This window comes from Clostridium zhoujianii (assembly GCF_051590805.1).
In the GTDB taxonomy this organism is placed as follows: Bacteria; Bacillota; Clostridia; order Clostridiales; family Clostridiaceae; genus Clostridium.
Genome location: NZ_JBPUTF010000004.1, coordinates 1 through 57,671, shown reverse-complemented (window position 1 = coordinate 57,671; position 57,671 = coordinate 1). Strand labels below are relative to the sequence as shown.

47 protein-coding genes, 6 tRNA genes, 2 rRNA genes and 1 other annotated feature (1 of these 56 running past the window's edge) are annotated in these 57,671 nt (G+C 30.4%); of the genes, 8 read left to right on the top strand and 47 right to left on the bottom strand.

The window, feature by feature from the left end; translation table 11 throughout:
• The 9 genes from feoB to ACSYT2_RS16170 all read right to left on the bottom strand — a co-directional run.
• Positions 1–360, bottom strand: the 5' end (the start) of a protein-coding gene (gene feoB, locus ACSYT2_RS16210; RefSeq protein WP_438385188.1) for a ferrous iron transport protein B. The gene continues 1,773 nt to the left of window position 1, outside the view; 360 of the gene's 2,133 nt are visible here — the first part of the coding sequence; it begins with the start codon at positions 358–360; the stop codon falls past the left edge of the window.
• Positions 361–369: 9 nt separating this feature from the next.
• A complete protein-coding gene (locus ACSYT2_RS16205) occupies positions 370–597 on the bottom strand; it encodes a FeoA family protein (protein ID WP_430857932.1) in 228 nt (75 codons plus the stop codon).
• A 201-nt stretch (positions 598–798) separates the two neighbouring features.
• Positions 799–1,242, bottom strand: a complete 444-nt coding sequence (locus ACSYT2_RS16200) for a GNAT family N-acetyltransferase (protein ID WP_430857933.1) — start codon at positions 1,240–1,242, stop codon at positions 799–801.
• Between the two features lie 17 nt (positions 1,243–1,259).
• Complete coding sequence (locus ACSYT2_RS16195) at positions 1,260–2,234, bottom strand: alpha/beta hydrolase (RefSeq protein ID WP_438385187.1); 975 nt, start codon at positions 2,232–2,234, stop codon at positions 1,260–1,262.
• Positions 2,235–2,329: 95 nt separating this feature from the next.
• On the bottom strand, positions 2,330–3,574 hold the full coding sequence (locus tag ACSYT2_RS16190; RefSeq protein WP_438385186.1) for a glutamate-5-semialdehyde dehydrogenase: 1,245 nt from the start codon (positions 3,572–3,574) through the stop codon (positions 2,330–2,332).
• Between the two features lie 15 nt (positions 3,575–3,589).
• Positions 3,590–4,399, bottom strand: a complete 810-nt coding sequence (proB, locus tag ACSYT2_RS16185; RefSeq protein WP_430857936.1) for a glutamate 5-kinase — start codon at positions 4,397–4,399, stop codon at positions 3,590–3,592.
• Between the two features lie 171 nt (positions 4,400–4,570).
• Positions 4,571–5,611 carry an AI-2E family transporter gene (locus ACSYT2_RS16180; protein ID WP_438385185.1) on the bottom strand — a complete coding sequence of 347 codons (1,041 nt, stop codon included), beginning with the start codon at positions 5,609–5,611 and terminating at the stop codon, positions 4,571–4,573.
• A gap of 420 nt (positions 5,612–6,031) precedes the next feature.
• A complete protein-coding gene (locus tag ACSYT2_RS16175; RefSeq protein WP_438385184.1) occupies positions 6,032–6,877 on the bottom strand; it encodes a YitT family protein in 846 nt (281 codons plus the stop codon).
• 188 nt (positions 6,878–7,065) lie between these two features.
• Entirely contained in the window at positions 7,066–7,926 is an 861-nt protein-coding gene (locus ACSYT2_RS16170; RefSeq protein ID WP_430857939.1) for a Cof-type HAD-IIB family hydrolase, read from the bottom strand.
• A 322-nt stretch (positions 7,927–8,248) separates the two neighbouring features.
• On the opposite strand from ACSYT2_RS16170, the gene ACSYT2_RS16165 reads away from it, so the two are divergent.
• Complete coding sequence (locus tag ACSYT2_RS16165; protein ID WP_430857940.1) at positions 8,249–9,592, top strand: YjiH family protein; 1,344 nt, start codon at positions 8,249–8,251, stop codon at positions 9,590–9,592.
• A 55-nt stretch (positions 9,593–9,647) separates the two neighbouring features.
• On the opposite strand, the gene ACSYT2_RS16160 is transcribed toward ACSYT2_RS16165, so the two are convergent.
• The 7 genes from ACSYT2_RS16160 to ACSYT2_RS16130 all read right to left on the bottom strand — a co-directional run bounded on the left by ACSYT2_RS16160 (position 9,648) and on the right by ACSYT2_RS16130 (position 18,470).
• Positions 9,648–10,793, bottom strand: coding sequence for a PQQ-binding-like beta-propeller repeat protein (locus tag ACSYT2_RS16160; protein WP_438385183.1), 1,146 nt, complete (start codon positions 10,791–10,793; stop codon positions 9,648–9,650).
• Positions 10,794–10,977: 184 nt separating this feature from the next.
• Positions 10,978–12,141, bottom strand: coding sequence for a PQQ-binding-like beta-propeller repeat protein (locus ACSYT2_RS16155; RefSeq protein ID WP_430857942.1), 1,164 nt, complete (start codon positions 12,139–12,141; stop codon positions 10,978–10,980).
• A 166-nt stretch (positions 12,142–12,307) separates the two neighbouring features.
• Positions 12,308–13,981 carry an FAD-dependent oxidoreductase gene (locus ACSYT2_RS16150; protein WP_430857943.1) on the bottom strand — a complete coding sequence of 558 codons (1,674 nt, stop codon included), beginning with the start codon at positions 13,979–13,981 and terminating at the stop codon, positions 12,308–12,310.
• A gap of 126 nt (positions 13,982–14,107) precedes the next feature.
• Positions 14,108–14,671, bottom strand: a complete 564-nt coding sequence (ahpC, locus tag ACSYT2_RS16145; protein WP_430857944.1) for an alkyl hydroperoxide reductase subunit C — start codon at positions 14,669–14,671, stop codon at positions 14,108–14,110.
• Positions 14,672–14,846: 175 nt separating this feature from the next.
• A complete protein-coding gene (locus tag ACSYT2_RS16140) occupies positions 14,847–15,989 on the bottom strand; it encodes an MFS transporter (RefSeq protein WP_438385182.1) in 1,143 nt (380 codons plus the stop codon).
• Between the two features lie 206 nt (positions 15,990–16,195).
• Positions 16,196–17,899 (bottom strand): ABC-ATPase domain-containing protein, encoded by a 1,704-nt coding sequence (locus tag ACSYT2_RS16135; protein WP_438385181.1) that lies wholly within the window; start codon positions 17,897–17,899, stop codon positions 16,196–16,198.
• Position 17,900: 1 nt separating this feature from the next.
• Positions 17,901–18,470 (bottom strand): DUF1836 domain-containing protein, encoded by a 570-nt coding sequence (locus ACSYT2_RS16130; protein WP_430857947.1) that lies wholly within the window; start codon positions 18,468–18,470, stop codon positions 17,901–17,903.
• 218 nt (positions 18,471–18,688) lie between these two features.
• Here ACSYT2_RS16130 and trhA point away from each other — a divergent pair, with 218 nt between their 5' ends.
• Positions 18,689–19,336 (top strand): PAQR family membrane homeostasis protein TrhA, encoded by a 648-nt coding sequence (gene trhA, locus ACSYT2_RS16125; RefSeq protein ID WP_430857948.1) that lies wholly within the window; start codon positions 18,689–18,691, stop codon positions 19,334–19,336.
• A 101-nt stretch (positions 19,337–19,437) separates the two neighbouring features.
• On the opposite strand, the gene ybaK is transcribed toward trhA, so the two are convergent.
• Entirely contained in the window at positions 19,438–19,908 is a 471-nt protein-coding gene (gene ybaK, locus ACSYT2_RS16120) for a Cys-tRNA(Pro) deacylase (RefSeq protein ID WP_430857949.1), read from the bottom strand.
• Between the two features lie 63 nt (positions 19,909–19,971).
• Positions 19,972–21,285, bottom strand: coding sequence for a sodium-dependent transporter (locus tag ACSYT2_RS16115; RefSeq protein WP_438385180.1), 1,314 nt, complete (start codon positions 21,283–21,285; stop codon positions 19,972–19,974).
• 425 nt (positions 21,286–21,710) lie between these two features.
• Here ACSYT2_RS16115 and ACSYT2_RS16110 point away from each other — a divergent pair, with 425 nt between their 5' ends.
• Positions 21,711–23,306 (top strand): ABC-F family ATP-binding cassette domain-containing protein, encoded by a 1,596-nt coding sequence (locus ACSYT2_RS16110; protein WP_430857951.1) that lies wholly within the window; start codon positions 21,711–21,713, stop codon positions 23,304–23,306.
• Positions 23,307–23,348: 42 nt separating this feature from the next.
• Here ACSYT2_RS16110 and ACSYT2_RS16105 read toward each other — a convergent pair whose 3' ends face one another.
• The 3 genes from ACSYT2_RS16105 to ACSYT2_RS16095 all read right to left on the bottom strand — a co-directional run bounded on the left by ACSYT2_RS16105 (position 23,349) and on the right by ACSYT2_RS16095 (position 26,791).
• A complete protein-coding gene (locus ACSYT2_RS16105; RefSeq protein WP_438385179.1) occupies positions 23,349–24,134 on the bottom strand; it encodes a Cof-type HAD-IIB family hydrolase in 786 nt (261 codons plus the stop codon).
• Between the two features lie 124 nt (positions 24,135–24,258).
• On the bottom strand, positions 24,259–26,007 hold the full coding sequence (locus tag ACSYT2_RS16100) for a ferredoxin hydrogenase (RefSeq protein WP_430857953.1): 1,749 nt from the start codon (positions 26,005–26,007) through the stop codon (positions 24,259–24,261).
• A gap of 208 nt (positions 26,008–26,215) precedes the next feature.
• Positions 26,216–26,791: a TetR/AcrR family transcriptional regulator gene (locus ACSYT2_RS16095; protein WP_438385178.1), complete on the bottom strand. Its 576-nt coding sequence runs from the start codon at positions 26,789–26,791 to the stop codon at positions 26,216–26,218.
• 207 nt (positions 26,792–26,998) lie between these two features.
• On the opposite strand from ACSYT2_RS16095, the gene ACSYT2_RS16090 reads away from it, so the two are divergent.
• A complete protein-coding gene (locus ACSYT2_RS16090) occupies positions 26,999–27,886 on the top strand; it encodes a phosphatidylserine decarboxylase (RefSeq protein ID WP_438385177.1) in 888 nt (295 codons plus the stop codon).
• Positions 27,887–27,902: 16 nt separating this feature from the next.
• Here ACSYT2_RS16090 and ACSYT2_RS16085 read toward each other — a convergent pair whose 3' ends face one another.
• The 7 genes from ACSYT2_RS16085 to ACSYT2_RS16055 all read right to left on the bottom strand — a co-directional run bounded on the left by ACSYT2_RS16085 (position 27,903) and on the right by ACSYT2_RS16055 (position 36,066).
• Complete coding sequence (locus ACSYT2_RS16085; protein ID WP_438385176.1) at positions 27,903–29,027, bottom strand: Card1-like endonuclease domain-containing protein; 1,125 nt, start codon at positions 29,025–29,027, stop codon at positions 27,903–27,905.
• 136 nt (positions 29,028–29,163) lie between these two features.
• Positions 29,164–29,316: a zinc-ribbon domain-containing protein gene (locus ACSYT2_RS16080; RefSeq protein ID WP_430857957.1), complete on the bottom strand. Its 153-nt coding sequence runs from the start codon at positions 29,314–29,316 to the stop codon at positions 29,164–29,166.
• Between the two features lie 336 nt (positions 29,317–29,652).
• Positions 29,653–29,727, bottom strand: a tRNA-Arg gene (locus ACSYT2_RS16075).
• A gap of 71 nt (positions 29,728–29,798) precedes the next feature.
• Positions 29,799–30,671, bottom strand: a complete 873-nt coding sequence (locus ACSYT2_RS16070) for a sensor histidine kinase (RefSeq protein WP_430857958.1) — start codon at positions 30,669–30,671, stop codon at positions 29,799–29,801.
• A gap of 194 nt (positions 30,672–30,865) precedes the next feature.
• Positions 30,866–33,988 (bottom strand): AAA family ATPase, encoded by a 3,123-nt coding sequence (locus ACSYT2_RS16065; RefSeq protein WP_438385175.1) that lies wholly within the window; start codon positions 33,986–33,988, stop codon positions 30,866–30,868.
• Positions 33,989–35,194: an exonuclease SbcCD subunit D gene (locus ACSYT2_RS16060; RefSeq protein ID WP_438385174.1), complete on the bottom strand. Its 1,206-nt coding sequence runs from the start codon at positions 35,192–35,194 to the stop codon at positions 33,989–33,991.
• 68 nt (positions 35,195–35,262) lie between these two features.
• The gene (locus tag ACSYT2_RS16055; protein WP_430857961.1) at positions 35,263–36,066 is read right to left on the bottom strand and encodes a DUF1189 domain-containing protein; all 804 of its coding nucleotides are present in this window, start codon (positions 36,064–36,066) and stop codon (positions 35,263–35,265) included.
• Positions 36,067–36,279: 213 nt separating this feature from the next.
• On the opposite strand from ACSYT2_RS16055, the gene ACSYT2_RS16050 reads away from it, so the two are divergent.
• The 3 genes from ACSYT2_RS16050 to ACSYT2_RS16040 all read left to right on the top strand — a co-directional run bounded on the left by ACSYT2_RS16050 (position 36,280) and on the right by ACSYT2_RS16040 (position 40,108).
• Positions 36,280–37,458 (top strand): L,D-transpeptidase, encoded by a 1,179-nt coding sequence (locus ACSYT2_RS16050; RefSeq protein WP_430857962.1) that lies wholly within the window; start codon positions 36,280–36,282, stop codon positions 37,456–37,458.
• Between the two features lie 44 nt (positions 37,459–37,502).
• A complete protein-coding gene (locus ACSYT2_RS16045) occupies positions 37,503–38,708 on the top strand; it encodes an NAD(P)/FAD-dependent oxidoreductase (RefSeq protein ID WP_430857963.1) in 1,206 nt (401 codons plus the stop codon).
• A gap of 191 nt (positions 38,709–38,899) precedes the next feature.
• The gene (locus ACSYT2_RS16040; RefSeq protein ID WP_438385173.1) at positions 38,900–40,108 is read left to right on the top strand and encodes a CCA tRNA nucleotidyltransferase; all 1,209 of its coding nucleotides are present in this window, start codon (positions 38,900–38,902) and stop codon (positions 40,106–40,108) included.
• Between the two features lie 61 nt (positions 40,109–40,169).
• Here the strand turns inward: ACSYT2_RS16040 and addA are convergent, their stop codons facing one another.
• The 5 genes from addA to ACSYT2_RS16015 all read right to left on the bottom strand — a co-directional run bounded on the left by addA (position 40,170) and on the right by ACSYT2_RS16015 (position 48,326).
• On the bottom strand, positions 40,170–43,877 hold the full coding sequence (gene addA, locus ACSYT2_RS16035) for a helicase-exonuclease AddAB subunit AddA (protein ID WP_438385172.1): 3,708 nt from the start codon (positions 43,875–43,877) through the stop codon (positions 40,170–40,172).
• Complete coding sequence (gene addB / locus ACSYT2_RS16030) at positions 43,864–47,328, bottom strand: helicase-exonuclease AddAB subunit AddB (protein ID WP_438385171.1); 3,465 nt, start codon at positions 47,326–47,328, stop codon at positions 43,864–43,866. Before addB ends, addA begins: the two co-directional genes overlap by 14 nt.
• Before the next feature lie 101 nt (positions 47,329–47,429).
• Complete coding sequence (locus ACSYT2_RS16025) at positions 47,430–47,957, bottom strand: GNAT family N-acetyltransferase (RefSeq protein ID WP_430857967.1); 528 nt, start codon at positions 47,955–47,957, stop codon at positions 47,430–47,432.
• A gap of 160 nt (positions 47,958–48,117) precedes the next feature.
• Positions 48,118–48,208 (bottom strand) — tRNA-Ser (locus ACSYT2_RS16020).
• Between the two features lie 27 nt (positions 48,209–48,235).
• Positions 48,236–48,326 (bottom strand) — tRNA-Ser (locus ACSYT2_RS16015).
• A 137-nt stretch (positions 48,327–48,463) separates the two neighbouring features.
• Between ACSYT2_RS16015 and ACSYT2_RS16010 the strand changes: the two genes are divergently transcribed.
• Positions 48,464–49,267 (top strand): HAD family hydrolase, encoded by an 804-nt coding sequence (locus tag ACSYT2_RS16010; RefSeq protein ID WP_438385170.1) that lies wholly within the window; start codon positions 48,464–48,466, stop codon positions 49,265–49,267.
• 94 nt (positions 49,268–49,361) lie between these two features.
• On the opposite strand, the gene ACSYT2_RS16005 is transcribed toward ACSYT2_RS16010, so the two are convergent.
• The 14 genes from ACSYT2_RS16005 to ACSYT2_RS15940 all read right to left on the bottom strand — a co-directional run.
• Positions 49,362–49,452 (bottom strand) — tRNA-Ser (locus ACSYT2_RS16005).
• 141 nt (positions 49,453–49,593) lie between these two features.
• Positions 49,594–49,977, bottom strand: a complete 384-nt coding sequence (gene panD, locus ACSYT2_RS16000; RefSeq protein ID WP_430857969.1) for an aspartate 1-decarboxylase — start codon at positions 49,975–49,977, stop codon at positions 49,594–49,596.
• A 15-nt stretch (positions 49,978–49,992) separates the two neighbouring features.
• A complete protein-coding gene (panC, locus tag ACSYT2_RS15995) occupies positions 49,993–50,838 on the bottom strand; it encodes a pantoate--beta-alanine ligase (RefSeq protein ID WP_438385169.1) in 846 nt (281 codons plus the stop codon).
• 11 nt (positions 50,839–50,849) lie between these two features.
• On the bottom strand, positions 50,850–51,677 hold the full coding sequence (gene panB, locus ACSYT2_RS15990) for a 3-methyl-2-oxobutanoate hydroxymethyltransferase (RefSeq protein WP_430857971.1): 828 nt from the start codon (positions 51,675–51,677) through the stop codon (positions 50,850–50,852).
• A gap of 3 nt (positions 51,678–51,680) precedes the next feature.
• Entirely contained in the window at positions 51,681–52,517 is an 837-nt protein-coding gene (locus ACSYT2_RS15985; RefSeq protein ID WP_438385237.1) for a Rossmann-like and DUF2520 domain-containing protein, read from the bottom strand.
• A gap of 204 nt (positions 52,518–52,721) precedes the next feature.
• A complete protein-coding gene (gene serS / locus ACSYT2_RS15980) occupies positions 52,722–54,002 on the bottom strand; it encodes a serine--tRNA ligase (protein WP_430857972.1) in 1,281 nt (426 codons plus the stop codon).
• A gap of 52 nt (positions 54,003–54,054) precedes the next feature.
• Positions 54,055–54,249, bottom strand: a binding site (T-box leader).
• A gap of 68 nt (positions 54,250–54,317) precedes the next feature.
• A complete protein-coding gene (locus ACSYT2_RS15975; RefSeq protein ID WP_430857973.1) occupies positions 54,318–54,545 on the bottom strand; it encodes a DUF1667 domain-containing protein in 228 nt (75 codons plus the stop codon).
• 16 nt (positions 54,546–54,561) lie between these two features.
• Entirely contained in the window at positions 54,562–55,977 is a 1,416-nt protein-coding gene (locus ACSYT2_RS15970) for an NAD(P)/FAD-dependent oxidoreductase (RefSeq protein ID WP_430857974.1), read from the bottom strand.
• Positions 55,978–56,003: 26 nt separating this feature from the next.
• The gene (locus ACSYT2_RS15965) at positions 56,004–56,519 is read right to left on the bottom strand and encodes a transcription repressor NadR (protein WP_438385168.1); all 516 of its coding nucleotides are present in this window, start codon (positions 56,517–56,519) and stop codon (positions 56,004–56,006) included.
• Positions 56,520–56,541: 22 nt separating this feature from the next.
• On the bottom strand, positions 56,542–57,045 hold the full coding sequence (locus ACSYT2_RS15960) for an HD domain-containing protein (RefSeq protein ID WP_430857976.1): 504 nt from the start codon (positions 57,043–57,045) through the stop codon (positions 56,542–56,544).
• 110 nt (positions 57,046–57,155) lie between these two features.
• A tRNA-Ala gene (locus ACSYT2_RS15955) sits at positions 57,156–57,231 on the bottom strand.
• Between the two features lie 5 nt (positions 57,232–57,236).
• Positions 57,237–57,313, bottom strand: a tRNA-Ile gene (locus ACSYT2_RS15950).
• Between the two features lie 7 nt (positions 57,314–57,320).
• Positions 57,321–57,437: ribosomal RNA gene (gene rrf, locus ACSYT2_RS15945) — 5S ribosomal RNA — on the bottom strand.
• A 123-nt stretch (positions 57,438–57,560) separates the two neighbouring features.
• A 23S ribosomal RNA gene (locus ACSYT2_RS15940) occupies positions 57,561–57,671 on the bottom strand; the annotation flags it as partial.

Sequence of the window (57,671 nt, the reverse complement as noted above, 5' to 3'; positions counted from 1 at the left end):
CAAATTTCTCTCCAAAGAAGTAGCATCTGCTACTACTACAACCAAGTCAGGATTACCAAAACATACATAATCCCTGGCAATTTCCTCTTCCTCTGAATTTGATAGTAATGAATAAGTTCCTGGTAAGTCTACTATATTAACTCTCTTTCCTTCAAATTCATAAGTTCCTTCTGCATTTGCAACAGTTTTACCTGGCCAATTTCCTGTGTGCTGATTTAATCCAGTAAAAGCATTAAAGACTGTACTCTTGCCTACATTGGGATTACCTGCCAAGCCAATCTCATAATTAGTATTCTTACTTTCCTTCACTTTATCCCTAGATAATACCTTCATACCAGTTGAACTTTTAGTTAAGCCCATCTCTTCCTCCTAATTAAAGCTTGCTACTTGAATCTTTTCACCATCTTCTCCCCTAATAGCTATAACAGCACCTCTAATTAAATATGCTGTAGGATCTCCAAAAGGACTCTTATACAAAACCTCTATATTGGTTCCTTCTATTATTCCTAGGTCTAAAAATCTCCTTCTTAGCTCTCCCTGTGCATTTATATTAACAACCTTAACAGTTGATAATAAGTTAGCCTCTCTTAAATTCATATTATTTTCTCCCCTTCTTTGTTTATTTAATTAATCTCTTATGTGTACAATTTAATTACTCTCTTATGTATATTCTTTTTTCACTTCTTATACTTATTAATAAACTATGACTAATTTCTACATTTTGTGTGTATTTGATATAAAAAAAGTACTAATCTAATTAAAGATTAGTACTCACACCTTTCACTTATATAACTAGCTTTATTCTAATTTCATTTTAACGTGGGGTATATCTACTTCTTCGTAAACATCTGATATTACTTTGAACCCTACACCTTCATAAAGTCCCCTTGCATAAAGTTGAGCCGAAATAACTATTGTTTTTTCTTTAAGCTCCTTTTGAAGAAACTCTACTCCTCTTTTCATAAGTTCAGTAGCTAATCCCTTTCTTCTATACTCATCTAAAACTAATACTCTACCAATAGATGCCTTATCATAAGTAATACCACTTGGAATTACTCTTGCATATGCTATCACCTTATTTTTATCTTCTAAGAATAAATGAAATACCTTTTTATCTATATCATCAAAATCATTCTCTTGAAAAATCTTTTGGCCACATGCAAATACCTCATATCTGGCTTTACATATTCCATATAATTCATCTAAGGTTAAATCATAAAACCCTTTTACCTTCCACTCCATAAAACTGCCTCCAATATCTAATCTACGTACTTATTGATAAAATTATATATACTTGTCCAATATAATTCTGGGTTTACTTTGTTTGAATTAGCATGTTCTGCTCCTTCTATTACAACCTTTTCCTTCTCACAATTAGCAGCATTATATACTTCACCTAACATAGAATAAGGAACAAAATCGTCTTTATCACCATGAATAAATAACATTGGAGTTTTAGACTTAGCAACTTGCTCAATTGCTGATGCTTCACCTAACCAATAACCTGCTCTTATTTTACTTACTATACTTGCTGCATTTATAACTGGGAACTTTGGAAGACCAAATAACTCCTTAAGTTGATATGCAAATTCATCCTTAGCAGATGTATATCCACAATCTTCTATAATAGCTTTAACATTGTTCGGTAAATTCTCACCTGATGTCATCATAACAGTTCCACCACCCATTGAAACACCATGTAGGACTATTTGAGCATTACTATTCTTCTCAATTATCTTATTAATCCATCCTATAATATCTTTACGATCATCCCATCCCATTCCAATATAATCACCTTCGCTTGTACCATGACTTCTTAAATCAGGTATTAAGACATTGTATCCCATATCATAAAAATTCTTTCCGTAGGCACTCATATCCTTACCTTGTCCCATATAACCATGAACAGAAATAACCCATTTATCTGAAGGCTCTTTATTCTCTACCTCATATCCATGAAGCTTTAATCCATCTTCTGAGTTTAAATAAACATCCTTATAACCAGACTCACCTAAAAGCCACTCTTTGTTCTTCTTCCATTGAATTTCCGCACTTTCTTCTACTCCACTAACTTCTACCACCTCTTCATTAGGTGTTCCAAAAACTTTATCTTTAGAAGTGTTAGGATTTAAGGCTAAATTATAGAAGTAATTTCCCGCAAAGGCTAGCCCGGCAAAAAGTAATATTACAACGGCTACAGATATAATAATTATTATTTTTTTTAATTTAATCATAATCATCTCCCTCTAAATTTCTTATTTTCTTATGTATCTATTAAAAAAAAGTGGCAAAGCCACTTTTAACTTATCCTTTGTTTTTAATCTACTAATTATCTTATTTGTCCATTTCCATAAATAATATATTTATTAGTAGTCAATTCAGTAAGCCCCATTGGACCTCTTGCATGAAGCTTTTGAGTGCTTATCCCGATTTCAGCTCCAAATCCAAATTCACATCCATCAGTAAATCTTGTTGATGCATTAACATAAACTGCTGCTGCATCTATTCTTTGAAGGAATCTTTGAGAATTATCATAACTCTTTGTAACTATTGATTCAGAGTGACCACTACCATATTTATTTATATGGTTAATTGCTTCATCAACATCTTTAACTATCTTAACTCCAATTATAAAATCAAGATATTCCCTGCCCCAATCTTCCTCAGTTGCTTCTTCTGCATCCTTAATTATTTCTCTTACCTTTGGATCACCTATGATTTTAACTCCATTTTCTCTTAAAGCTGAAATTACTATTGGTAGGAACTCTGCCGCTACCTTTTCATTAACTAATAATTTTTCCTCTGAATTACATACAGATGGTCTAGTAGTCTTAGCATTTACAACAATATCCTTTGCCATTTCTAAATCAGCTTCGCTATCAACATAAACATGACAATTACCAGTCCCTGTTTCAATAACAGGGACAGTAGCATTATTGACTACTGCTTGAATAAGCCCAGCCCCACCTCTTGGAATAAGAACATCTATAAATTCCTTTAATTTCATCATTTCAGTAGCAACTTCTCTACTTGTATCTTCAACTAATTGAATAGCGTATTCTGGAAGGCCAGCCTCTTTAATTCCTTTAACTAAAGCTTTAACTATAGCCCTATTAGAATTAATAGCTTCACTACCACCTCTTAAAATCACTGTGTTTCCAGCCTTCAAACAAAGCCCTGCTGCATCACAAGTTACATTTGGTCTAGCCTCATATATAATTCCTATAACTCCCAAAGGTACCCTTTGCTTACCTATTTGAAGACCGTTAGGCCTCTTCCACATAGAGGTTACTTCTCCAACTGGATCAGCTAGTGCAACCACTTGCTTTAATCCATCGGCCATATCTTCAATTCTCTTTACATCTAAAGCAAGTCTATCTAACATAGCCTTTGGTGTGCCTTTTTCTATAGCCTTGTCCAAATCTTTTTTATTTTCACCTATTATATCATCCTTATACTCTATTAATTTTTCAGCCATCTTTAATAAAGCACTATTTTTTTCTGTTGTGGATGCATTCATAAGTTCATATGACGCTTCTTTTGCTCTTTTACCCTTTAAATTTAACTCACTCATTTTAATACCCCCAATTTATTTTTTTCCTATAAATAATGTACCTATTTCTTGCCCCTCTAAAATATCTAATAATACAGATGGTTCACTGCCATTAGCTAAAACCATATCCACACCCGATTCAGCTGCAGTTTTAGCTGCTGCAAGCTTTGTAATCATTCCTCCAGTACCTAGATTAGAACCTGCACCACCTGCACATTCTTCTAATTCTGGAGTTACAGCTTCAACAATTTTCAATAATCTAGCATTTTCATTGCTTCTTGGATCTGAATCGTAAAAACCATCTATATCAGATAAAATTATCAATAAATCTGCATTACATAACCCTGCTACTATAGCAGATAAGTTATCATTATCTCCAAATCTTACTATATTTTCAATTTCATCTATTGATACAGTATCATTTTCATTTACTATCGGAACTATGCGTTTTTCTAGTAAAGTCTCAAAGGTATTACATACATTTTCTCTTATATGCTCGTCCTCTACTACATCTCTAGTAAGTAATACTTGTCCCACAACATGGCTATATCCGCTAAAAAACTTACTATATATATGCATTAATTCACACTGTCCTACTGCTGCTACCGCTTGTTTCTCACGTATACTTTGGGGCTTCTCTTTTAACTTTAACTTACTGACTCCTACACCTATTGCACCTGAACTTACAAGTACTACTTCTTTACCTGAATTAAGTATGTCAGATAACACTCTTGTTAACTTTTCTATTCTTGTTAGATTGATATTTCCGTTGTCATAAGTTAACGTTGATGTACCTACCTTAACTACTATCCTATTTACATCCTTTAATCTGTGACGAAAGCCCATTTCTACATCCCCTTAAGTTATATTTATTTATAATATTTATATTACTATACCTAATTTATCTTATCAACTATTTAAGCCATAGCAAGGTAAAAGGCTACTTTCTGATATAGGTATCTGAAGTTAGCCCTTCGAGTTAAATATTTATAAATGATAACTTCATTTTTAGCATATTTAAATCTTCCCCTTTTTTAAATTTCCATACCCTACCTTAACCAAGGAATAAATAGGTACTACACAAAAAGCTGCTATAGGTCCACCAATTGCAGCTGCACCTACAACTAAAAATATATCTGTTATTGGATGTATCTTCATTGCCTTTCCCATTATAAAAGGTACAACTACTCTCCCCTTTAATGTCTGAGCTATTACAAATAATATTGATAGTTTTACTATCATATCAAAACCTAATGCAATAGCTATTACATATGGAATTATCATAGATATAAAAAATCCTACAAAAGGAATGAATGCTAGTATAAATGTTACAAAGGCTAATAATAATCCACTAGGCATTCCTATAACTGTATATCCTATAAAAACCATAGTCGCCAATGAAAAGGCTACAACTGCCTGCCCTATAATATATGTTGATAATACATTATCTCCTTCTCCAAGAGTTTCATCGACAACATCCCTATATTTTCCCGGGCAATACTTTAATATATATGGTTTAACCTCATTTCCATCTTTTAACAAAAAGAAAGTTATTAATATTACTAATAATATATTTGAAAATAACATCATCCCCTTATCAAATATCTCTTTTGCATTTGATATTAGTATATTTATATACCCCATTAATTGGGTAGATAAGTTCCCTGTAACAGACTTTAACCCCTCATTTTCAATATATTCTTGAGCTATTCCAATTATATTTTCACCCTGTATTGTTTCTGATATTATTGTCTTTAATTGTATAACCTGTTGTATAAAATACCCTCCAAGGTACCGTACTATAGCTGCAAGTATGAAAGCTGATATTATTAATGTAAGACTTGCTGCCTTTCCTCTTTTTAACCCTTTTCTTATAAATACTTCATTTAAAGGCTTTAATATATAAAATAAAAACACACCAAAAATAATAGGTGTAAACATCACCCAAATAATCACATTAATAAAGTCATGTACTATTTGAAATCTCCCTATCATAATTAATAGAATTAAAGCTAAGTTAGCTATAATTAAATTAGAAATAACTTTTCTTTTATTCATAATAAACTCTCCTTTTCCTTAGGTTAGTTTATCCAACTTATAAACATTAATTCTATTAACCTTTGAATTGTAAAATTTATTATAAAAAATGGATAGAAGATTTATCTTCTATCCATTTTAAATAGTTTATTTACTTCGGAAACAATTAAAATATAGTATTGTGGGGGTACTACATATCTTATATTTCCTTATTTTTTAATCCTATACTAAAATGTATATCTAACTAATAATATCAATTCCGGCAAGTTTCTCATTATTTTTTGATATCATACTTAGTATAAAATTTAAGCCCTTTTCTATAAAATATCTTAATCTATTTAAATAATAATTTAAACCCAAAAAATATTACTTTGTACCTGTACAGATTAAAATTCTTATTCATTTATCTCAATTCCATTCTTGTACCATTAGATACATCCTCTACTCTTCAACTAAACTACCAAAGCCCTTTCCAAGAACTTCTGTAGTAGCACTTACTGTTATAAACGCCTCTGGATCATTTATTATCATAAACTGCTTTAATTGAATGAATTGTCTTCTACTTAATATTGTTAATATAACACTATTTTCTTTACCAGTATAGCCACCCTTACCCTTAAATATAGTACATCCCCTATCTACGTCTTTCATTATGTAATTCACTACAAGTTCTTCTTTCTCCGTAAATATAGTAACTTGCTTACATGAATTAAATCCATCTATAAACTTATCTATTAATGTTCCAGTTAAGTATACGCTTAGTAAACCAACTAGCCCTAATTCCATTCCAAATGTATACATTGCCATTAAGATAACTATTGAGTCTGCTATTAAAAGCCCCTTGCCAAAATCAATATGACAATACTTATTTAACATCTTAGCAATTATGCTCGTCCCACCTGTTGAAGCATCTTGTGTTAACATAATTGCAGTTCCTAGAGCTAATATTGCGCTCCCAAATACTGTAGCTAAAATCAAGTTATCTGTAACTGCTACTGGTGTCCAATTCTTTTCTATAAAAGCTAAAACACCTGATAAACCAAATGATGCATATATACTCTTAATACCAAAGCTTCCACCAATGAATATGAAGGCTATTATAAATAATATAGCATTACATATAAACATTATTATTCCCGATTCAATTCCTAACATATCGTGGATTACAAGTGCTAATCCTGATACTCCTCCAGAAGCTATATTGTTAGGAAAGAAAAAAAGTTCAAAGGATATTACTACTAGTAATACTCCAAATGTAATTATTCCATATTCTTTTAACTTCTTCATGTTACCCCCCTTTTATTTAATTATCTACAATATATATTACCACATCAAAAATATTTTTAGGATAACTTTCTTATAAGTTTAATCTTCATTTATAAAAATTAAATTATTCTATTTTTGTAATAAAACAAAACCCCAGCAAGTAGAATATTATTTCTACTTACTGGGATTCATATTTTATCAGCTATATATTAATCTTCTAAAACCCTATATATTGCCTTCGCAACTCCTGCGTTATCATTTGTATCTGTTATATTTGTAGCAATTTCCTTAATTTCTGGTACAGCATTCTCCATGGCATAAGAGTTTTTAAACTCTTTAAACATAGAATAATCATTAAAGCTATCCCCTAACACAATAACATCATCTCTGCTTATTCCATATTTATCTACTACTCGCCCTAAAATAATTCCCTTTTGAGCTGATATATCCGTAACTTCTATATTATCCCTAAATGATGATGAAACTGCTAACCCATCTATTGTTTCAAGCTTTACCTTCATTTTAGCAATAGCATCTATATCATTGTAAAATGCAATTATTTTTCTAATTTCAATAGAACTCTTTAAAAATTCGTCCATATCTTTTATGTATTTTAAACCTGAAAAATGCCTATGAGTTTTTACTGCTTCTAATGCTTCTTCAAATGTCATCCCTTTTTCAAAAGATTGCATTCTGTAAGCAAATCCCTTCATTGCATCATCTTCATTTTGTGTGCTATATATTCCATCATTTGTGAATATCTCTGCTGACATTCCACCATCTTGTATCATATCCACAATTGCAGTAGCCTTCGTTTTATCTATATTAATTTTTTCTATTATTTTACCCTCTTTATCACGATACTCTGCACCATTCATTAGCACACATTCGCATTCTATGCCGCTTTCTTTAAGTAGAAATTCAACTCCATCATAATCTCTACCTGTTGCTATTACAAAATGTACTCCTTTCTCCTGAGCCTTTTTTATAGCTTCTATATTTTCCTTAGATATTCTATGTTCACTATTAAGTAATGTACCATCCATATCTGATGCTATAACTTTTATCATTCTATCACCTCATCATATATTATTTTAATTTATTACTTTTATATGGTACACCGCTTTTTTTCAACTTTGTACCTATACACTTTATATCATTATAACCTATAACTTGAATATTAGCATATCTATAACTAATACGAACATCATATTCATTCCATTATTTTACCATATAATCTCTTTATATTTTAATTTATCTAAGTCTTAATATTATATTATTTAATATTTATGAATAAATATTAAATTTTTTTGTAAAATAACACTATCATTTTCATTTTTAATATATTAAAATAGTTACTGTTGTATATTTATAATAAAAAGGGGATAGAAAATGAATAAAAATTCAAAATTTCAAATTTCTTCATTATTGAAATTTATTATACCTTCATTGTTAGGTATATTATTATTTATGATACCAATGAAAATTCAAGGAGATTTTACAATTCCAGTAGCTTTTCTATCTAATTACATAGTAGAAACATTTGGTGATTTCTTACCACTTGCCGCTATGATATTAGTTTCTTTATCAGCTATAGGAAGTATATTAATTAAAATAATTAAGCCAAAAAATAGAACTTTAAACTCATTATTTAATGTTACTCCTATTTGGCTTTTAGCTAGAATAATTGGAATGATACTTACAATAATGGTTTACTTCAAAATAGGACCTGAGTTTATATGGTCTGATTCTACTGGCGGCATGGTTTTATATAGCCTATTACCTTTATTAGTTTCAGTTTTCCTATTTGCAGGATTGTTTTTGCCACTATTACTTAATCACGGATTACTAGAATTTGTAGGTGCTTTACTAACTAAAGTTATGAGACCAATATTTGGATTACCTGGTAGATCCTCAATTGACTGTATTACTTCTTGGCTAGGGGATGGAACAATTGGTATATTACTAACTAGTAAGCAATACGAAGAAGGTTTTTATACAAAGAGGGAAGCCGCAATTATAGGTACTTCATTCTCTGCTGTATCAATTACATTCAGTTTAATGGTTATAACCCAAGTAGGTCTTGCTCATATGTTTGTACCTTTCTATTTGACTGTTAGTTTTGCTGGTGTAGTTGCAGCAATTATACTTTCAAGGGTTCCACCACTATCAAGTAAACCAAATACTTATGTTGATGGAAGTCCAGTAAAGGAAAATATAGATTTAATCCCTGATGGATATACTTCATTTACTTGGGGACTATCAAATGCATTAAAGAAAGCTGATAGTAGTTCTAGTATTAAAGGCTTTTTATTAGATGGATTAAATAATGTTATAGACATGTGGTTAGGAGTTTTACCTGTTGTTATGGCTATGGGTGGAATTGCTCTTATGATAGCAGAGTACACAAGTTTCTTCCAAATACTTGGTACACCATTTATTCCATTATTAGAACTTTTAAGGGTTCCTGAGGCAGCTCAAGCATCTCAATCATTAGTTGTAGGATTTGCGGATATGTTTATTCCATCAGTATTAGCTACATCTATTGAAAGTGAAATGACAAGATTCGTAATAGCTTGTACATCAGTAACTCAATTAATATATATGTCAGAAGTAGGTGGACTACTTCTAGGTTCAAAGATTCCTGTAAATTTAAAGGATCTTATAATTATTTTCATTCAAAGAACTTTAGTGACTTTACCAATAATAGTATTAATCGCTAACTTTATATTCTAAGTAAAAAAGTAGCAATCTATTTAATTAGATTGCTACTTTTTTATTTATTTAATATCTATTCAACCTTTCCATCTAATGCATAAAGATTTCCATCTGAGCTTCCAACATAAATAACATCCTCATCCACCATAGGAGAAGAATAAATTGTTGATTCAAACATCTTTAATAAAACTTTTTTCTTTGTACTTAAATCATATCCAGATACAGCACCTGTTTTATTCTTGTAAACATCTCCCGAAGTGAAATACAATATATCCTCCTTTATCGTAGGTTTTGAAAATATATTCGCTTCTCCAAGTAGATTGCCAACTACCTTACCATCATTGTAATTAAAAGCTATTATTTTATGATTATCAGACCCTGGAACATACACTATATCATCTTTAGCTATCATATCTCCTGTTAACCAGGACCCTATCGGCTCTGCATAAGACCATTTTTCACCACCATCATTTAAGCTATATGCTGCCACTATATTATCTCTACCAGAAAAATAAACATAGTCTTTATAGATAAATGCAGCCTGAACAATCTTCGTACCAATACTTTTCTTCCATATAGTTTTTTGTGTATCTAAGTCAATCCCAAAAATATTTCCACTAACATCTCCAATACATAAAATATTATCTTGAATTGCTGGAGTTGTTATGACATCATCACATCCCTCTGCTTTATATTGCCATTGTAGCTTTCCATCAACCTTATTAATACCATATATATCTCCACTTCTATTTTGAAATATAACTAAACTTTTATAAAGAGTAGGAGATGGTGAGTGATAATCGTATCCCCCAGAAAGATCCTTACCAACCTTATCACTTTTATATTTCCATACTTCTTTTCCAGTCTTTGCATCTAATGCATAACAAGTTGAATTACTAGAAAATATCACAGTATTTTCTTCAATAATAGGTGTATTGCTAATCCTTCCGTCACTTTCAAAACTCCAAACTTTTTCATGTGTATTTAAGTCAATAGAGTATAGTTTCTTATCGTTACTACCAAAAATAATATTATTCTCAAACTTTACTGGTGATGATACAATAGGTCCCTCCGCCTTAAAGCTCCATAATACATCAGCTGTCTTTACTTTATCTGTTGTTGTTTGATCTGTTTTTACTTTTTTAGAACATCCTTGTAATAAGGAAAATGCTATAACAGGTACAATTAAAAAACTTACTTTAAAAAATATTTTTTTCACACTACACGCCCCTATATATTCTATACAATTAATTATAATCATGCTTTTTATCTTTGTTCTTCATTGTTACAATTCTGTTATATTATTATTTGATATTACCAATGGCTAAAACATAATTAGTTCTAAATCTATTGAATCCTTCCATAATGTACATAAATACTTACATCTTAGGTCCAAATATAATTTATTCTGTTTTAACATCTATTGCATAAAGTTTTCCGTTTGAACTACCAACATAAAGAACATTATCAATAACTATAGGTGACGAATACATTGGCGACTCAATCATAATTTTAACTACTTTTTTATTAGTACTTAAGTCATATCCTGAAATACCCCCTGATTTGCTATAATAAACATCTCCAGCAGAAAAATACATTATATTATTATCTATATAAGGTTTTGAAAAAATATTTCCTTCCCCCAATAAGCTCTTAACTTTCTCACCAGTATCATATTTAAAACCTATAACATTACGATTATCAGACCCTGGAACATATACTATATCATCCTTAGCTACCATATCACCAGTTAGCCAAGATCTTGATGGATCTGTATATAACCATGCCTTACTTCCATCCTTTATATTAAATACGTCTAAAGTAGTTCCTCTTCCAGCAAAATAAGCATAATCCTTATATACAAAAGCAGCATGAATAATATTCGAACCAGTATTATTACTCCATATAGTCTTTTGTGTATTTAAATCCACTGCAATAGCATTTCCTTTAACATCTCCAATACACATTATATCCCCTTGAATTGATGGAGTTGTCAGAATATCTGAACTTCCTTCAGCTTTGTATTCCCACTCTAACTTTCCAGTAGACTTATTAAGTCCATAAATATCTCCGCTTCTATTTGGAAATATAACTAAATCTTTATAGAGAACTGGAGATGGTAAATGATAATCATATCCATTCAAAGTTTCTTTACCAACTTTGCTACTTGTATATCTCCATATTTCTTTTCCGGTTTTTGCATCTAATTCATAACATGTTGAATTAGTAGAAAATATCACATTATCGCCATCAATAATTGGTGTATTGTTAATTCCTACTCCAGCGTCGAAACTCCAGTTTTTTTCATGTGTCTGTAAATCAACAGAATATAAATTCTTGTCACCGCTACCAAATATAATATCATCATCATATTTTACAGGAGATGATGCAATGGCTGCGCCAGTCTTAAATTCCCATAATATATCTGCTACCTTCCCCTCACTTGAATTTGCTTCACTTTGGGTGGCATCATTTGTTGGCTCCTTCTTCTCTGAACAACCTTGCAAAAATGAAATAGCTATAATGGGTAAAATCAGGAAAATTACTTTTGAAAATCTTTTTCTCATTTTAAGCACTCCTTTATATATTATACTCAACTAATTATAAACGATTTCACCTACCCCTTTCATGATTATTACAATTCTGTTATATTCTGTCTCATTATCATTTGTAAATAAAAAATAGTAGTGCCTAATATAATTAGATACTACTATCTCCTACTACGAAATCATTTTATTTTATAAGTTCCACAATTTCCTCTATTTTCTTCGCACCAAAATAAATTTTTTCATCATTTACAATTACGGCTGGCACACTCATAACTTTAAATTTATCTTTTATTTCTTTAAAGTTAGAAATATCAATCATTTCAACTTCTACATTCTTATTCTCTATAGCTATTCTTTGTGACCCTACTACAACATCTGGACATAGGTGACATGATAATGATACACAAACCTTAATATTTGTATTTTTATCTATTTTTTTAATATCTTCTAATATTTCATTAGAAATTTGCTGTCCTGGACCGCCAAGATTATATATGGCAAGAATAAATGAGTTTAACTCATGGCCCCCTGGTACACCATGGAACTTAACGCCACTATATTCTTTGTTTTCATCCAGAAGAGAAACTATTGGGTATTTATCTGCATTTATTTTATTTTCCATTTCTAAATTACTACCCTTAACATAAATTTCTGCAGTTATCTTTTCTCCTAAATCCGAAATATCTAATACCAAATCTCGTAGTTCTATAGACTTTGCATTACTTTCATCTACTATAGATACAAGAGTGACTTCCCTTTCTAACTTACCTAATACACCCTTAAGCTGAGCTCTCAAAGCATCATTTAACAGCTTACTTTTTCTTGAAACTTCTCCTAAACTATTATCTTTATTACTAACTATATCTTCTTTTTTATCTTGCTTTTTAACAATATACTCTTCTTCTTTTATACCAAGTCTATCTTTTAATTCAATAATATATTTTTCAGCTACAGTTGCTGCTATAGCTCCATCTGAAACAGCAGTAACTATTTGTCTTAATTCTTTTGGTCTTAAGTCCCCTGCAACATAAACCCCAGGCAAATTAGTCTCCATATTTTCATTAGTAATAATATATCCTGATCTATCCAGTTCTAGTATTCCTCTAAATAAATCACTTTGAGGTGCATATCCTACGAATACAAAAACTCCAAAAGCACCATCTTCTTTTTTAGCATGATATTCAAAAGTTTTGCCAGTTTCATTATTAATGAATATGGCATGATTTATCATATCTCCTCCGTTAACTTCAACTACTTCTGTATTAAACTTAACTTCTATCTTTGGATGATTTAATACCTTATCCGCAATTGACTTTGCACAAGTAAACTCCGGCTCTCTTGCTATGACAGTTACCTTCGTTGCATACTTAGTAAGGAATATTGCCTCCTCTGCTGCTGCGAAACCTGCACCAATTACAAATACTTCTAGCCCTTCGAAGAACTGTCCATCACAAGTTGAGCAATAAGCTACACCTCTTCCTGTAAATTCTCCTTCACCCTTAAAACCTAAAGTTCTTGGTGAAGCTCCAGTTGCTATTACTACAGCCCTACCTTTTATTTCTCCTTTATTTGTTTTAAGAATTTTAGTTTCCCCCTTTAAATCTGCATCTGTAACATCTGCAACCATAAAGTTTACCCCAAAGTCTTCAGCTTGATCTCTCATTTCCTTCATAAGCTTTGGACCATTACTATCCCTTGCCCCTGGATAATTTGAAATTTCAAAGGTCTTATTTACCTGACCTCCTAATTCTCCTTTTTCTATAATTAGCGTATTTAATTTTGATCTACCTGCATATATTCCTGTTGAAAGGCCTGCTGGTCCACCGCCTATTATTAATAAATCATATATCTTCTCCATTATTACTCCTCCTGCGCTTTAAAATTTTTATATTTAAATCAAAACATTCTTAAATTATCAGCTTAAGATAGCTTAAGAATGTTTTGATTTAATAAAAGAGTGGATACTCCACTCTTTTATTTTTTATTAAAGTTTACCTATTAAATCTAAGCTTGGTGTTAGTGTTTCCTCACCAGGTTGCCACTTCGCTGGGCACACTTGATCTCCATGTTCTGCAACAAATTGTGCTGCTTGAACCTTTCTAAGTAACTCTTCTGCATTTCTTCCTATTCCATTATCATGAATTTCGTATGCTTTAATTTCTCCCTCTGGATTTATTACGAATGATCCTCTTAAAGCTAAACCTTCTTCTTCAATTAGAACTTCGAAGTCCCTAGCTAACTTTCCTGTTGGATCTGCTAACATTGGATATTGAATTTTTCCTATTGTTTCAGTAGCATCAGCCCATGCCTTATGAACAAAGTGAGTATCTTCTGATATTGAATAAACCTCGCATCCAATTTCTTTGAACTTATCATAATTATCAGCTAACTCCCCTAATTCTGTTGGACATACAAATGTAAAGTCTGCTGGATAGAATACGAATACTGACCAATGTCCTTTTACTGCTTCTAAATCTACCTCTACGAATTCTCCCTTGTGATATGCTTGAACTTTAAAGTCTGAAACCTTTTTATTTATTAATGACATATTAATCCCTCCTGATATTTATTTTCAAATGATATTTTTTATCACTCATCTTATAACTAATAATAATTATTAATTAGTAATTTGTCAACATATTTTTCTAATTTTATTTTTTATAGAAAAAAAAGAGCTGTCCCCCTTACGGTACAGCTCTAAATATCAATAACTATATTATATTTTAATTTCTATTGCTTTTTAATATTTTCCACATTGATAGACTTCCAATAAGCCCAATAATAAAGCAACTTACTATCCCCATCTCTAAAGATACTTCTGACGTAGCACCTATTACAGGATTAATAAAAACCGAGATAAGGCTACCTATCATAGAATAAATAGACAATATAGTTGCTCTATCCTCTTGATCAATAGATTTATTTTTTATATCACTTATCATAGGCATCATTAATGCACTGGCCCCTGAAATAATTGCTATAAATAATATACTTAATCCTGGAGAAGATATAAATGCTAAGGCTCCTGAAGTAATTGATATTATTAAACTAAGCAATAATATTGCCTTTTTTTGTCCAAACTTTTCACTTATCTTATATGACTTAGCTGAAATTAACTTTACTATAGCCAAAAAAGCTAATATTACCCCAAAATATTTTATATCTATTCCACTTTTTATATATTGCTCTTGATTTAAAAATACAGTTATACCCTGGACAATCTCCTCCATTAATGCAAACGTAATTATCAAGATAATGAATTTTTTATTTTTTAAAACCTCTTTAAAACTTTCCTTTATACTTCCCCTATTTTCCTTTTCGCTCTTTACATCTACTAAAAATAAGCTTACCAATAAAGCCGCTAAATAAGGTATTATTGTGAAAAAAGCTGCTAAATCCATAGAAATATTTATAATAAAGCCTGATGCTAGTGATGATAGTAAAAAGCCACTGTTACTATAAAAATTATATTTTCCAAAAACTTCCTCACTATTATCTTCTTTATCTATAGAGAGGTAAAGTAAAGCTGAATCGCAGCCTGACAATCCAGACAAAGCTATTGCTAGTAAAAATCTTTCTAGTAAAAATAGTTGGAAACCTGCTGCCCTCCAAAAAATTATCTTTGATATAAAAAATATAAAGTTTGATATAACTAAGGTATTTTTATAACCAAATCTATCTGCGAACCATCCCCAAGGGACTTCTAACATAATCATTAATACAAAAAATATAGATTCAATTATGAAAACCTCTGATATGGATATTCCTCTTGTCTCTCTATAAATAGTTGCAATAGACCCATAAAAAACAAAACCTTGTAGAAAGACTATAAGGTACATTAAATGTACATTTTTATTCTTTTCCAATTTAATCAACTCCTAAATTATATGACAAATAAACCTACTTAAAGGCCTATTAAAATTATAAAATTTATTAGTTGTTAAATTGGTCTAAACATGTACATCCCTCACTTTCAATTTCCTACCAATATCTTACTATATATTATAACTTTTTTAAATAAATCTAATTAATAATACGAGTTTTATTTAATCCTAATATCCCTCTATACATTCTATCCCAACTTAAGTTTTCTATATCTATTAAAAGTAGCCATTATCTCTTGTCTTCTTGGCATAGCCATATTACCTGTACCATTTCTAGTACCACATACTGATATAAGCCCCTTGCTATTTATCTCTTTCATTATCCTGTCTGTAACCTCTATTAAATTAGATTTACCATCTACAGCATTCTCTTCTGCCCATCTCATAATATCACCTATTGCAGTTACTTGTCCGCTATCTACAATTTGTTCTACTGATCTTAAATCTATATCTTCTCTATTGATACTTAATCCATCTATCCCTAAGGTTTTGATTTTAATTCCCTTAGGTCCCTTTTCAATACTTCCTTTCCTTACTTTCCTATTGAAGCCTATATTAATATCAATATTTCTATCTTCAATTCTTTTAAGTATAAACCCTTTACTTAACTTCTTAGCTTCTTCTGTTACATCTTTTGGCTCATATGAATCCATTTGAATAACTGTATTCGCAATATCAAAATAATCACCAGAACTACCTACAACTATAATTGTTGAGATTCCCCTCTGTTCATATAATCCCTTAACTATTTCAATAAATGGAGTTATTGGTTCTTTTTCTCTAGAAACTAAACTTTGCATTACATCATCTCGTATCATGAAATTTGTGGCTGATGTATCTTCATCAATTAAAAATATTTTAGTTCCAGATTCTATTCCTTCAACTATATTTGATGCTTGTGATGTGCTTCCACTTGCATTTTCGCTTGAAAAACTCTTTGTTTCTTTTCCATTTGGAAGATTGTTTATAAATAAAGATATATCATTTTTATGAATGACTCTACCATCCTCAGCCCTAACCTTTAATGCAGTTTCATCCGTTATAACAAATTCCCTTCCATCACCTTCTATATGGTTGTATACTCCAAGCTCTAATGCCTTAAGTAATGTAGATTTACCATGGTATCCTCCACCTACAATAAGAGAGACTCCCTTTGGAACTCCCATTCCTATAATTTCTCCACCATTTGGTCTATTAAATGTTACCTCTAAACTCTTAGGAGAATAAAATTTCTTTCCATCTCTAAGTGGCCTAGTTGAAACACCACTTTCTCTAGGTAATATAGATTCATTCGCTACAAAGGCAACTAGTCCTCTTTTATTAAGTTCCCCTCTAATAAACTCCTGATCTTCTACTAGCCTAACTCTATTTATTAGCTTATTTTTATTTATATTGTTATACATTACTGAATTCTCAATAATCTTAGGTAAGAATTCATATAATATTTTTTCTAACTCCTTTGCAAGAACACTTCTACCTCTAGCTGGGAATCCAACTTCAATTCTTACACTAACTGATTTATCATCTACTATTATTGATGTTCTATCTAAGATTTCTTGAGGGCATCTACTTATAGATATTAAACCACTCTTTCCAGAACCAAATACCTTTTCACTGAAAGTATTAATATTCTTGTAAAATAATCTAGTTAAAAAATCTTGAACTGCTATTCTCTTATAATCTTTATCAAATAACTCTCTAGGTATTTTAGCTACCTTTTGATCTATTATTATTCTAACTCTTGAAGGTGCTGCAAATGGGTCACCTTGTACATGATCTATTGATAATACATAGTTATTAAAATCATATTGTCCCTCAAGATTCTTATAGGATTTATACCCTCTTCCATCTATACTATATAAATCTTTTCTTAAATCATTTAAATTTTTCATTCTATTCATCACCCTCTGCAAATAATTCATCAATTAATTTTTCGCCCATTCTTCTATACATGTTACTCATGGATATCATGGATCCTATAAGTAAAAATTTTTCTTCGAATTCTTTATTATTAAGATTATTTATCTTATCAATCTTACTATCAACAGATTTCTTAAATACATCCACATCTTCTTCATTAATCTTTTGATATGTATTGTATAAAGACCTTAAATCGTATTCCTCTTCCTTCTCATATTTTTTTACTATATTATCTAGTAAAAGTTTAATATCACTTATTGATAAAGCGCCCTTTAAATCACAAATTAAACTAATCAGTATTAAATGCTCTTTTGAATATTTCTTATTTTTTATACTCATTAATAATTTTGCTTTTGCATAATTATTTACCATGGTTTTCGTCAATACCTTATCTTCATCTTTACGCTTTCGTCCCGATAACTTACTCTCAAATAGCTGCACTACTTGATCCATATATAAATCAATTTCTGGTATATCATCTAATATAATTTTTTCCTCTATATTTAATTTTTCCATTAATGTTAATATATCTTCTTTATTCATAGGTCAACTCCCAATCTAGTTTTAAAAACTATATATTGTATTGTATACATTTAATATTAATAGTATTCGTGAGATATTTCAAGAAAAAGGAATAAAATAATCTATAAAAGCCTAAAATAGTTTTTTATAAGGTTTGACTTGACTTGAACTATATAAGATAATTTCATTATAACAACATCTAGTTTTAAAAACTAGATGCTTAGTTCGGAGGTGTATTTATGGAAAAATATCTAAGAGAGCCTATAAATGGTTTAACTCATTTAACAGGTGCTATTTTATCACTAATTGGTTTTATTGCAATGCTAGTAAAAGTCTCTTTCATTGGAGGATCTTTAATTGATTATGCTTCAATTATTATGTTTGGTATTGGTATGATCCTATTATATAGTGCATCGGCAACATATCACTCAGTCATATCAAGTGAATCAGTAATTAAAACCTTAAAAAAGGTAGACCATTCTATGATCTTTATTCTTATTACTGGCTCTTATGCACCACTTTGCTTAGTTGCTTTGCATAACACTGCTGGATATATTTTATTCTCAGCTGTTGCCATAGCAAGTTTAATTGGAATTGTATTTAAGATTTGTTGGGTTACATGCCCTAAATGGGTAAGTAGCGTTATATATATTGGAGTAGGATGGTTTGCAATTTTTGCTATCTATCCACTATCTAAAGTACTTGCTACTCCTGGTTTAATTTTGCTTGTTCTAGGAGGAGTTATGTATACAATTGGTGGAGTAATATATGCTCTTAAATCCAAGAAAATCAGAATAGGAGCCTTTGGTGGCCATGAGATTTTTCACATATTCATAATGCTAGGAACACTATGCCATTTCTTCTGTGTTTTTAGTTATGTATTATAATTTGCCTACTCTTCATTAAATAAGGAATCTCATTAATTCCTTTTAATGAAATAAAAAAGAAAGCAAAAGTGCTACCTCCATTGCCTTTTGCTTTCTTATTTTTATGCTGTTATATTTTCAAACTTTGCATTTATTATCTTAGAAATTTCCTCTGGATCAGCCTCAATCTGCAATCCAATCTTGCCTCCACTAAATATAATCTTGTCTATATCCTTAGCTGTTTCATGAATAAATGTCTTATAAAGTTTTTTCATAGCTAATGGTGAACATCCACCTCTAATATACCCTGTAAATTTATTTATATCTTTAACATGTATCATTTCTACTTTCTTTTCTCCAGCTACTTTTGCAGCTTTTTTTAAATCAAGTTCTTCTGCTACTGGTATTACAAATACATAGAATTCCCTAGAATGTCCTTGTGCTACTAAAGTCTTAAAAACCTTATTAATATCCTGACCAAGTTTATTTGCTACAGCTACTCCATCAATCTGACCATCTTTACATTCATAAGTATGTACATCATATGCTATCTTAGCCTTATCTAAAGTTCTCATTGCATTAGTTTTCTGCATAAAATAACTCACCTCTTAAAATCATTCTTTCATATTTTATATAATACCATAATTTATCTTTTCTTAACCAATTCCACCATATATAACCCCAAGAATTATTACTGCTATAGTTATTACTACAAACGCATATTTAGCAAATAATATAAAGCTTTTACTGATAGGTTTACTTGCTCCAGTATTTATTTCTACAAGAGCTTTATCAGTTCCATGCATGTAGTAAAATGCTACAAATACTATTAAAGCAGCTAGTGGAGATACGATGATAGTAATGAAGTTTGTAAAATTATCAAATCTAGTCATACTTAAATTTAATGGAATTGATAATAAAAATCCAATTAGTGAAATTATTATTGCTGATTTCTTTCTACTAAATTTTGTTTGGGACATAAGTGCTTCAACAGGACCTTCAAGCATATTAATTGAAGATGATATTGCTGCAAATAATAGACTTAAGAAAAATACAACCTCTAATATATTTCCACCTGGCATTGACTCAAAAATAGTTGGCATTGTTATAAATAATAGTGGTGGCCCTGCCATTGGATCTAATCCAAAGGCAAAAACTGCCGGCATTATAACAAATGATGCAAGTAATGCTGCCAATGTATCTAATATAGCTGTACTTAGTGCAGACCTTGGTATATCAACATCCTTCTTAATGTAGCTACCGTAAACAACCATCCCACAACCATTTAATGAAACTGTAAAGAACGCTTGTCCCAACGCCATAACCCAAGTATTTGGCTTAAGTAAAAATTCCCACTTCGGTGTTAATAAATACTTAACCCCCTCCATTGCTCCAGGTAATGTTAGTGACCTTATTGCTAATAATATAAATATCACAAATAAAGCTGGCATTATTATACTATTAATCTTTTCTATACCTTTAGTTACTCCAACATATACAATAACTAGAGTTAAAGCTATTGCCGTAAAATTCCAGACTATTGAACTACTACTTCCTGCAAAACCATCAAAGAAGCTATTGATATTTATAGATGATATCTCACCTGTCACACTCATTTTGAAGTATTTTAATATCCATCCTACTACAATGTTATAGAACATAAATACTCCAGCTAGTCCTATAACAGGAATTAATGCAACTGCTAAGCCACCTTTTTTCTTCTTCTCCTTAAATATAGTTCTAATCCCAGTCATTGATCCACCTTTAAACTTTCTTCCAAAGGCAAATTCAGTTACTAAACCTATTGATCCTAATAATAATACAAAAATGAAATATGGGATTAAAAATGCAGCTCCTCCATTTTGACCTAATCTATATGGAAACATCCATATGTTACCCAATCCCACTGCTGCTCCGATGCATGACAGAATAAAACCTGTCCTGCTCTTAAAACTTTCTCTTTTCTCCATTCTACTGTCCTCCTATGTTTTATGAAAATAATAAAACCACATAGTATATATAACTATGTGGTAACTTATCTTTACTAACAATACTACACCCACATAGTGATATCTACGGGGTTCCTTTTTGAGAATACCAAAAAGCCTTAACCATCATAGATACAAACCAAAGTTTCTTATCGGCCTGCATCTATAAACTATAAATACAAGCTCTATCTATAATAGTTAAAGTAATATGCTTTATTAAATTGTGCTATTTTTAAGCTCATGCATATCATAATTACTACTCTCCAATAATCAATTTTATTAATTCTAACACTTAATTGCCAAAATTGTCAATAAAGCACCACAATAAAAAACTATCCCTGTCGATTATAACTATATTCTATGGTATAATATTTGAATGAATACTATATGAAATGAGGTAGAAATTATTGATAACTGTTTCAAACGTTAGCTTAAGATATGGCGGCCGTAAATTATTTGAAGATGTAAACTTAAAGTTTACTCCTGGTAACTGCTATGGTGTTATTGGTGCAAATGGTGCTGGTAAGAGTACATTCCTAAAAATTCTTTCAGGAGAAGTTGAACCAAATACCGGAGAAGTTATATTAGCTCCAAATACTAGAATGTCTGTTTTAAAGCAAGATCATTACCAATATGATAATTTCCAAGTTCTTGAAACTGTAATTATGGGTAATGAAAGACTATACCAAATAATGAAGGAAAAAGATGAATTATATGCTAAGCCAGATTTTTCTGATGAAGATGGTATAAGAGCATCTGAATTAGAAGGTGAATTTGCTGACCTTAATGGTTGGGAAGCTGAATCTGAAGCTTCTTCATTATTACAAGGTCTAGGCATAGGTACTGAATCTCACTTTAAGAATGTATCAGAACTTACTGGTTCTGAAAAAATTAAAGTTCTTTTAGCTCAAGCTTTATTTGGTAATCCTGGCGTACTAGTTCTAGACGAACCTACTAACCACTTAGACCTTAAAGCTGTTAATTGGTTAGAAGACTTCTTAGGAAACTTTGAAGGAACTGTTATAGTTGTATCCCATGATAGACACTTCTTAAATACAGTTTGTACTCAAATGGCAGATGTTGACTTTGGTAAGATCAAGATTTATGTAGGTAACTACGACTTCTGGTACGAATCAAGCCAATTAGCATTACAAATGTCTAAGGACCAAAACAAGAAGAAAGAAGAAAAGATTAAAGAGCTTCAAGACTTTATCGCAAGATTTAGTGCTAATGCTTCTAAGTCTAAGCAAGCTACTTCTCGTAAAAAGTTATTAGATAAAATTACACTAGATGATATCCAACCATCAAGTAGACGATATCCTTTCGTAGGATTTAAGCCTGAAAGAGAGGTTGGTAATGATATATTATCAGTTAAGAACCTTTCAAAGACAATTGACGGAGTTAAAGTTTTAGATAATGTAAGCTTCTTACTAAATAAGAATGATAAAGTTGCTTTAATAGGTAATGAAATCGCTGTTACTACATTATTTAAAATTCTTGCTGGGGAAATGGAACCAGATTCAGGAGAATTCAAGTGGGGAATAACTATTACAACTTCTTACTTCCCTAATGATAACTCAGAATTCTTTAATAACTGTAACTTATCACTAGTTGATTGGTTAAGACAATACTCTGAAGAAAAAGCTGAAAGTTATATTAGAGGTTTCTTAGGTAGAATGTTATTCTCAGGAGAAGAAGCTTTAAAAGAAGCTAATGTTCTTTCTGGAGGAGAAAAGGTTAGATGTATGTTATCTAGAATGATGCTTTCAAATGCAAATGTATTAATGCTAGATCAACCTACTAACCACTTAGATCTTGAATCAATTACAGCTGTAAATAATGGATTAAAGGACTTCAATAGCAACATATTATTCGCTTCACATGACCACCAATTCATTCAAACTATAGCTAATAGAATTATTGATATTAAAGATGATGGATCTATTGTTGATAGATCTATGACTTATGATGAATATTTAGAGTTCTCTAATTCAAATAAGTAAAATAAAAAGAATGTGTAAACTATAAATTTACACATTCTTTTTCTATTCTAATATTTTATTTACCACTTCATAAACGTAATCTATTTTATTTTTAGCATGCTTCTTTACCTTATCTTCTGCATGATTAAAGGTATAGCTGTTCTCTGTAATATTAAACATTGATATATCGTTAAAAGAATCTCCAACAGTAAATAGTGAATCTTCCTTCTTGTTCTCTATCTCTAAAATTTTAAGTAATCCTGCTCCTTTAGAGCATCCTTTAGGAGCTATATCAACGAAATATTGATTTCTATATACTTCTACATAATCTCCGTATTTATCTTTTATTTTATTCTTAATCTTTTCTGCCTTCTCAACATTCTTATCTGTTGCAAAAACACTTACTATTTTATAATTATCTTTCATATTCATTACAGTAGCTACATCTACTTTATCTGAAAAATAATCAAACATATCTAAAATTTCAGATTTATCTACATTGTGGTTGTCCACTAATATAGTATTAGTGGAGTTATCTAGATATATTAATATATTTCCGTAATCATAAAACTCATTAACTATTTTCTGAGCAATCTTACTTGGAACCCATTCATCTAAGACTATTTCATTATTCCCGTCTATTATTAATCCACCATTGCATAATAACAAATAGTCATAATCTATATCATAATTATTAATTAATTCTTCAACACCTTTATAAGATCTTCCAGTTGAAATAATAAATTTATGACCTTTCTCTTTAAGTTTACTAATAGCCTTGATATCATCCTCATGAATCCTATTTTCATGAACTAAAGTACCATCTAAATCACTAGCTAAAAATCTCATCTCTCCACCTCTTTTGTTTATTACATATTATATAATATCATAATAAAATAAGGATACAAGCCCCCATGAACTTGGTACTATTGCACTTAATTCATGTTTTCTTGTATCCTTATCATTAATTCACTTAAATAACTTCTTCAGATTCTGATTTTTTCTTATATTTGTAATGAAGTAATTCATGAGCTTTGCCACGACCTGGTTGACCCATATAAGTATCATACATCTTATTTAACGCTACATTTTCATGTGACTTTCTCTTAGCTAGATTCTTATCTTGATTATAAAGTACTGATGCTCTTACCGTTCTTATATCAATCTTTTCTACATCAAGATTATTAACATGAGGTTGACCACCACCATTAACACATCCACCTGGACAAGCCATTACTTCAATAAAGTGATATTCCTTATTCTCCATTCTTCCACTTTCAATGAATTCAAATAAGTTTGCAGAACCATTTATTACTGCTACATTGTAATCATTTCCGCCTATATTAACTGTAGCCTCTTTAATTCCCTTTAGTCCTCTAACTTCTGTATAATCTATTTTATCTAGTTCTTCCTTTTCAACAAATTCCTTTGCTGTTCTTATTGCTGCTTCCATTACTCCACCAGTTGCTCCAAATATAGCTCCTGCACCAGTATATTCTCCCATGGCTGGGTCTACTACTCCATCTTCTAACTTAGCAAAGTTAATCTTAGCATCTTTTATCATTTTAGCTAATTCTCTTGTTGTTATAACTGCATCTATATCTCTTAGGCCATTTTGTTCCATATCTGGTCTATCTGCTTCAAACTTCTTTGCAGTACAAGGCATTATTGTTACTGTAAATACATTTTTAGGATCTATACCTGCAACTTCAGGATAATATGTCTTACTTGCTACCCCAAATATTTGTTGTGGAGACTTAGCTGATGATAAATTTTCTAAAAGATTTGGATAATAATTTTCAACTTGTCTTACCCACCCTGGACAGCATGAAGTAAACATTGGGAATGGTCCATTCTTCTCAATTCTATCTATTAATTCAGTTGCTTCTTCCATAATAGTCATATCAGCACCAAAGTTAATATCGAATACCTTGTCAAAGCCTAATTCTCTTAATGATGTATATAACTTTCCAGTTACATCTACACCGTAACCCATCTTGAATAATTCACCCATGGCTGTTCTAACAGATGGTGCCATAGCTACAATAACATGCTTTTCTGGATCTGCTAAAGCTTCCTTAACTCTATCCATATGAGTTTTTTCTGATAATGCTGCTACTGGACATGCTGCAACACATTGACCACAAAGTAAACAGTTTGTATCATCAAAACATTTTTGATCCTCAGTAGTTACTATTCTTTTTCCATCTACATTAGCTAATTTAATTGAACATGTTCCTGTCTTCTCTTTACAAGCTGCTTGGCATCTGCCACAAAGGACACACTTAGTTCTATCTATAACAATAGACTTACTTCTTTCATCCACATATTCAGATTTATCTTCTACTACAAATGGTACAGCTGCTTTTCCTTTTGTCTTTATAACTAACTTTAATAACTCGCAGTTTTCTCTTCTATTACATGGTCCACATTTAAACTCATGCTTATTTAGTATAGTAGATACTCTTGATTTTACTCTTTCTTGTACCTTTTCAGTATCAGTTCGTACTTCCATACCTTCTTCAACTTTTGTCAAACATGCAAGAGCTAAATTAGCTTTCCCTTCAATTTCTACAGCACATACTCCACACTTACCAACATTGCTACATTCCTTTAAGTAACAAAGACTAGGTATATCTATTCCATTTTGTCTCGCTGCATCTATTATAGTTATTCCATCTTCCACCTGTAATGCTTGTCCATTAATGATAACATTTTTCATCTATCATTTACCTCCACAACTTTCAAAGTAATATCTATACAACTCTCTATTGAGATTTAACGTACTTTAATTAGTTTAACATATAAATTCGGATAATTTACCATTTTCAGAAAATTTGTTAATAATTTATCAATTCTTCTTCTTATCTTATTCTAACTCCTATTTTTAATTGATTCAAGCTAAAATAAAAGGTAAATATTCATATAATTTATGAAGTCTGTAACCCAATTCCTCTTAACGTAAATTCTAGAGTTGTTTCTATTACACTTTCTATATTTTCTATTTCAGAGTTCAGCATATCGTAAATAGCTGCTGATGTAAAACAACCAAAAAAAGCATTCGCTAATATGGATGAATTACTTTCACTAATTAATTTTTGATCTATTGCATCATCTATTATTGTCTTAATATCTTTAATATATTCATTAATAATATTTCTTAAATTTTCTTGTCTTTTCTCAGACCCCCACAATTGACTAAGGATTATCTTTGAAAAATCCTTATTTTTATATAGATAATTCAATTGAATTCTACAAATCCTTTTTAATTTATTTATAGGACTTAGATTTGAAACCTTTGTCTCATAGATGTCTTCTTTTAACTTATTAATTCCATCTTGGACTATATAGTTAAATATCTCTTCCTTACTATTGAAATTATAATATAGTGTCCCTTTTGCAACTCCAGCCTCTAATGCGATATCATCCATGGTAGCCCCTTTATATCCATCATATGAAAATATCTTAATAGCACCATTAGATATAGCCTTCTTTGTTTTATTCATTTCTCCTTGCCCCCATAATTACTTATTTTTAATATAAATAGTATTATATCATTTTGCATAAATTAAAACTATGTAATGACCTATAACATTTTTATATGTGTGTATTTACTTCTGCCCCAAATATTAGGGTAAATATTATGTACTATAGACTTTCTTTCGGATATACCATAAAATATTAGTATTATATAGAGAACTTGTGAGGTAATTATGATAAATGTTTTTAACAGAAAAACTAACACTTATGAAGAAGAAAAGGTTGCTGGTGCTAAATACGTTAATTGGTGCTATGAATCCCCTGTTGGCAAAGGCTTAACTGAACTTATAGTTAAACGTAAATTACTTTCAAAAGTCTATGGGCGCTATTGCGATACTAAAATGAGCACTAAAAAAATTAATGCCTTTATAAAAGAATTTGATATTGATATGAATATGGCTGTAAAGAAAATAGATGATTTTACTTCCTTTAATGACTTCTTTATAAGAGAACTCAATGAAAATGCTAGACCTATAGATATGGACCCATCAGCTTTAATCTCCCCTGGTGATGGTAGATTGTTTGCCTACGATAATATCTCTATGGATAAGCTTATTCAAGTTAAGGGTATTACCTATAGCCTTTCAGAATTACTTGGAGATGATGAAATTGTAAAGGAATATGATGGTGGAATCTGCTTAGTTCTTAGACTATGTCCAACAGACTATCATAGATTTCACTTTGTAGACTCAGGTATACCTAGTGCTAGTAAATTTATTGACGGTTCTTACTATTCAGTTAACCCAGTTGCTTTAGAACGAATACCAAAGCTTTATTGTCAAAATAAAAGAGAATGGTCTGTTTTTAAATCCGAGAACTTTGGAGACATAATTCATGTTGAAGTTGGTGCTACATGTGTTGGTACTATAATACAATCCTATATCCCTGGCACTAAGGTAACTAAGGGTAGTGAAAAAGGCTACTTTAAGTTTGGTGGTTCTACTACAATTCTTTTCTTTAAGAAGAATACAGTAGAAATCCATGAAGATATACTAACCCAAACCTCTTTAGGTTTTGAATGTAAAGTTCTACTAGGAGAAACTATCGGATGTAAAAAATAAAGAAGGTTATCCTTCTTTATTTTTTTATTATACTTGTTAGTTTTTTCTTGAATGCATCAATATTCTTATCTACTATAACTAAGTTTATTCCCATTTCCTTAGCCCTATCTATTACTGATACCTTTATTGGTTGCTTTGTAGCCACTAATATCTTTATTGCCTTAGGACCTCCCAATCTATTACTGTATACCTCTAATTCATTTAATGCATTTTCATCATACTTATCACTATCTTTACATGATATACATAGTAATACAGAATCTTTAACTGCTATTACATCTAATTCATTTCGTACTCTCTTTGCGCCTTCACTCCAAAGAAATATTACACTGCTCTTTACTTCATCAACTTCTTTAATTTCATTAATTACTACATTAGTCAAAACCTCTAGCCAGGTTCCGCTCTTAAACAAAAAGCCTTTAAGGTAATTATTTTTAAAGGTAACAAATATCTCACTACCTTTATTATAATACTCCAGTCCACCTGTTTCTTTTAAATATTTAAGAGTATTAGATACTATAGTTAATTCTTCTTTGATTAATAAATACTTATTGATTATTACTTTAGAAGTATCCTTATAATCATGCTTAAAGGTATTGTTATCATATAATCTCTGCTTATATTTATGCCATAGTTCTAAATGTCTAAGTATTTCTTTTGTTAAATCAACTATCTCTTTCTTTGAGCATAAATATGATGAATCATCTACTATGTTAGCTCCAGCTAGCTTTGTTATATCTTCTATAGTCATATCTTCAAGTTGTTCTTTAATAACTCTAAAGTTCTCACCTAATATGTACCTCTTTTTATTTAATAAATCTACATATATACTCTGTAGTTTTAATTCAATTGCAATCTTTAATAGGATTAGTGAATTTATTCTTTCTCCACCAGTCAAATTTATAAGAATATCTCTATCCTTCTTGCTATCAATTGTATCTTTTATGCAATCAGAATCCCCTGGCTCTAGTATCACTTCCTCTATATATAAGGTATCTTCTATCTTTTTTAACTCTCTTATCTTTGGCAAATCCTCCTTTTGCACAAGCATTACTATATTTATTACATTAAACTTTTTAGCTAACATTATTGTTACTTCATTATGCTCATCAAATTGGCTAATTATTAAACTAAATCCCATAAAACTATAACATCCTTTATATTAATTCTTACCTTTTAATGTAACCAAAGACTCTTTAAATTATCAATTTCAAGATTTATATATTTTAAAATGCAAAAAAGGCTGTAGTTTTAACTACAGCCTGTAATAATCAAAATTATCTTCTATTTTGTTCTTTCTTAGCTCTTCTACAAGATGCACATCTTGTTGGCTCATTATCGAATCCCTTTTCCTTGTAGAATTCTTGTTCTCCTACTGAAAATATGAATTCACTACCGCAATCTCTGCATACTATTGTTTTATCTGTCATAATAATTCCTCCTAATTTAAAAGATTCTAATTTAATAATAATCTCCAATTAAGAAAAACTATTTATATAAACGAAACTTTTTTTGGTTGTTAGCATCTCTGCTACTTATTCATAATAACACATATTTTGCTATTTTGCAATAGCTAAATTAAAAAATACCATTTTTTTTGTTTTTTATATAATTTTATTAATTTCTTAGCCTCAAATTCAATGTATCTATTATCTCTTTAATAGCTTTACTTTAATTATTCTTCCTATCGCTAAATATAAACTTTTAACTCTATCAAAAAAAAGAATGACTATATACAAATGATATAGTCATTCTTTAATCACATATGGCAGGGCGTACAGGAATCGAACCCATAATGTACCGTCCGTAGCGGTAAGTTATATCCGTTTAACTAACACCCCAAATACTAAATAACAAAATTATATTAACATAAAGGTAAGATTATCGCAAGTAAATTAAGTTAGTTATTCTTTTATAAATAAATATCTGAGAACTCTATCTCTAATTGTTCAACTTTATTCTTTTTAACAAATTCACAATCTCTTTTTTGATTTTCTATGATCTTCTTAGGAATAATAACCTTAAATTCTGATCCTTTCCCCTCTTTACTAACTAACTTAACCAATCCATCATGAGCCTTAGTTAGATAGTTAACTAAATCTAATCCAATCCCACTTCCAGTATATTCACCTCTTTTATTTTGGGTAGACTGAACAAATCTATTAAATATAAGTTCTTGCTCCTCTAAAGGTATTCCTGGACCTTCATCTTTAACTGAAATCTTTATATTTTTATCATCAACAAGAACATCTATAAAAATATGACTTCCTTTAGGTGAAAATTTAATTGCATTTGATAGTAAGTTCATTACAATCCTATCTAACGCTTGTGGATCCACAGCAGATATACACTCCTCAACATTTGTATCAAAAACTAATTGAATCTCTTTCTGCTCTGCATATTCATCTATAGAGGTAACAGTGGCTTCTACCATACTTATAATATCAATATTACTTTTATTTAATCTATAAAAATTACCTTCTAATTTAGTAGTATCAATTAGATTATCAATTAATTTTATCATTTTAAGGCTATTTCTTTTAATTAAGTCTCTATACTCTTTACCTTTAGGAGACAACTTAAAATCATTATTTTCCTTACTATTGCTTTGAATACACTGAACTATGCTTAATATAACATTAATAGGATTCCTTAAATCATGGGATATATTCAACAGAAAGTTTTCCTGTAAACTTACCTTTTCCTCTAAACTTCTAACTATACTAATCAACTCTTCCTTTGTTAAGTTATCAACTTCAACCTTTCTTTCCGCCCTTAAAACCATTTTTATCTCCTTCTATGACTATAATAACTCTATAACTTAAAAATTTCCATATTATTGAAACCATAACTTTATATTATCATATTGCCTTTTTTAAAACAATAATCTTTTTCAAATTTTTGGAAGTTTTTATTTTGTTATGTTATTTTTAGTATAATTTAAATTAAAAAAGAGGAATGTTAATTTCCTCTTTCCCTTTAGACAATATTAAATTTTGTACTACTTCCTTCTGAGGATGCTTTTATCTCTAATTGCATATCAACTCTTTCTTTTAGTTCTGGAACATGAGATATTATTCCAACTAATCTTCCTCCCTTTTGTAAGTCTAGTAATGCATTTATAGCATTCTCCAATGACTCAGGATCGAGTGTTCCAAAACCTTCATCAATAAACATAGTATCTAAGGATATTCCTCCTGCATTTGCTTGAACTACATCAGATAACCCTAATGCTAAAGCTAATGATGCCTTAAAGCTTTCACCTCCAGATAAGGTTTTAACATGCCTAGATTTACCTGTGTAATTATCATATACTTCAAGTTCTAGCCCTTGCTGTGCTGTTCCTTTACCCTTATCTTCTTTCCTCTTTAGTATAAATCTTTCACCAGTCATTTTAGACAACCTTAAGTTAGCTGAGTCAATAATCTCTTGGAAGTATGAGGCTAATACAAATCTTTCAAAACTTATATATGGGCTCTTTCTACCATTTGCTAAAGTTGAAAGTTCGCCTATAACCCTATATTCTTGCTCCTTTACCTCAAATTCCCTCTGTATATTCTTTATTTCTTTTAATATATTAGAATTATTACTTACTACAGAATAGATTTCTTTTGCTAACTTTGAAACTTCCTCTTCCTTTGATTTATTTAATAAAATCTCCTCATCTATCTTCTCTAATTCGACAAACTTAATATCCTTTGTTTTATCTTTTAATTCAACTTTCCTATCACTTAATGATTTTAACTCTTCTTTATATGAATTTATTTCTTTTGTGAAATTTTCTATACTTTCTACAGCTTTTTTAGCTCCTTCATATTCTTCATACCCACTAAAGCCAGCTTCTTTAATTTTATTTTCTATTTGTCTCTCTTTATTATCTATATCTTCTTCTATTTCAATAATTATTTTTGTTATTTCTTTTATCTTCGCTTCTTCTGATGCTAACCTATGTCTATAATTATTAACCTTCTCCTGTGACTCTTTTAGTGCTCTATTATATTGGTTTATCTTATCCTCAATTATCCTAACTCTATTCTTAAGATCCACTAAGGAGCGCATATCTTCCGGTACTTCTCTTTCAAGGGCTTTAAGTGTCTCTTCTTCTCCCTTCAAAGCTCCAAAAATATTAGTATACTCACTATTTAGTTGGGTGAAATATACCTCCTTCTCTTTTAGTAAATTATCTATTTCCTCTATTCTTTTATCTATCGATGATTTTTCTAGTACTTCTTTTTCTAGCTTCTTAAATATTAATGCAAGCTCATCTAACTGAATCTTTAATTTAATTCCAGCCTCTTTTACAAGACCTAAAGAATCTTTTCTATATTCTGTACCACATTTAATATACTCATCAATCTCTCTAAGCTTTATATTAATTACATCTGATAATAAAGCTTCATTTGCCTGCTTTACTTTAGTTAAAGATAATATACCTTTATTGTATTCTTCTTGAGCTTTCTCAAATCTCTTTTTACTTTCTTTAAGCTCTAATTCAGTTGGTACACCTTTTACCCTTTTAGCTGGATTAGGATGCTCTAATGATCCACATACAGGACAAGGGGTACCTATCTGTAGCTCTGTAGCTAAAATACCAGCTTGCTCTTTCATATATATTTCTTCCTTAGTTTCATATTCAACTTTGGAAGACTTATATTTATTTTCTATAATCTCAAATCCATCCTTTAAATCCATATAACTTTTTTCATCATCTTCATACCTTTTAATAGACGTATATAAATCTCTAGCTATATTTATTAATTTGCTCTTTTCTTCTATATCCTTTTCTAATACAATCTTCTTCTTTTCTAGCTCAGAAATCTCCTTACTTCTCTTCTCTTTTTCTAATTTTTCTTCTTTTAAGCTCTTTATATCATTTTCTTCTATTTTAGATAACTTGATATTTTTTTCTAACTTTTCTTTTAAATTTTTAATACTCTGTATCTTATTTTCCAATTCCTTTAACTTTGGCTCTTTTTCTTTTAATAGGCTGGCGCTCTCAAGAAGCTTTTCCTTTTCCCCTTCTTTTCCTTCTTCTATCTTTAAAGCAAACTCTGCTTCCTTTAAGTCATTCTTTATTTTTATGATGTTACTATTTACATCATCTCTATCCTTAACTTTTACCTTGTTATTTTTCTTTTGTAAAGCTACAGTATCTTCTATATATATAATTTCTTTTGCTTTATTTGCCTTACTTAATAATTCTTCTTTAGAATCTACCTCATCTTTCTTATCTAATAAAACCTTTAACTTTTCAATTACCTTCTTTTCTTCTTCGATTAGATTATTGTTATTCTCACCCTTCACTCTATCCATTTGAAGTTTTTCTATATCTTCTCTTACCTTCTTTAAATCTACCTCAATACTCTTCCCCTTATCACTGCTCTTTTTAATAAGATTTTCAAGTAAATTAATAATATTATTGAAATCTATATATTCACCAATTGTTATTGGATCATCACTTTTTATATTTTTAGCATTAGTCAGCACTCTTTCCTTTGCCTTCTCCAAATCCTTATATAAAACCCTTGCTTTATCAAATAATAAAGCTTGAATTTTTTCATAAGTGTACGTTCCAAATATTTTTCTAAAAATTCCTTCTCTCTCCTTGGAATCTGCAAGTAATAGCTTCTTGAATTCCCCTTGTGGTAGCATAACAATTTGCTTAAACTGCTCCTTATTTATTCCTAATAACTCATTTATCTTATTACTTACATTACTAGCACCTGTTCTAACACTATCATCAGGTAATATTAGCTCAGCCTCCGCTCCTTGAGTTGTAAATCCTTCACCTTTAACCTTTGGCTTTAATTGCTGAGGAACTCTTCTTAAATGATATTTTTCTCCTCTAATTTCAAAATCTAGCTCTACATATGTTAATCTATCTTTAGCAGCAAAGTCACTTCTTAATGAATCATTTTCCCTAGTGCTACCACTTGCTTCTCCAAATAATGCATAGCTTATTGCATCAAAAATAGTAGTCTTTCCTGCTCCTGTAGGTCCTGTTATAAGAAATATATTCTTTCCATCTAATAATTCAAAGTCTATTATTTCTTCCTTAGCATAAGGTCCAAAAGCTGACATAACTAACTTTAAAGGTCTCATTTATTCTCCCTCCCCTCTTAAAACTTCATTAATAACGTTCTTTATAACATTCTCTTTTACTTCATTAAATTCTCCGCTTCCTAATCTTTCATAATATTCCTTAAATAAATCAAGCTCAGATTTGTTTTTATATCCTGCTGAAGCTGATGTAATACTACCCTCAATACTCTTTTTCTCTTCTCTTTTAAGTAGCATTATATTAGGATATACAGCTCTTAACTTCCCTATTGGATCCATTATTTCACCTTCATCAGTTAAAATAGCTTGAATATAATCTTCATTATTATTCTCATCTTCACTTGCTGCCTTTATTAACTCCTCTATTGGCCCTTTTATTATTCTCATATCATGTAATGGTGATAATTCCTCATGTCTAATATTTAGGTTCTTATCTCCATCAATCTCAACTATAACTACACCCTTTTTATGATTAATTTCAGAAAAGGAATATTTCATTAATGATCCTGAATACCTAATTCCCTCTCTACCAACCTTTTGTCTTCCATGTAGATGTCCTAATGCAACATAATCAAATTTTTTAAATACTTCTCCATCTATTAAATCAGTTCCACCTATTGATAGAGGTCTCTCTGAATCTGAAATCTCTAATTCTGCTGCTTCATACTTGTTATCATCCTCACATTCAATAGCTTCTTCCCTCTTTAATGTAACATACCCGTGAGCTACCATAATATTTCTACTGTTACAATCTATATCATCTTCTATCTTTTCTATAATGGCTTTCATTGCATCATTGTGAGTTCTAATCTTAGGATTTTCATACTTCTTCCTAATTACTGCTGGATCTGCATATGGAACTAAATAAAAATTAACACTTCCATCCTTATCCTCAAGAGTAATCTTTTTTATAGAACTATTAATTGTTCCTGAAATATATAGTCCTTCTTTCTCTAAAATTTCACTACCAAAGGCAACTCTCTCTCCACTATCATGATTACCTGATATAGCTATTATCTTCACTTTATTATTTATAAGTATCTTACTAAAAGTCTCATTTAATAATTCCACAGCCTCAACTGGTGGAATAGACCTATCATATATATCTCCAGCAATTACTAAAGCATCTGGTTTTTCAACTTTTATTAAATCTATCAATTTATTAAGTATATATCTCTGATCACTTATCATTGAAAACTCATTAACTAGCTTTCCTATATGCCAATCTCCAGTATGAATAATCTTCATATTTATTCCTCCTTACACTCCTATACATTGATTTAATTATAAAATTAAAAAAGTGGCATAGCCACTTTTTATTGAATATTTCTATTTTCATTTATATCTTTTCTCATATTTCTTAATACTAGTAGTGTTAGTACTAAAGTACCTACCATACTAGCAGAATTGAAGTATACTCCAGGGAACAGCACTGTTAGTATTGTTACTAAGACTGTAGGTAAAGTTGCCGCATATATTACTAAAGAGAACATATTTGAATATTTCAAGTTTATACCAAGGGTAAAATTTGTTAGCATTGCTAATAAAGCTATCATAGCCACATCAATCAAATATGATAAGAATGTCTCCACAACAATCATTATTAAAAATGCAATTCCTATAAATTTACTAGCAAACTCTATACTATCCATTATTGACTGATTATCAATAGAGTTATTAGCCAACATATCCTTGTATTTAGCTACCTTACTAGGAAACATATCTGAACTAATTGATAATCCATCCTTTAGTAATAAAATATATGAGTCTACATGTGCTGTCATACTTCTTAACTCATCTAATTTATCTATAGTAATATTATCATCTATATATACTAATGTATTGCCTTCTTCTATTTTTAATGGTGATGTTTCTATGTCTAATATTCCATCCTGAAGCTTAAACCTATACTTATCTTCTTTTAAGCTTTCTAATGTACTCTTTATAGATTTATTCATATTAACTGATGCTACAATACCAGTTCCAATTCCACATACTAGAGATAGTACTAATGCGTACAGTAATGCCCTACCTACCCCCTCTTTCATATACCTTGGAAACTCCTTAATGTTATATAAAGAATTTACAAACTTCACAAATATATTTGTCTTTTTATTCATATTATCCTCCTGATTTCTAAATAATCCTTCTTTCTAAAAAACCCCTAGGTTATATCCCAGAGGTTTGTCACACTATTCTAATATTTTCATATAACACTATTTTAACCCTTTTTAATCTCATAATTCAACCCCTTATAGATTTTATCTAATGTTTAACTTCTCTCTTTACTGTCAATATTATTAAATATGTTTGCAATATACGGAGGTATTTAAATGAAAAAGAAAAATTCACTAACTTTTACTACTCATAAAATCAAAAAAAGTAATATCAAGCTTTATTTATCATTCTTTTTAATTCTAACTATACTTGGAACTATTATATTCTATGAGATTTTTAGTTATAAAATTTTGATTAAAGATTTTATGTCCTACTTTGATCAAAATAAATTCTCCACTGCAAATAATTTGTTATTGACTAATGAAAATTTAAATCCTCTAAAGTCGATTTTTATGGAGAAAGATTTATCTACATACTTTTCTGATAAAATAGAGACTCTTTCATCTAAAGTTGAACAAGGTGAAATAAGTGAGAGAGATGCTTTAACTATAATTACAGAGATTAATCGCTATAACTTAATTCAAAGTAATTCAGATACACCTGTTGGCGCATTGAGTAATTATAGCAATACTCCTTATGGCAAAGCCCTATCTTTCTATAACTCTGGTAAATATTCTGATGCTTATAGTTCATTTTTAACTATAAAACCCTCAGATGAAAATTATAATAACGCAATATCATATTTAGATAAATGTAAGTCTGCTCTTAAATCAGATACATTTAAGAAAGTTGATGCTTTATGCCTGGACAATTACTATACAAAATCTTTAGAATTAATTGATGGAGTCAGTAAAATTATCGGTAGTGATAATGATATTCTTGCTAAGGTAGAAGAAGTTAAAAATCAAAGAGCGGACTATTTAGCAAAAGAAAATGATAAAACTCAGGCCGCATCTGCCTCTATTCTTAGTAGTTTATCAAATACAAATATAAATACCCTTGGACTAGAAAGTATAACCTCATACTTAATTCATGTAGATATACCAAATCAAAAAACCTATATATACAAAGGTAGCAAGGATAAATGGCAAATAACTAAGACATTTACTTGTTCTACAGGTATTGAAGGTGAGGAGACTCCTCAAGGAATTTATACTATAAAAGAAAAAGGGAAATGGTTCTTCTCTGATAAATATCAACAAGGGGGCAAGTATTGGGTTCAATTTTATGGAGACTATTTGTTCCACTCCCTCCCTTATGATAAAACCCAAAGTAATGTTGTTGATTATACCTTAGGAAAACCTTCATCTCATGGTTGTATTAGACTTCCAGATGAAGATTCTAAATGGATATATGATACTATTCCTGCTGGAAGTAAAGTAATAATTAAATAATTCAAGGAAATACTACTTAATAAATTGCTTTTAGGAGGAGTAGTATGAAATTAATTGGTGGCAACCCACTTTGGCATAATATAAATGCTATAAAACAAAAATATAACCCACTAAAAGATAACACTAGCTGTGATATTCTAATTATTGGCGGCGGTATAACTGGAGCCATATGTGCCTATTTCCTATCGCAACTAGGAATTAAATGTATACTCCTTGAAGAGAATACTGTGGGTATGTCTAGTACTTCAATCTGTACTTCTATCCTACAGTATGAAATAGATTTAGACATAATCGATTTATCAAAAAAAATAGGTGAAAATAATGCTAGAAGGGCTTTTGTCTTATGCAAAGAAGCCTTATATACAATTGCTGAAATAATTAAAATTCATAATATTGATTGCTCTTATCTAGAAGTACCATCCCTTTATTATTCTCATAATGATAAGGACTATATGTCTATGAAAAGAGAATTTAATTTAAGAAGTGACTGTAGGTTTAATGTTGATTTCCTTGATAAGGATGCATGTGACAACTATTGTCCTTTTCCTATATCTTCTGGAATCCTCTCTCATTCAGGGTCAGCTGTCTTAGATCCCTATTTATTCACAGTAAATCTTTTAAAGTTATGCCATACTAAAGGGGTAAAGATATTTGAAAAAACTAAAGTTAAATATACTATCAATCTAGATAATGGAATTGTATGCACTACCACTAATGACTTAAATATAACATGCAAAAAATTATTAATATGTACTGGCTATAATGCTGCTAGTCTATTTAAAGAACATCTTGCTAATTTTACTAGAACCTTTAATATAGTGACCTCACCAATAGACTCTGGTACTGAATTATGGTACAAGAATATGATTATGAAAGATAATACAGATTATCATACGTATATAAGAACTACAGATGATAGTAGAATAATAATTGGCGGTGAAGATATATCTGACCTAGGTTATGATGAACATAAAAATAAGAATGCATATAATAAATTAGAAAGTAAATTAAAAAAATTACTCCCTAGCTTAGGTGAATATACTATTGATTATAAATTCAATGGGATATTTGCTGATACAAGTGATAGCTTACCTTATGTTGGTGAGCATCCTGATTTCAAGGATCACTATTTCTGCCTAAGTTACGGTTCTAATGGAATACTTTATTCTGTTCTAGGAGCCCAAATTATTGGTAAATTGTATAATGGTGATGAAATACCTGATTTAGATTTATTTAAATTTAGACGATAGTAAAAGCTTAACTTCCCTTAATGGATACTTTATAATATTCTTAAGGTAAGTTAAGCTTTTTAATCTACTAGATTAAAAATTTAATACATGCACCTGCAAGATTTTCTTTAAGCAAGCTTCTGAAATGTAGATGTGTAAAGAACCCAATAGCCCCATGCTCGTCTTGATATTTTTTATGGAGGAAATTATTAATGAATATAAAAATTCCTAGTGATGTACAATTTATTATTGATTGCTTTTACAATAATGGATATGAGGCCTTTATGGTAGGTGGCTGTGTTAGAGATTCTCTTTTAAATAAAGACCCTATGGATTATGATATAACAACATCAGCTCCACCTGAAGTGACAGAAAAACTTTTCTCAAAAACAATTCCTACTGGTATTCAGCATGGAACCATTACTGTACTAATAAATAATGTTCCTTATGAAGTAACTACTTATAGAACTGAAGGTAAATATATAGATAACAGGAGACCTGACAGGGTTGATTTTGTAACCAGTATAAAAGAAGATTTATCTAGAAGAGATTTTACTATAAATGCCTTTGCTTATAATAACAAAGAAGGTCTTATAGATTATTTTTCTGGTATGAGTGATCTTAATAAAAAAAATATTCGTTCTGTTGGAATTGCCAATGATCGTTTTAATGAAGATGCATTAAGAATGCTACGTGCTATACGGTTTAGTTCCCAGCTTGATTTTAGTATTGAAGCTAAAACTTATAACGCAATATCAATTAATTCTTCTCTCATAAAAAATATTAGTCATGAACGAATTAGAGTAGAAATTTCTAAAATCCTTTTATCTAATAATCCTTTTAAAGGACTTTGTATGCTTAAAGATACTGGTATTTTATCCCGTATCTTACCTGAACTAACTACTAAAATTAATCCTAATATTGATCTGGTTCCAAATAATATTTCTTGTAAGCTTGTAGCACTATTTAAAAATCTTGATATTGAAATAATATCAAAAGTATTAAAAAGATTAACCTTTGACAATTCTACTATAAATAGAACCTTAATTTTAACCAAGCATTATAAAGATATAGATAATTGTAATTCCAAATCAGATTGTAAGAGATTAATTTCTAAAGTTGGTCCAGAAAATATTTTTGACTTAATATCTTTACATGAGACTATTGAAATGATTAATCTTAGCACCCTTAGAAATTATGTTAATTCTATTCTTGATAATCAAGATCCCATCTATATTAAAGATTTAAATATTGATGGTAATACCTTAAAGACGGAGCTCAATCTAATATCCGGAAAAATAATTGGAGATCTCTTAAATCATCTCTTAAATTTAGTTATAGATGATAAGATTAATAATGATACATCTAGTCTTCTAATAGCGGCTAAAAAATATAATGCTATAAAAGGAAGCTCCGTATAAATAAGATATAAAGTAAAAAGTGGATTCAATAATTTGAATCCACTTTTTTAGTTAATTTTATCTATAAAATCACTTGAATTTCCTTATCTAAATAGAATAAATATAAATAGCATTCACTTACCTTCTTACCAGTAATCTTTCTTAATGCATCACTATAATAGTTAAGCTGTAGCCTATACTTATTTAGTACTTCCTCTTCATTACCTTCTTCAACGTAATCAGTTTTATAATCAAGTAATATTAAATCCTCTCCTTCATAGAAGAAACAATCTATAACCCCTTGAAGTCTTACTTTCTCATCCCTAATGCTTTCTGGTAAGGTATCATCAGTATCTAAGGGACTAATCTCTGTATAGAATGGTAATTCTCTATAAACTTTATCTCCATTTTTATATGACTCTATCATTCTCTTACCTAGTTTACTTTTAAAGAAGTTAAATATCTTAGTTGCTCTTACAGCTTTAAATTCTTCATCACTTAATAGCTCTCTATGAACTAATTCCTTAAGCTGATCTTTTATTTCTACTATAGTAGAAACTCTATTTAAATCTAACTTTTGCATAACAAAATGCATGGCTGTTCCCTTTTCAGCTGAAGTAAGTCCCCTTTCCTCTTGAAGGAATTTAGGTTTTATATCAATCTTCTCTGCAAATAATTCATTAATCGTTACAGGATCAACTTCTTCATAATTTTTCTTTTTCAAATCTGATACTGAAAAATTACTCTTAAGATTAGTTGCCTCTTTAAATTTATACTCAAATCCTAATCTTCTATCAATTTCTTTATCCACAAATGTACTTTCAGAATTTATCAACAAATCTTCTTCTGAAATTTCATCCACAGCCTCTATTTTTTTCTCCCCAACTAGCTGCATTTTTGTCCAAATGTTAGTTTTCCATGTGGATAAGTCACTTTTTATATGGATATCCACAGCTTCTACTAATTCTCTTAATGTTTCACCATCTTTATGCTTACAGATAGCCATACCAATCCAATCCAAATATGACTTACCTTTAAGTACTTCTGATGGTAATATTATTTCATCATCTAAAGCTGCTGCATTACAACACTTAGCTACCCATCTTTCTAAATTAGAAGTTGCACCTGTTACAATTAACTTTTCCTTAGCTCTTGTAAAGGCAACATATAATATTCTCATTTCCTCTGATAAAGTTTCTAATCTTATTCTTTGCTTAATTGCTTCCTTAGGTAAAGTTGTATAACTAACTCTCTTTTCTAGATCTATTAGCTCAGGACCAAATCCTAATTCCTCATGATATAGAATATTCTTATTAAGATCCATAAGATTAAATTGTTTTCCTGCTCCACACAAGAATACTACTGGGAACTCTAGCCCCTTACTCTTATGTATACTCATTATTCTTACTACATCTTCATTTTCACCTAATATTTTGGCACTTCCCATATCTCCAGATGATTTTCTAAGCTTATTAATAAAGTTTATAAAGTTAAATAAACCTTTAAAGCTGGTTTGTTCATATTGTTTAGCCCTTTGGAATAATATCCTTAAATTTGCCTGTCTTAGAACCCCATTAGGCATAGCCCCTACATATCCGTAGTACGCTGTATCCATATATAAGTACCAAATAAATTCATCTATTGGAGTATATATTGATTTATCTCTCCATGCCTCTAATCTTTCAATTAAATCAGTACATTTCTTCTTTAATATCTCATCAGATTCTGTCTTTTCAGAAGCTATATCTTGAATATTCTCATAAAAATATTTACTCTTATCTACTAATCTAATATTAGCTAACTCTTCAACTGTGAAGCCCATTATCGGAGATCTTAATAAAGCTATCAACGGTACATCTTGCATTGGATTATCTATTACCTTTAATAATGACATTACTGTTCTCATTTCGATAGATTCAAAATACCCAGAACCAGTATCAGCATAAACTGGTATACCTTCTGATCCAAGCTCATCTAAAAATATTTCTGACCAATTTTTAGTAGCTCTTAAAAGTATAACTATGTCCTTATAAGTTACATGTCTATACTTTCCAGTTCCCTTATCTAGAACCTTAAATACTTCTCCATCCTTACCAGCTATAATTTCCTTTATTCTATTTGCTACTATTCTAGCCTCAAGATTCACAGCTCCTGTTTCCTCTTCCTCTTCATCAATAATTATATCTTCACTATCTTCTATTTCTGAGGATTTATCTAAAATGTGTAATTCAATATCTCCACCAACTACTACATTTTCTTCTTCTATTTCTTTATAGTCTGCTCCTAAATTTAAGGCTTCCTCATCAGTATATTCCAATTCTCCAACAACCTTAGACATAAGCTCTTTAAATATGTAGTTAACACCTTTAATCACTTCATCCCTACTTCTGAAATTCTTATAAAGTTGAATTTTTCTATTTTTTCCTTCATCCTTATGATATGAATTATACTTATCTAAAAATAACTCTGGTTTTGCCTGTCTAAATCTATAAATACTCTGCTTAACATCTCCAACCATAAATACATTAGGATCATCTCCATGTTTTCTAGAAACTAGATCTATTATGGCTTCTTGAACATTATTTGAATCTTGGTATTCATCTACCAATACTTCATCAAAATACTCCTTAAAATTCTCTGCCACATTAGAATTTTCACTAGTTAATATCTTTAAACATAAGTGCTCTAAGTCATTAAAATCTAAAGAGCCCTTATCCTTCTTAGCCTTAGCAAACCTTCCCTCAAATTCTATAACAATATTTGAAAGTTCTTTCATATATGGATATGATGCTTTTATAGAGTGTAACATTTCTTCTGGATTCATAGAGAATATATCCTCTTTCAACTTACCTATCTTCTTCTTAACATCATCCCTAATTCCCTTAACTCTATCCTGAACTGCCACATCGGATACTGTATTTTTTCTAACTGTTTTAAGCTTTGTAAAATTAATATTTTCTAACCTATTATAAATTGCTTCTACATTATCATTGATACACTCATATATAGATTGTAATGATGATATATCCTCAGCAAATGTATCAATATAAGGCTCTAATCCCTCTGTTTCTCTACATAGGTCTATTGCCTTATGTTCCATACTAATTAAACCTCTTAATTCAATCTCTATATTTTCTTTAAGAATTTTAACCCATGGACTATCATCTAATTCTTCAATCTTATCAATATTAAATTCCTCACTCTTATCTCTTAACCATTTTTCTGGCCAAGGACCACTCATAGAAAATCTATATAGATCTAATATTATTTCTTTTAACTTTTCATCATCCCTTGCCCCACTATATGCTTCAACTAAATTAAGAAACTCTCTATCCTCTTCTTCATACTTATCCTCAAAAAGCTCTTCAAGTATTTCCGCCTTTAAAAGCACTCCCTCTGTTTCATCTAATATTCTAAAAGATGGATCAAGCTCTATAATGTGAAAATTATTCTTTATAACATCTAGGCAAAATGAATGCATTGTAGTTATATTCGCCCTACTTAACAATGTTAATTGCTTCTGTAGCACCTTAGAATTAGGAGATTTTTCTAAAGCCTTAGTAATAGCTGCTGCTATTCTTTCTCGCATTTCAGATGCAGCTGCACTTGTAAATGTAACTACTAATAGCCTATCTATATCAACTGGATTCTCTTCATTAGTTATTATTCTTATAATTCTTTCTACTAATACTGCTGTCTTGCCTGATCCTGCAGCAGCTGCAATAAGTAAATTACACCTTCTAGTTTCTATAGCTGCTAACTGCTCTTTAGTCCACTTAGTTTCCCCCATCTTCTGTCCCTCCTTTTACTGCCTCTTTCATCTTGCTCCAAATTTCATTGTCATCCTTCTTAAGTACAAGCTTATACTTATTGTCCTTAATACTAGTGTCAAACTGACATATAGAAGAGTAATCACAGTATTCACAATAAGCCATCTTCTGGTTCTTACATGGTTCTATCTTAATCTTTCCACTAAGCATATCCTCGCATAACTCTATCATCTTGCTATTAACATAATCTCTTAATATGTTAAATTGCTCCTCAGTAATAACTGCACTATTAGATGAGAAGTCTCCATCTTTCTTAAATGTAGCAGGAATAACTAGTGAATAAGTCTCCATATCATTATCCATAGCACGTACTAGCTCTGCATCCTTAAGTAAAAGACCATTCATCTTTAATTTTTCTAATACCTGCTTTCTTATTTCTTCATCCTCTAGTTCTGTTTTACTCTTAATTATTGGATCATCAATTCTAAAGTATAATATAGCTCCTGGCATTGCTTGCTTATTAAGTATATTAGCTGAATTCTTTAATATAGCATCTAAATAAACTAATAGCTGAATTTGTAATCCATAATAAAGTTCATTTAAATCAAACTTCTTCGCTCCTGATTTATAATCTATTACTCTTACATATGTATTTCCGGCCATATCTAAGGTATCTATTCTGTCAATCCTACCAGTTAAAAATACCTCTTCTCCAGATGGTAATTGAAGCTTTATAGGTGCTCCATCACTAAAGCTTCCAAAGACAAATTCATTACTAAATATCTCGAATTGTCCCTTCCTCATCTGTTCTGAAATTATAGAAACTGATTTAGTAATAACTCTCTTAAATCTATCAGTAAAGTACTTATATCTCTTGCTACTATTAAGTATTGAATTAGTATCTTCCTTTAATTTTGTCTCTATAAGCTCTCCAACAATATTCCTACATCTATCCGTATTCAAATCTGACCAGGATATCTTCTCTCTTTTTACCTTTGTAGTAAACTCATCTAAAATATCATGCATAAATGAACCTAGATCCGGTGCCGAGAATTCATATATCTTTCTATCCCTTGCCTTTAATCCATATTGAACAAAGTAAGAGAAAGGACACTCTGCATATTTTTCTAACCTAGATACACTAAATAGTAACCTACCGCTATCTGTGCTATACAGCTCTTTTATTTTTTCTCTAGGCATAATTTCTCCAGTATTGCTGTACTTAAGCCCCTGGAATATATGACCTGTCTTATTCCCAAAGTCACCTTTTTCTCTATACCATGCATATACTTGCTCCCAGTAATCTTCTATATCTACATTTTCATAATTCTTTCTTAAAGATAAAATTAATTCATTAAAGGTTGGAATAGGTGCTGTAACCTTAGAAAATCTGTCTGCTCTCTCTCTTAAATTGTAAATATCACTTTCCTTAACAAGATTTGGGAATATTCTTTTAAGCCTTGGAATAACAATTGATGCTCTTAAGGACTTTCCTTCAAAATCAGCCATTGGATAGCTTATCATAATGAAATTGCTTGCTAAAGTTATTGCTGTATATACCATAAATTGTTCTTCAAAGACCTTAGCCTTAGTAGTAGATGATAATTCTACTCCCATATCTCTTAATAGATCTCTATCTCTATCTGTTAGTATCCCCTCTTCTTTATTAGCTGAAGGTAAGATACCATCATTAACTCCAACTATAAATATTGCCTTAGAGTTTCTACCCTTTATTCTAGCGATATCTCCTATATTTACCTGATCTAAAGCTACTGGAATAACACCAATTTCCTTACCTTCAAAACCTGAGTTTAGTATCTTATAGAAGTCCATCACATCTATTTTATCTTCTCCAATTACCTCTACTGCTTGATCTAATATATCTAAAACTATAGCTGGTACCTGCTCATACTCCATAACTTTACTTTGTATGCTATTTGCTTCAAAATTATCAATCCAGCTATCAATTCTCTTAAGAGCATTAAGTTCAACTAATAATTCATATATTGCAGTACATATCTGCCTTACACTTTTTTTATTTGAAATATCCTTATGGAACTTCATTAATGGCTCTCTAACCTTAATCATTATATCTATTGGGTCTAATATGTCTTCTTCATTAGATATATCCTGGCCTTCAACTATCTCCTTCGCCTCTTTAACTAGCTCCCCTGTCCATCTAAAACCTTTAATACCATTAGCTAAAATATAATTCTCAAGTATATCTATTTCCTTTCTATCTATACCTGTAAGTCCACTCTTCAAATATTTAAAAACACTTTCATAGGACCAATTTCTAAGGTGAACCTCAAATGCTGAAAGAATTAATACAACTAATGGATTACTTAATATATCAATCTTCTTATCTAAAAAGAATGGGATATTATATTCTTTAAATATTACTGTAGTTATCTTTTCATAATCATCTATATTCCTACAAACCACAGATATATCTCTATATCTATATTTTCTATCTCTTACAAGCCTCACAATCTCCTTTGCTACTGTTTCAACTTCATCATAGGAGTTATTTGCTTTATATAATCTTATATCCCTTACATCAGCCTTATAGCCTTCAAATGGATATGTAAAGAAGTACTTCTCTAAATGCTGTAATTCCTTGCTTTCAATAAATCTATTATTCTTATTTTTATTTAAATTAACAGGCTCTAGATACCCTATATGTTCATCCTGCATCATCTTTAATATTCTTAACTCCGTACTCTTTATTGAGTTAAATATATCAGTAACTTCATTTTCCTGACCATTACCTAACTCATCCATACATAAGGTTATGTTAATACTCTTGCATCTTTTAGCTAAAACTCTTATAACCTCCATTTGTTGAGGTGTAAAAGTAGTAAATTCATCTATCCATACCTCTGCTCCATCGTATAAATGACAATTCTCTAATTTTTTTGCTAATAAGGTAATCTCATCATCTGCATCGATTAGATTCTCTGCAACACTACTGTTAAATTTATCAAATATTAAAGATAAATCCCTTAACTTATCCTTTAATTCCTTATCTTCAATACCCTCTAAATTTTCTTTAAGAACCTCTGGCGTAACATTATACTTCTTAAATTCTGTTATTGTATCTGAAATTATATCTGTAAATCCCTGCTCTTTAGATATTCTATTAAAATATTTTAGCTTATCATCTCCCTCTTGAAGAATCTTATGAATAAGCATATTTCTACCTGAATCAGTCATTCTATCATGAACTCTTCCACCGCATTCCTCAAAAACTCTATGAGCCATTCTCTTAAAACTTAAAACTTGAGATCTTAATAATCCCTTCTCTCCAACATTCCTTAGAAGTGATGTTTCTCTTTGGAATGTGTACTGTTCTGGAACAATGTATATTAATTTATTATCATGACTATTTTCTAGCTTCTTTTTTATTTGATCTAGGCAAAAAGTACTTTTACCACTTCCTGCTCTCCCATAAATAAATCTTATTCCCATATAATTTAACTCCTAAAAACAAATTTATATATAGTACTTAATTCTATAAAGTACTATAAAAACCTTCTATATATAAATTAAAAGGCTTGATAGCTCAAGCCTTATATTATTTCTCTATTTAAATTTAATTTTTCTAAAGTCATAACTATGGTATCCACATAGGTTCCTCTAAGATTATATGACTTATTTTTTACATATTCTTCCCTAAATCCAGCACTCTTATAACAATTAATTGCCCTCTTATTATCCTTTATAACCTCTAATTGAATAACTTCTGCATTTAAATCATCAAAAAGATACTCTGATAGTACCCTTAATGTATCTTTTCCATACCCCTTATTCCAGAACATACTACCTATTGTTATTCCTATAGAATATATTCTCTTTTCTTTATCTGTAACTTCATAGCGTACACATCCAACAAGTACATCTCTATCATTAATAATGCTAAGCCCTCTTCTGTACACCTTTCTTATTCTTGAGAAATTACTAAGAACATACCTCTTGTCAGGTATATCTCCATAATCACCATCATATTTCTTTACCTCTTCTTCATTACAAATCTCATACAACATACTAATATCTCTTTGCTCAATTAACCTCAAATAAATTTTTTCACCCTTTAGCATAAGTACACCTTCTTACTCAATATATAGTCTTATTATATTCCTCTATTGAAACTTATTCAAAAGTACAATTACCTATTAAGAATTATTTACCAAGATTATAATGTTCATACTCTTTTTTTATACAAAATAAAAAAACATCTAACAAATGTTAGATGTTTTTTGGCGGAGAATCCGGGATTTGAACCCGGGCGCCAGTTACCCGACCTACGCCCTTAGCAGGGGCGCCTCTTCAGCCACTTGAGTAATTCTCCATGTGCCTTCTATATAAAAAATATATATGGCGGAGAGACAGGGATTCGAACCCTGGGTACCCGTAAAGGTACGCCGGTTTTCAAGACCGGTGCCTTAAACCAACTCGACCATCTCTCCACAACTTACAGGAGTTATTATATCAACCATTAATGCTATTGTCAACATCATTATTTAAATTAATTTATTTTTTTATATTCTTTTCAATAAATAAACTTATACTATATAATGAGATAATTAAAATAATGGAGGTAACTATGACTTTATATGTTTCAGACTTAGATGGTACTTTATTAAATAACAATGCTGAGATCTCAGCTACGAGTAAAGAACTCTTAAATAAAGCGTTAAATAATAATGTACAATTCACAATAGCCACTGCTAGAACGCCTGCAACTGTAGTAAATATTCTAAAGGATGTTAATATAAATATGCCCGTTGTAACTATGAACGGTTCAGCTATATACGATATAAAAAAAGATAATTACTTACGCTATACAACTATAGACCTTAAATTTGTAAAGACTATTGATGCTTTAATAAAAAAAGAAAATCTAAATGCATTTATTTACACAATTAAAAATAATCATTTATTTGTATATCATCGAAGATTAAAACATCCTTATCAAATAAAATTTTATAATCAAAGAAAAAATAGTTCATTTAAAACTTTTATTCAAGAAGATTTTCCTTCTGATGCTGAAGTTCTTTATTTTACTATTATGGAATATAAAGATAAAATTAACTCACTTTATAATAAAATTAAAGCTATGAAAGATTTATATATAGTTAAATATAAGGATAACTATGATAATGATATCTATTATCTAGAAATATACAGTGTAAAATCTTCTAAAGCAAATGCAATAAAATATTTAAAGCAACATTATGATTTTAATAAATTAGTTACTTTTGGTGATAATTTAAATGATATACCAATGTTTGAGATATCCGATGAGTGCTATGCTGTAAAAAATGCAGTAGATGAGCTTAAAGAGATTGCAACTGGTGTTATTGGACTAAATACTGAGGATTCTGTAGCAAAATTTATAAGAAATTAACAGGAGCTATTTAATGCATTTTTATAGCGTTAAATGGCTTTCAAAGTATTTTGAACAAAACAAAAACCTCAACAATTTTGTTGAGGTTTCTTTGTGGCGGAGAGACAGGGATTCGAACCCTGGGTACCCGCGAAGGTACGCCGGTTTTCAAGACCGGTGCCTTAAACCAACTCGACCATCTCTCCACATCACGAATTGTATTATAGCAAGGTTCTATATACTTTGTCAACATAATATTGAAATTTTTTTATATTAATTTAAAACCGCCTGAATTATTTTCTAAATCTATTCAAGCGGAATTAATTAATGTTTTTTAATTTAAATAACTAAAATAATCTTCCATGTTTTTCATATCTGGAAACCTGACTTATTTTGTTTTCTTCATCTACAAATACAACATAAGGTTTATGCTCCTTAGCCTCTTCATTATCTATCTCACAATATGCCATAATGATTATCTTATCTCCAACCTGCACACACCTTGCTGCTGCTCCATTTAAACATATTAATCCTGATCCCCTTTCACCTGCTATTGTATATGTCTCAAATCTATTTCCATTATCTATGTCTACTATTTGTACCTTCTCGTATTCTAATATCCCTGCTGCATCTAATAAGTCCATATCTACTGTAATACTTCCTACATAATCTAATTCAGCTTGCACTACTTTCACTCTATGGATCTTACCTTTTAGCATTGTTACTCTCATTTATCTATTCCTCCACTAAATCTCATATATAAAATTATCAATTAATCTAGTTTTACCTATATAAACTGCAATAGCAACCAACACAGACTCCTCTAACCTATCTACCTTTTTCATTGATAATAAATCAACAACATCAACGTAATCTATTTTTGCTAATGGCTCCTTATCAATATTTTCTATAATGATATTGATAACTCTATTAGAATTACTTTCCCCATTTTCTATAGCCTTTCTCGCTAGGTTTAAAGATCTATTCAATATAGTCGCAGCCTTCCTCTCTTTAGGGCTTAAATAAGTATTTCTTGAGCTCTTAGCTAGTCCATCCTCTTCTCTCACGATTGGACATCCAACTATATCTATATCCATATTTAAATCCCTTACCATTCTTTTTATGACTGCTAATTGCTGAGCATCTTTCTGACCAAAATAAGCTCTATCTGGAGTTATAATATTAAATAGCTTAGTTACAACAGTACAAACACCTCTAAAGTGTATTGGTCTACTCTTCCCACATAGTTCTTCAGTTAATATATCCATATCTACAAATGAATAAAAATCCTCAAAATACATTTCTTTTGCCTCTGGATTAAATATTAAATTAGCTCCTCCATCACTGCATACCATACAATCTCTCTCTAAATCCCTAGGATAACTTGATAAATCCTCTGTAGGACCAAATTGCATAGGGTTAACAAATATACTTACTACAACCCTATCATTCTCCTCAGCTGCCCTCTTGATTAAACTCTGATGTCCTTCATGTAAGTATCCCATAGTAGGTACAAACCCTACCTTAAATCCTTGTAATTTCCATCCCTTAATAATTGATCTTACTTCGTTTATATTTTTTGAAATTTCCATTCTTATGCCCCTTAATATAATTTTTCTATAACATCATCTTCTACATTAAAACCATGCCTTTCTTCGGGAAAAACACAATCCTTTACTTCTCTTATATATCTACTGAATGCATCCTTCATAGTCTCACCTACATTGCTATACTTCTTAACAAACTTAGGAGTAAAATCTGAGTACATTCCAAGCATATCTTGATAAACTAATATCTGACCATCACACCCATCTCCTGCACCTATTCCTATAGTAGGTATATTTATTTTATCTGAAATAAGTTTAGCTAATCTTGTTGGTACACATTCTAATACAATTGAAAATGCTCCTGATGCCTCTACAGCCTTAGCATCCTCCAATAACTTCTTAGCTACCTCTTCACTTTTCCCTTGCACCTTAAATCCTCCAAAAGCATTTACTGACTGTGGCGTTAATCCTATATGAGCCATTACCGGTATCGATGCATTAACTATAGCTCTAATTTGTTCTTGAACCTCTTTTCCACCCTCTAACTTTACAGCATTAGCCCTGCCTTCCTTAATTAGTCTTCCAGCATTCACAACAGCATCATAAACTGAAGTTTGATAAGACATAAATGGCATGTCTGCAACAACTAATGAATTTTTTACACCTCTTGTTACAGCTCTTGTATGATGTATCATATCTTCCATAGTTACTGATAAAGTATCCTCATATCCTAAACAAACCATACCTAATGAATCACCTACAAGTATTCCATTAATTCCTGACTCGTCCATCAACTTTGCAGTAGAATAATCGTAAGCTGTAAGCATAGTAAGCTTATCATTCTTGTCTTTTGCCTCTTTAAAAGTTACTACTGTATTTTTCATTATCTACTCTCCCATCATTTTCTCCAATTTAGAATAATCCCTATTAATATTTTTAACTTTCCCTATACTAATAAGCTTTTTTGAAAGTAACCTATATAATTCCCTATCATCTTCGCTTAATGACTCCAAATGCCTCTTAATAGTGTTAATATCCCCTCTTTCTATAGGCCCAGTTAAACTATTTATTGTTCCTTTTTCAACTATATTTTGAATATTATTAATCATTAAAGGTTTTAATGCACTTAGTGCCTCTTCATCACTAAATCCACACTTTTTAAGTAAACTACCTCCTGTTTCAGCTAAAGCTATGACATGATTGCTTACAAATACTGATGCTGCATGATATTCTGATTTATTTTTCCATGATATTACCTGAGTTTTATTACCCAAGCCTTCTATCATATTTTTAATATCTTTTATATACTTATTTGGCCCCTCAATAGTTATAAAAGCCTCTTTTAATTGTTTATGAGAATTATATTTGTTGCTGATTGCGAACATTGGATGGATTGAATAACCATATGCATTATGGTCTTCTATATTAGAAAAGATACGTGATGATAATGAACCACTACAGTGGCAAATAATTTTATTTTCAATAGACAACTCTTTAATACTATTCCATATATCTTCTATAACTCCATCTGGAGTTGTAATGATAATAGCATCACTTTTTATTACAATTTCTTGAATACTACTAAAGTAATTTGATTTAGTAAATTTTGCTGCTTCCTTTGCTGATTCCAAACTTCTACTATAATATCCAACTATATTTAAATTATTTTCACTAAAATATTTACCTAAGGAAAATCCGACTTTTCCTGCACCTATAAAACCTATTTTTATGTTATCACCTCCACTAATTTGAGTGTGACACTACTTAGTCTCATTCCAATATGGATATGAGCAATCTTAAAAATAAAAAATCATCATCTGGTGTAGCTTTTCTATAAATACCACCCATAGTAAGAATCTAACATAATTTGTAAAACAATTCAATGAATATATAAAAAAAACCAGCCTTCTTTGAAAGCTGGTTTAAAATTATTTAGTTATAACATCACATCTTAAGAATTGTTTTAAAGCTTCTGGTATTAAAACTGTTCCATCTGCTTGTTGGTAATTTTCAAGTATAGCAGCTACTGTTCTACCAATAGCAACTCCTGATCCATTTAATGTATGAACAAATTGTGGTTTATCCTTTGGAGTTTCTTTATACTTAATATTTGCTCTTCTAGATTGGAAATCTTCAAAGTTTGAACAGCTTGAAATTTCAACATATCTATTGTAGCTTGGCATCCAAACTTCAATATCATACTTTAATGCAGCTGTAAATCCTAGATCACCCTTACATATTCTAACTATTCTATAAGGTAACCCTAATCCTTGTAGAACTGATTCTGCATCTGCTACTAACTTATCTAATTCAGCATAACTATCTTCTGGCTTACAGAACTTAACTAATTCAACTTTATTGAATTGGTGTTGTCTTACAAGTCCTCTTGTATCTCTTCCTGCTGATCCTGCTTCTGCTCTGAAGCAAGCTGAGTATGCAGCATGCTTTATTGGTAACTCATTTCCTGTAAATACTTCATTTCTGTACATATTAGTTACAGGTACTTCTGCTGTTGGTATTAAGAAGTAACCATTGTTTTCAACTTTAAATGCATCCTCTTCAAACTTAGGTAATTGACCTGTTCCTGTCATACTCTCTCTATTAACCATATATGGAGGTAATACTTCTGTATATCCATTTTCACAAGTGTGTTTATCTAAGAAGTAGTTTATTATTCCTCTTTCAAGTCTAGCTCCTAATCCTTTGTATATAGTAAACCTTGATCCAGCTACCTTTCCGCCTCTTTCAAAATCTAATATATCTAAATCTGTTCCTAGGTCCCAGTGAGCCTTTGGTTCAAAATCAAACTTAGTTGGTTCTCCCCATCTCTTTATTTCAATATTGTCTTCATCAGTTTCACCATCTGGTACTTGTGGATTTGGAATATTAGGGATTCTAAGCATAATAAATTGAATTCTTTCTTCAATCTCTGCTAATCTAACATCATGAACCTTTATTTCATCTCCTAATTCTCTCATCTCAGTCATTATAGCAGTAACATCTTCTCCTGCTTTTTTTAATTTAGGAATTTCAGATGAAACTTGATTTCTCTTACTTTTTAAAGCTTCTACTTCAACTAATATTTTTCTTCTTTCTTCATCTAAAGAAATTATTTCATCTATTACTGAAGTATCAAAGTCTTCTCCCCTGTTTGATAATGCATTTTTAATTTCTTCTGGATTGTTTCTAATTCTTTTTAAATCTAACATTATTTGTTCCTCCCTTAATTTTTTACATATAAAAAGAGCCCATCTTCCCTATAAAAGGGACGAAAGACTCCGCGTTGCCACCCTAATTGATAGAATAAATTCTATCCGCTTAATTAATTTAACGATTTCCCGTACTGCTCATCACAGTCCCTCCAAGGTGGATTCATAATAACTTACTATCAGTTTACACCATACACTGACTCTCTTAAAGTAAATTTACTATTACTAGCCTCATCATAGGTTTATTATTCAATTTTCAATATACATTTACTATATTACAAACAATACTTTCTTGTCAATATTTGACTAACTTATTTATTCTCTTTCTATCTTTTTTGTACAAACTATATCTATTCCTGTATTAAGTATATTCCTACATATTATATCTCCTATATCTATAGGGCTACTAACATATATTCTGCCCAAAACTTTAGAAAACTCTCTAAATAAATCTCTATCTATCTCTTTATTACTTTTAACTGATACTACCTTATGTCTATTATCACCTTTTATCCTAACTAAACTCGTAAATATTTCCTTCATAAATATTCTCCCTTACCTAAACCTCATTAAATTCTTTAATCCTACCTATCAATACCTTAGAATTTTTTGAATCCTCAACTATCTCTGTTGGCTTCTTATCCATTTCTCTAGCCAATATATTAATTATCTTTCTTACACAGTAAGAACCATGACAACTTCCAAGACCTGCCCCTGTTCTTCTCTTAATTCCCTCTACAGTTCTAGCTCCTAATGGTCTTCTTATACAATCAACTATTTCACCTTCAGATACGTCATTACATACACAAATTATATTACCGTATCTTTTATCTAGAGATATTATTTCATTTCTTTCTTTTTTACTCATATCTCTAAATCTATAGAAATCTCTTCTCTTATCAACAAAATTCTTTTTTAAAGTTGTTTTCATATTCTGTGCTATTGCATCACTAATTGTTTGCGCTATTGCTGGTGCTAAAGTAATCTTACCATAATGAGTACCTGTTACCCTTATATACCCCTTATCTATATCTGTATCATCAATTAACATAGAATCCTTCTTATATACTTCATTAAATATATTGCTAAGGTTACTATGATCTACTTCTGGTAATAGTAAATTAGCATAGTCTATTCCTTCTTCTATACTTAAGGCAGTAGATGTTTTTATTCCTACAATAGCTCCTCCAGATATATTAGGGATATTAAGAACAAAAGTATGTTCATTTAACGTATTTATAACTATCTTATTTAATTTATTTTTCACATTATCATCTAATAATAAATAATTCATATTTTTATGAATTATTTTGTCATTTATTAATTCAATTCTATTATTATTTTTTGATTCCATATATACATCATTAGGAATTGTATTAATAACTACTCTACAAGTAAACTTATTTTTATTAGTCGTTACCTTAAATCCCTTTGATATATTTTTTATTTCTATGACTTCTTCTTCAAATCTAAAATTAACACCATTATCAGCTGCAACCTCTGCATAGGCTATTGCAAGATCATAGGGTGCTATTATTGCAACATTTTCTGAATACAAAGCCTTCTTTATACTAATATCTTTATTAAGAGCTGGCTCGATATCATAAACATCATTTGCTTCAATTAAGTGTACCTTGTCAATACCTCTTGATCTAGCCTTATCATACATATTTTCCAGTTCCAATACTCCCCTATCGCTATCTGCTATTCTAATAGCTCCTATCTTATTATATGGCACATTAAATTTTTCACAGGCTTCTTCTATTAGATAACTGCCAATCTTCTCTAAAGAAGACATAACAGTATCTGATGTTTCTGAGCCATCATAAACCACCGATGTATTCACAAAGGATATATCATCTGCAATATCATAATCTTTCTCTATTAAAGCTATATTTAAGTTATATTTAGATAATTCATATGCAACAGAACACCCTATTATTCCCCCACCTACTACTAAAACATCATAATTCATAATTACCTCCAAGGATTTACTTAACATTAATTCTCTTCAATAATGAATCCTTTTTCTCTTAACTCCATTAATATAGAATCCATATTCTCTTGAGAGTCAGCTGAAATTGTATGTATATGTACGCCATCAGTTAATAGTGATAATGGCTTTGCACTATTTTGGCTATACCTTGTCATAAACTTTTCTAAATCATTTAAGTTTTTTATCATTAACATTCCCTTTATTTCTCCATACAATGGATGCTCTACAATTACATCCTCAATTATTCCACCATATTTAATAACAGTCTTTAACTCCTCAGCTAATCTATCTTCTTTATGAGTAACAGCTACTACAGACTTTATCCTATTATCCTCTTTCCCAATTATATATCCTTCTGGAGTAGCTATTATATTATTGCCTTTTGCTCTTAATATAGCAATATCTTTTACTATTATCTGTCTAGTAACGCCATATTTACAAGCCAATTTAGTACCCTTTAAAGCTTTATTAGAATCAATCAATGACTTTATTATATCTTCTCTTCTCTCAATTGAATTCATTATACCCCTCCTCTATAATTTTCTAACTATTATCATCAGCCTCTTTAATTATTTTAAGGTATATATTTGAATTGACCTTCTTATAATGGTGCTTCTCCACGGCTTCTAAAAATTCATTATCATATTTATCTATCTTCTTTAATAATTTAACTGACTTTTTAGGATGATTATAATATATATCTACCTTTTTATTGTTTTTATATTTTTTTAAATCTCCATTAGTAACCTTATCCAAAATTACTAATACAGATTTATCTATTACATTTAAACTCTTAGTGCTTTTACCTACATCATGAAGCAAGGCTATTTTAGCTAATTTTTTTTCATCTATATCACTATTAAATTTCTTATATCTATTTAATGCATCATTACATACCCTTATGCAATGATGTTTATCCGATATCTTTAATTTATTAAATATCTTTTCTTCATCCTTATTTAAGTATTTTTTGATTATTGTAGTATCTACTGGCTTAAATCTAGCAGTTATCGCCCACATAAATTGCTTAACTCTATATATTGCCATATCAATCTCCTTTTTTCATTTATCCATTATTAATCATAACATTATAGAGATTTATTATCAATTTCATATATAACAAAAAAGCTGTGAATTAACTTCACAGCTTTTCAATATGGTGGAGATAAAGAGATTCGAACTCTTGACCCCCTGCGTGCAAGGCAGGTGCTCTCCCAACTGAGCTATACCCCCAAAATTGGTGGACCTTCAGGGACTCGAACCCCGGACCTACCGGTTATGAGCCGGTTGCTCTAACCAACTGAGCTAAAGATCCCTATTGGACCTGGCAACGTCCTACTCTCCCACACAGTCTCCCATGCAGTACCATCGGCGCTGTAGAGCTTAACTTTCCTGTTCGGAATGGAAAGGAGTGTTTCCTCTACGCCATCATCACCAGATTTCCTACACAAATTATTATAATTTGTTAAATCCACCTTGTCAATATATTTTTAAAATATATTTTTCAGAAATTGTTCTCTGAAAATTGCACATAATATATATCAAATATTCTCGTTATTTATTTGGTCAAGCCCTCGACCTATTAGTATCAGTCAGCTCAATACATTACTGCACTTACACCTCTGACCTATCAACCTCGTGTTCTTCAAGGGGTCTTACTAGCTTATGCTATG

Excerpts from the sequence above, each read along its gene's own strand:
- panD (WP_430857969.1), bottom strand. The coding sequence starts at position 49,977 with ATGAGAGTAACAATGCTAAAAGGTAAGATCCATAGAGTGAAAGTAGTG.
- ACSYT2_RS16090 (WP_438385177.1), top strand. The coding sequence starts at position 26,999 with ATGATAAATGTTTTTAACAGAAAAACTAACACTTATGAAGAAGAAAAG.
- ACSYT2_RS16025 (WP_430857967.1), bottom strand. The coding sequence starts at position 47,957 with ATGCTAAAGGGTGAAAAAATTTATTTGAGGTTAATTGAGCAAAGAGAT.
- ACSYT2_RS16175 (WP_438385184.1), bottom strand. The coding sequence starts at position 6,877 with ATGAAGAAGTTAAAAGAATATGGAATAATTACATTTGGAGTATTACTA.
- ACSYT2_RS16010 (WP_438385170.1), top strand. The coding sequence starts at position 48,464 with ATGACTTTATATGTTTCAGACTTAGATGGTACTTTATTAAATAACAAT.
- ACSYT2_RS16150 (WP_430857943.1), bottom strand. The coding sequence starts at position 13,981 with ATGGAGAAGATATATGATTTATTAATAATAGGCGGTGGACCAGCAGGC.
- addB (WP_438385171.1), bottom strand. The coding sequence starts at position 47,328 with ATGGGAATAAGATTTATTTATGGGAGAGCAGGAAGTGGTAAAAGTACT.
- ACSYT2_RS16085 (WP_438385176.1), bottom strand. The coding sequence starts at position 29,027 with ATGGGATTTAGTTTAATAATTAGCCAATTTGATGAGCATAATGAAGTA.
- ACSYT2_RS16205 (WP_430857932.1), bottom strand. The coding sequence starts at position 597 with ATGAATTTAAGAGAGGCTAACTTATTATCAACTGTTAAGGTTGTTAAT.
- ACSYT2_RS15970 (WP_430857974.1), bottom strand. The coding sequence starts at position 55,977 with ATGAATTATGATGTTTTAGTAGTAGGTGGGGGAATAATAGGGTGTTCT.
- ahpC (WP_430857944.1), bottom strand. The coding sequence starts at position 14,671 with ATGTCATTAATAAATAAAAAGGTTTCAGACTTTAAAGTTCAAGCATAT.
- ACSYT2_RS16070 (WP_430857958.1), bottom strand. The coding sequence starts at position 30,671 with ATGGTTTTAAGGGCGGAAAGAAAGGTTGAAGTTGATAACTTAACAAAG.
- ACSYT2_RS15975 (WP_430857973.1), bottom strand. The coding sequence starts at position 54,545 with ATGAAGGAAATATTTACGAGTTTAGTTAGGATAAAAGGTGATAATAGA.
- ACSYT2_RS16060 (WP_438385174.1), bottom strand. The coding sequence starts at position 35,194 with ATGAAGATTATTCATACTGGAGATTGGCATATAGGAAAGCTAGTTAAT.
- ACSYT2_RS16190 (WP_438385186.1), bottom strand. The coding sequence starts at position 3,574 with ATGAGTGAGTTAAATTTAAAGGGTAAAAGAGCAAAAGAAGCGTCATAT.
- ACSYT2_RS16065 (WP_438385175.1), bottom strand. The coding sequence starts at position 33,988 with ATGAGACCTTTAAAGTTAGTTATGTCAGCTTTTGGACCTTATGCTAAG.
- ACSYT2_RS16040 (WP_438385173.1), top strand. The coding sequence starts at position 38,900 with ATGAATATAAAAATTCCTAGTGATGTACAATTTATTATTGATTGCTTT.
- ACSYT2_RS16055 (WP_430857961.1), bottom strand. The coding sequence starts at position 36,066 with ATGAATAAAAAGACAAATATATTTGTGAAGTTTGTAAATTCTTTATAT.
- ACSYT2_RS16170 (WP_430857939.1), bottom strand. The coding sequence starts at position 7,926 with ATGATAAAAGTTATAGCATCAGATATGGATGGTACATTACTTAATAGT.
- ACSYT2_RS16180 (WP_438385185.1), bottom strand. The coding sequence starts at position 5,611 with ATGAATAAAAGAAAAGTTATTTCTAATTTAATTATAGCTAACTTAGCT.
- panC (WP_438385169.1), bottom strand. The coding sequence starts at position 50,838 with ATGGAAATTTCAAAAAATATAAACGAAGTAAGATCAATTATTAAGGGA.
- trhA (WP_430857948.1), top strand. The coding sequence starts at position 18,689 with ATGGAAAAATATCTAAGAGAGCCTATAAATGGTTTAACTCATTTAACA.
- ACSYT2_RS16155 (WP_430857942.1), bottom strand. The coding sequence starts at position 12,141 with ATGAGAAAAAGATTTTCAAAAGTAATTTTCCTGATTTTACCCATTATA.
- ACSYT2_RS16200 (WP_430857933.1), bottom strand. The coding sequence starts at position 1,242 with ATGGAGTGGAAGGTAAAAGGGTTTTATGATTTAACCTTAGATGAATTA.
- ACSYT2_RS16115 (WP_438385180.1), bottom strand. The coding sequence starts at position 21,285 with ATGGAGAAAAGAGAAAGTTTTAAGAGCAGGACAGGTTTTATTCTGTCA.
- ACSYT2_RS16195 (WP_438385187.1), bottom strand. The coding sequence starts at position 2,234 with ATGATTAAATTAAAAAAAATAATAATTATTATATCTGTAGCCGTTGTA.
- ACSYT2_RS16100 (WP_430857953.1), bottom strand. The coding sequence starts at position 26,007 with ATGAAAAATGTTATCATTAATGGACAAGCATTACAGGTGGAAGATGGA.
- ACSYT2_RS16165 (WP_430857940.1), top strand. The coding sequence starts at position 8,249 with ATGAATAAAAATTCAAAATTTCAAATTTCTTCATTATTGAAATTTATT.
- ACSYT2_RS16095 (WP_438385178.1), bottom strand. The coding sequence starts at position 26,791 with ATGAATAAAACAAAGAAGGCTATATCTAATGGTGCTATTAAGATATTT.
- ybaK (WP_430857949.1), bottom strand. The coding sequence starts at position 19,908 with ATGCAGAAAACTAATGCAATGAGAACTTTAGATAAGGCTAAGATAGCA.
- addA (WP_438385172.1), bottom strand. The coding sequence starts at position 43,877 with ATGGGGGAAACTAAGTGGACTAAAGAGCAGTTAGCAGCTATAGAAACT.
- ACSYT2_RS16080 (WP_430857957.1), bottom strand. The coding sequence starts at position 29,316 with ATGACAGATAAAACAATAGTATGCAGAGATTGCGGTAGTGAATTCATA.
- serS (WP_430857972.1), bottom strand. The coding sequence starts at position 54,002 with ATGTTAGATTTAAAAAGAATTAGAAACAATCCAGAAGAAATTAAAAAT.
- ACSYT2_RS16045 (WP_430857963.1), top strand. The coding sequence starts at position 37,503 with ATGAAATTAATTGGTGGCAACCCACTTTGGCATAATATAAATGCTATA.
- ACSYT2_RS16105 (WP_438385179.1), bottom strand. The coding sequence starts at position 24,134 with ATGAGATTTTTAGCTAGTGATTTAGATGGTACTTTAGTTCATGAAAAT.
- ACSYT2_RS15960 (WP_430857976.1), bottom strand. The coding sequence starts at position 57,045 with ATGGCAATATATAGAGTTAAGCAATTTATGTGGGCGATAACTGCTAGA.
- ACSYT2_RS16050 (WP_430857962.1), top strand. The coding sequence starts at position 36,280 with ATGAAAAAGAAAAATTCACTAACTTTTACTACTCATAAAATCAAAAAA.
- proB (WP_430857936.1), bottom strand. The coding sequence starts at position 4,399 with ATGGGCTTTCGTCACAGATTAAAGGATGTAAATAGGATAGTAGTTAAG.
- ACSYT2_RS16135 (WP_438385181.1), bottom strand. The coding sequence starts at position 17,899 with ATGAAAAATTTAAATGATTTAAGAAAAGATTTATATAGTATAGATGGA.
- ACSYT2_RS15965 (WP_438385168.1), bottom strand. The coding sequence starts at position 56,519 with ATGAATTCAATTGAGAGAAGAGAAGATATAATAAAGTCATTGATTGAT.
- panB (WP_430857971.1), bottom strand. The coding sequence starts at position 51,677 with ATGAAAAATACAGTAGTAACTTTTAAAGAGGCAAAAGACAAGAATGAT.
- ACSYT2_RS16130 (WP_430857947.1), bottom strand. The coding sequence starts at position 18,470 with ATGAATAAAGAAGATATATTAACATTAATGGAAAAATTAAATATAGAG.